We start from the raw sequence: 55,459 nt of genomic DNA on the forward strand, positions 1-55,459 counted from the left end.
GCGGCGCCCCACGGCCGCTTTCTCTTGGGGGGCGCTGGGGGCGGCCGCGGGCGGGCCCCCCCCGCCCGCCCCCCCCCCCGCCCCCCCCCCGCCCCCCCCCCCCCCCGGGGGCCCCCCCCCCGCGGGGGGGGCCCGCCGCAGGTCTGCGACCGTTTCCGTTCCCGTCCCGCCCGGCTCACCGGCGACGCCGCCGGTGAGCCGGGGACTTCGGGGAGGTCGCGCGGGCGCCGGGCGGCCCGGCGCGGATCCGGGACACGGGGCCCGCCCAGGCCCGGGACACAGCCGCGCCCCCGGTTCTCCGCCGGGTGGCGGGTCCGGGGGCGCTGCTCCTGCCGTGGCCGTGTCGTGTCCGGCCATGGCCGGACGGCTCCGCCGCAGGGGGCGTCCGGCCACGTGTGCCGGCTATCCGGCGTCCGTCTCTTCGAGCGCGGCCAGCACGGCCGGCACCGGGATGCGCCCGGAGGCGACCATCTGGGCGCCGCCGCGTCGCAGCGCGGTGGCGAGGGGCGCCGCCCACACGTTCTCGTAGACGAGGATTCCGGCGGAGTTGCCGGGCTCCAGTGCCTTCCCGGCCTCCGCGATGTCGTCCTCGCCCAGCAGACCGGAGGACGCGCCCTCGAACACGGCGAGGTCGAGGACCCCGTCTCCGTCGAAGTCGGCGATCTCCATGCCGGCCACGGATCCGTCCTCGTCCTTTCTCACGAACAAAAGGTCGAGAATCCGAATGAGGCCGCGGTCCACCAGATCGACGAGGATCGGAAACCCCTCCCCTGTCATTCTGTTACCGGGAAACTCCACGACGACATAGTCGATCGGTCCCATCTCGACGATTTCCTCTTCGCTCACGGCTTCACCCCTGCGTGGTCATGGTTTTCCCCTGCCCCAGGTCAATGCCATTGCAGCACCGGACGGTAGCCGCCGCATTTCGGTACGACGCCTCCTCGGACCCCCGCGAACGACGTCGCTCGGGCCGTTCGGGTGGTTCGGGTGGCTCAAGTGGTGCGGGTGGTTCACGCGGTCAGCTGGTAGATGCTCTTGCCCACCAGCCACAGCCCCAGGAACAGGAACAGCGACACCAGCGCCTTGTCCTGGTGCCGTTCCATCCACGCGCGCAGCTTCCCGAGCCGGACATGGGCCGTCTGCGGGGCGAAGGTCGCGTAGAGCTCCATCGTCAGCAGGCTGGACGTGGCCAGCAGCACGTAGCCCATCAGGGCCGCGTACGACGCCGCGTGCCCGAGGTCGGCGCTCACGACGGTGGAGGCGCCGGCCGCGATCATCCCCCACGGCTGGAGCAGCAGCGCGAGCCCGGCGGCCGTCCAGGCGGAGATCCGTTCGATCCGGGACATGAAACCGGAGTGCTTCGGCCGCTTGCCGATGTTGCGCCGGGTGCGTTCCGCGTAGAGGACGAGTCCGACGCCGATGGCGAGTTTGCCGGCCAGCGCGGCCGTGGACGGCGCGGATCTCGGAGGCGGCGGCTCACCGCCGGTCATGAGCAGCACGGCGGCGATGATCGCGACGAAGGAGGCCAGCCAGGTCAGGATGAAGGCGAGGCCCTTCCAGATCCCGTTGCGCGTCGACAGCACGAGCACGAATCCGGTGATCGGCAGCGGGTCGAGGGCGATCGCCAGAGCGATGAGAAGCAGGTCAAGGACCATCGCGTCCCCCGCGTGGTCTCGCGCTGCCCGAAGCCGCGGTGTCGCGCATGCCCTCATCGTCACCTCCGGCGACCGCGTCCACAAATCCGGTGTCCCGCCCCGCGCACCGGGCCCGATCGGTCCGACTCGCCGGACATATGACCCGGAGCTACCTTGGTGATCGGGCCGGGCCCCTCCCGCCACGACCGCTGCACCGCCGACCGCCCGTACGTCGCCGTACGTCACCGACAGGCCCCGCGTACCCGACGAGCCGAACGCCTGTGGCCCCCGGCCGCCGGCACGTCCTCGGCAGGAACCGTCCTCCCGAGCCTCGGCGCGGTGATCCCCTCGCCGACCGCCCTCGCCGGTGCCCAGCGCGCCGGCGACCTCATCGCGGAGCGTCTGCCATGACCCCCAAGCACCCGGCCGGCGGCCGGACCCCGCACCACACCCCGGCGGAGCGCGCCGCGCTCGGCAAGGCCGCCCGCTCCGCCGTGCCGCGCTCCAGCCACGCCGACTTCGCCCCCGCGCCGAAGCGGCCCGACCCGGTGGACATCGTGGAGGCGCAGTCCGCGACCCGGGTGCCCGAGCTCGTACCGATCCGCTACGGGCGGATGACCGAGTCGCCGTTCCGTTTCTACCGCGGGGCCGCCGCCATCATGGCCGCGGACCTCGCCGGCACCCCCCGCTCCGGGATCAGGGCGCAACTGTGCGGTGACGCGCACATGTTGAACTTCCGGCTGCTGGCCTCGCCGGAGCGCCGCATGATGTTCGACATCAACGACTTCGACGAGACGCTGCCCGGCCCCTGGGAGTGGGACGTCAAGCGGCTGTCCGCCAGCCTCGTCATCGCGGCCCGGGCGAACGGCTTCAGCGGCAAGGAGCGCACCGACATCGTCCGCACCACGGTGCGGTCGTACCGCGAGTGGATGAGACGCTTCGCCGGGATGGGCAACCTCCCCGTCTGGTACACGCATTTCGACGAGGACTGGGTACGGACCCATATCGCCGGGGAAGTGGGCTCGCGGGCACGCGACCGCTGGAAGAAGTCGACCGCCAAGGCGCGCAGCCGGGACAGCCTCCAGGCCTTCAACAAGCTCACGCACATGGTCGACGGCCAGGCCCTGATCGCCGCGGATCCCCCGCTCGTCGTTCCGCTGCAGGATCTGCTCCCCGACATGGAACGCGGCGCCCTGGAGAAGCAGCTCCGCAAGCTGATCGGGAGCTACGGCCGGAGCCTGGCCACGGACCGGCGGTTCCTGCTGGAGCAGTACCGGTTCGCCGACGTGGCCCGCAAGGTGGTCGGCGTCGGCAGCGTGGGCACCCGTTGCTGGATCATCCTCATGCTCGGCCGGGACGGCTCGGATCCGCTGCTCCTGCAGGCCAAGGAGGCGGACGAGTCGGTGCTGGCGCCGTACGTCGGCGCGAGCGAGTACCGGACCCAGGGCGAGCGTGTGGTCGCCGGGCAGCGGCTCATGCAGGCCACCAGCGACATCTTCCTGGGCTGGGAACGGGCCGAGGGCATCGACGGCCGCCGACGGGACTTCTACGTACGGCAGTTGCGGGACTGGAAGGGCATCGCGGAGCCCGAGCTCATGGTGCCGGCGGACATGCGGGCCTTCGGCGAGCTGTGCGGTGCCACGCTGGCCCGCGCGCACGCGAGGTCGAGCGACCGGATCGCCATCGCCTCCTATCTGGGCGGGGGCGATGTCTTCGACCGGGCGATCGTCCCGTTCGCCGAGGCGTACGCGGACCAGAACGAGAAGGACCACCGGGCACTCGTCGACGCCGTCCGCTCGGGCCGCGTCAAGGCCGAAGCCGCCTGACGGAAGCCGCTTGACGGAAGCCGCCTGACAAGGAGGCCCGCATGGATCGCTATCCGCCCATCGCCGACCACGGCCTGGTCGGGGACCTGCAGACCGCGGCCCTGGTGTCGTCCCAGGGTGTGGTCGACTGGTTCGCGGCACCCCGCTTCGACTCCCCCAGCGTCTTCGCCTCGCTCCTGGACCACGACGGCGGCGGCTACTTCCGTCTCGCGCCCGATCACCCCGAGGGAACGTGGAGACAGCTCTACTACCCGGACACGGCCGTCGTGGTGACCCGCTTCATGTCCCCGGACGGCGTGGGCGAGACCATCGACTCCATGCCCGTCCTCACGGGCCCGACGCCGAGCGACCGGCACCGTCTGGTGCGCGTCGTGCGCTCGGTGCGCGGCACCGTGCACTTCGGTCTGGAGTGCCGGCCGCGGTTCGACTACGCGAGGGCGGGCCACGAACTCGAACTGGCCCCCGGCACGGCCACGTTCAGGTCTCCGGCAGCGACCGCGCATCTCCAGGGCAACATCCCGATGGAACGGGACGGCCAGGACGTCCGGGGCGGCATCACCCTCCGCAACGGCGAGGCGGCGGCCCTCGTGTTCACGGTGTGCGGGCCGGACGGCGAGGCACCGCCGCCGCCCACGGTCGACGGGCTCACCGAGGAACTGTGGAACAACGTCGACTTCTGGCAGAAATGGGTCCGCACCTCGAACTACCGGGGCCGCTGGACGGAGATGGTCCACCGTTCCGCGATCACCCTCAAGCTCCTGACCTACGCCCCCACCGGAGCGCCGGTCGCCGCCGCCACGATGGGGCTGCCCGAGCAGATCGGCGGCGAGCGCAACTGGGACTACCGGTACACGTGGGTGCGGGACGGCTCGCTGTCGGTGCGGGCGCTGCTCGACCTCGGCTTCGTGGAGGAGGCGACCCACTTCACCCGCTGGCTGGGCGACCGGCTGCGGGAGCGCGAGGGCCCGGACGACGAACCCCTCCAGATCATGTACCGGGTCGACGGCGACCCGCATCTGACGGAGGAGATCCTGGGGCACTTCGAGGGCTACCGGGGCTCGTACCCGGTGCGCGCCGGCAACGGAGCGTGCGGTCAGCTGCAGCTCGACATCTACGGCGAGGCCCTCTACGCGCTGGCCGAGGGCCGCGCGGTGAGAGAACAGGGCAGCTATCACGGCTGGAAGGCGCTGGCCGGCATCCTGGACTGGCTCGCGGACTCCTGGGACCGCCCCGACGAGGGCATCTGGGAGACCCGGGGCGGGCGCAAGGACTTCACCTACAGCCGGGTCATGTGCTGGGCCGCCTTCGACCGGGGCCTGAAGCTGGCCGCGGAGTACAGCAGACCGGCCGACACCGTCCGCTGGACGAAGGCCCGGGACGCGATCCTCGAACAGGTGATGGAGCGGGGCTGGAGCGAGAAGCAGCGGGCGATCGTCCAGCACTACGACAGCGACGTCCTGGACGCCTCCCTGCTGCTGGCCCCGCGCGTCGGCTTCGTCTCCCCGCGCAGCCCCGGCTGGCTGAGCACCCTGGACGCCATGGAGCGCGTCCTGGTCTCCGACAGCCTGGTCTACCGCTACGACCCGGAGGCCTCCCCGGACGGACTGCGCGGCTCCGAGGGGACGTTCAGCCTCTGCACGTTCCTGTACGTCGACGCGCTGGCCCGGGCGGGACGGCTCCCCCAGGCCCGCTACACGTTCGAGAAGATGCAGACGTACGCCAACCATGTCGGCCTGTTCGCCGAGGAGATCGGCCCGAGCGGTGAGCAACTGGGCAACTTCCCGCAGGCGTTCACCCATCTCTCCCTCATCATGGCCGCGACGACGCTGGACGAGGCGCTCGACGGGCTGCGGCCCTGAACGGCGGGATGTCCGGACCCTGCGGAAGCAGTTCCACGGTCACGAAGGAGACCACGGCGGCGAGCACGATCACCGGCACCGTTCCCGAGTTGCCGACCAGGAGCACGACCAGCACGACGCAGCTGACCGGAAGCCTGAGCGCGGCGGCGGACGCGGCGGCCATGCCCGCCGCCATGGCCGGGACGACACCGAACCCCGGGAGCGGTGCCAGCAGGGCGCCCATCGCGCCGCCGAGGAACAGCGAGGGGAACACCGGGCCGCCCCTGAGGCTGCCCAGGCACAGCGCGTACGCGATGGACTTGAGCAGCACCACGGCCACCAGGCTGCCCACCGACCACGCGTGCGGGTGGGCGGCGAGCTGGGCGAGGGTGGTCTGGCCGGACAGGGCCACATCGGACGGCGAACGCCCGGTGAGGGCCGCGTAGAGCGCCGCGCAGCCGCCCGCGCCGAGCGCGCACAGCACGGTGGTCCGCAGGGTGTGCGCGGACACGGAGCGGGCCACGTACCGGCCGCCCACGATCACCCAGTGGATGCCGACTCCGATCACGAGTGCCATGAGCACCGACCAGACCACGTCCCCGGTGTCGAGGGTCGAGGGCGCCGGCAGTCCGATCTTGAGGCTGCCGGTCTGCAGTCCGGTCCAGCTGCCGAACCCGGTGAAGACGATGGCGCCGACCCCGCTGGCGAGCAGCGCGGGCAGCATCACCGCGAACAGCTGCGGCCCGCCCACGCCGGCGACCTCCATCAGCAGCACGGCGGCGATCAGGGGGCTGCCGAAGATCGCCGAGATGCCTGCGGCGGCGCCCGCGGCACCGAGGAGCGCCGTGCCCTGAGGAGTCGCGGGAGCCCGTACCAGATCCCGGAAGAGCAGGGCCAGGCCTCCGCCGAGCGCGATCAGCGGCGACTCGGGTCCGAGCACGGCTCCGAGCGGAAGGCCGGCCAGGGCGGCGAGCGCGACACCGGGCAGGGCGGAGGCCGCCACCCCGCCGGCGTGCAGGCCCGAGGCCGGGATGTGTCCGCCCCGGCCCGGCAGCCACAGCACGATCAGGCCCACCAGCACCCCGGCCAGGAGCATCGGGGGAAGCGGCCACCACCACGGCGGATCGGACCACCCGAGATCGTGCGGCCACTGCTCCCACATCAGATGTTCCAGCTCGTGCAGGAGTACCAGGAACCAGAAGGCGGCGAGCGAGACCGGGACACCGATCACGGCGCAGAACACCAGCGCGCGCCGGTAGGCGGGCTGGACCAGCAGGGCCCTCAGCTGCTCGGCCTCCGTGGGCTGCTTGCCCGGCGGGGACTCCGCCTCGGCGGGCCGGTCTCCCGAGGCGTCCCCGGGCTTACCGGATTCCCTGGACTTCCCGGAGTCTCCGGGCTTCCCGGGCTCCTCGGACTTCGGATCGCTGATGGGTCTTCTCCTACGTCCGCTCGGAGGAACGCCGGCGTGGAACCGCCGTCGGAGCGCGAGCGTACCGACGGGACCCGGCGCGACCGAGCGGCCCGCGCACCGGGCTCCGAAAACCCTCCGGGTGGACGTGCCGTACACACCCGCGTGGCCCGACGCGGTCTGTCCGGCGCGGCCCTGATCGGCGCCGGGACCGGCCCCGTCACCCCGCTCGGCTGCGCGACCCCGGCCGTCGCGCCCGTGACGGAGCTCGTGCGCCGGCCACGGGGGGGGGACGCGGCTCCGACTGACGGCGAGGTCCGGACATCCGGCCGCCATCGATGAAGTGCCGTACGCACAAGGGCTGTTGGCGATCATCGTCCCCTTTCCCGCCGGTTGACCTGTCCCGTACAACCCTTGCCGATCACCGGAGGTCTCCGATCCGTACGTACGTCGTGCCGGGCTCCTCCGAGAGCGGGCGGACGTGCGGACGTGGGGACGGGAAGGAGAGACGTGAGCGATCAGCGGATGGTCATCCCCGTGGGTCCGGACGGGGCGCCGACCCCGGACAAGGTGCTCGTGCGCATGGGTGTCACGGGCCTCGTCATCGCGGCCTCGGGCGCGGTCGCGGGCTGCTTCACGGGATTCCGGGGCACCACGGACGCCGGCGCCATCGCCTGGCTCACGATCTTCATGGGCGGTCTGCTGACGGCGCACCCCGCATACGTCGCGATGGTTCGGACGCTGGTTCCCGAGCAGCGGAGACTGCACCGCCGCAGGGCCGCCGTCCGGCGTGCCGTGCAGGCGCCCCTTGCCGCCGAGGAACTCACCCGTGGAGCCCTCCTGGCAGCGGTCTCGTCCCTCGGGTCCGAACCCGTACGGCCCCGGCCGCGGCCGCCCGTGACGGACGGCCGGGGACGGTTGGTCTGGTGGCGCGACCGCGACCTGCGCCACGCCTTCGGCCTCACCCGCTTCACCGCGGTGACCGTCGTGATGACGCTCGTCGGGCTCTGCGGCGTGCTGCACGTCCTCGGCGGGATCGTCCTCGCGTCGATCTTCCTCCCGGCCGCGGCGCTGAACGTGCTGATCCACGCGTCGGGCATCCGGCTGGCCCACGCTCTCGCCCATCTGGCCGGCAGCGAGCGCGTTCACTCGATGCACTACCTGCTGCTGCGCGAACCGTACGGCGGCGAGGCCTACTTGGTGCTGCATCCCGTCGAGGCCGATCCGGACGCGGCCGGACCGATGCTTCTGCGGCTCGCCAAGAGGAAGCAGGCACGACGTCTCGCGCCGACGGGTGTCGCCGAGGTCCACGGCCGGCTCGAGCCCGTCACCGTGGTGGTGCCGTGGATCGACGGCGCACCGGTGTGGACCCGTTACGTTGTGAACATCCTCGACCTGACGACCGGGCGCGACCGAGCGCGACTGACCTACCTGCTGGGATCCGGCACCGATGCCCCATGAGCACGATCCACACCCGATTCGGTTCCTCGTGAATCCGGAGCCGCTGCGGTCGCTGTACGGCCATGTCCCGGATCTGACGGGGATCAGGATCAGGTCGGTCAATCTCAACTGGCGCGGGCCCACGCTGACCCTCCGCGTCGACCTGCCGTCCTACCCCGACTCGGCGCCGCAGGAATGGACCGACGCGGGCCTCGACACGGTGCAGTGCCAATTCCGGTTCCTGGCGGTGGAGGGGATCTCCCTCACGGATTGGACACCACCGGCCCTCGGCAGCCTCGACATGGCCCCGTACGGAACCGAGCGACGCATGCGGGTGACGTTCAGAGGCGACGGCCTGTCCCTGGGATTCGACTGCAGCGCATCCGTACGCGTCGGTCACGTGAGCGCGTTCAGGTCGACGGAGAACGGACGTGACGACGGGAGCCGTCTGTTCATGAGCAGGATCGACGCCCGACGGCACAGTTCCCTTCCCGGAACCCAGGACAGGACGTTCTATGAGCGCTGACTGGTCGCGACTCCTGGCGTCCCCGCACCATCTGGGGAACCTGTACGGCAGCAGCCCGCCTTCGGCCGCGTCGTGCGATCCGTTCTACGTGCACATCGACGAACGCGAGAACTCGGTGACCCTGGGATTCGACACCCGGATCCTCCCGGCGAACACTCCCCCGGAATGGCAGGAGAAGGGATTCAACGCCTTCGAGTTCCACCTCGTCTTCGAAGGAGTGACCGGACTCCGCGTCACGGGCTGGGACGCTGCTGCCGCAGGAAAGATCGACATGACCGTCGGACCCGAATTCTTCGAGGTGCTCCTCGGTTCACGCGAGTCGGGAATCGCCTTCCACGCTTCCACGGCCCGGCTGGCCGGAACACGCGCGTACCTCGCCTCGGACAGCCTCTGACCACCGAGGCGGCAGCCTTGGCGCCGGATTCCTCCCGAGCGAACCGCTTGCGAGGCTGGAGCGCGGTTCAGAACGGTGGCTCCTCGGTACACCCACCGGTCCACTCTCCGGCGCGGACATCTCTCTTGCGCGCGCGGACGTCGTCGGCCGTTTCCAGAGCAGTGACGTCGTGGCCCCAGTTCTTCAGGGCGTCCAGGCATCGGCTGCGGTTGTAGCGGTCGGTGCTTGCCAGGAGGAGGCACCGGGCGTGGCCCGCCAGTGCGTCCTGGTGGGTGGCGAGACCGGGGTGCTCGATCAGGGGAAGTGCCGCGACGACAGCGGCATGCCGCACATCCACGTCTTCATGGGCCAGGAAGGGCGAGACGGCACGATAGAAGACGGGGCGGTGCTCCCGGAAGGCGCGCATTTCCGGGTACTCGTCGAGAAAGTCACCGTCGAAGTGCCGTCCACCTGCGGCGAGGCTCTCGTCGTCGCCGTCGTGGGCCAGCGATCCCAGCCACTCCAGGAGGGCCACCCGGACGGGGTGGTCCCGTTCCGGATCGATCCGTCGGCAGTGCCCGACAGCCTCGGTGGCAGGGTCGTTCAGGACCGCGGCCACGTACAAGGCCACGGCGAGTGTGGCCTCGTAGAAACTGTTCTGGTGGCACACCGGCTCGAGCTCGCCGACGGCCCTCATCCGAACCGCCGGATCGGCATCGAGGAGGCGACGGAGCACAGTCGGCAGAAAGCTGCCGTTCCCTCTCGCCGTGCCGAGCGCGGACCAATCGGTGCCGTCCAACAGCGCGCGAGGACTGGGCAGTCCGTCAGAGCCGAAACCGCCGGTCCGCACGTCCCCATCGATCACGAAGCAAGGCTACGACACTCACGGACCGCGTCGCGAAGGCACGGCTCGATGAGCTACGGGGCCACTTGCTGCGCCGTCGCAAGCGGGCGAAGTCGTGGAGGCCGCAGGTGGTCAGGAGGGCGGCAGAGGCTGCTCCGTCCACACGGTCTTGCCGTCGTGGGCGTAGCGGGTGCCCCACCGCTCCGTGAGCTGCGCGACCAGGAAGAGCCCGCGTCCGCCCTCGTCCGTGCTGAGGGCCCTTCGGAGGTGAGGGGACGTGTGGCTGGTGTCGGACACCTCACAGATCAGGCACTGCGTACGGATGAGGCGCAGGGTGACGGGGCCGTCCGCGTACCGGTAGGCGTTGGTGACGAGCTCGCTCGCGATCAGCTCGGTGGTGAAGAGCATGTCCGACAGCCCCCATTCGGCCAGTTTCGCCGTGATCAGCTCCCTGGCGCGGGCAGCGGCGGTCGCCTCCAGAGGCAGCTGCCACGAGGCGACGTTCTCCGGCGGCAGCACCCGGGTGCGGGCCATGAGCAGCGCGATGTCGTCGGTGGGGCGGCGGTCCGTGGGCAGCAGCGCTTCGATCACGCCGTGGCAGGTGCGCTCCAGGGGATCGGCGCAATGGGCGAGACTTTCGTGCAGCTTCTCCAGCGCGGCGTCGATGTCGCCGTCGCGCCCCTCCAGGAGGCCGTCGGTGTAGAGCGTGAGCAGGCTGCCCTCAGGGAGTTCGAGGTCGTACATCTCGAACGGCAGTCCGCCCAGGCCGAGCGGTGGACCCGCGGGCAGGTCGAGCACGGTCACCTGGCCGTCCGGCGTGGACACCAGGGGTGCCGGGTGGCCGGCGCGTGCCAGGGAGCATTGCCGGGAGACCGGATCGTAGACCGCGTAGACACAGGTGGCCCCGAGCGTCTGTTCGACCGTCGACTGGTTGCCCTCGGCGTTCGCCTCCATCTCGGCGGCCAGCAGGCTGACCAGATCGTCCAGTCGGGCCACCACCTCGTCCGGTTCCAGGTCGAGACTGGCCAGGGTGCGCACGGCGGCGCGCAGGCGCCCCATCGAGGCCGCGGCGTGGATTCCGTGGCCGACCACGTCTCCCACGACGAGGGCGACCCGGGCCCCTGACAACGGGATCACGTCGAACCAGTCACCACCGATGCCCGGTTCACCGCTCGCCGGGAGGTACCGGCAGGCCACCTCGACGGCCGGCAGGTCGGACACCGTGCCCGGCAGCAGACTGCGCTGCAGGGTCAGAGCGGCGCTCTGCTGCTGGGTGAAGCGGCGCGCGTTGTCGATACAGACGGCCGCACGCGAGGAGAACTCATGGGCCACCGCGGCGTCGTCGTCCTCGAAAGGCTCCGAATGGCGTACGCGCCACAGGCTCACCACGCCCAGTACCAGGCCGCGTGCCATGAGGGGCACCACGATCAGGGAATGGACGCCGAGACCCAGGGCGACCTCGATCCGCCTCCGGTCCATGGTGTACCACTCGGGGCGCAGCGACAGCAGCCGTTCGAGAATCGGGCGGCGCTCGGCCAGGCACCGCGCCTGCGGAGAGTCCGGGAGGAGCGGGACCACGTCGCCCTCCTGGAACGGGACCCGTGGTTCCGGGGGCGAAAGAGCCACTCGCAGGAGCGCACCTGCCATGTCCGAGGGCAGTTCGTCACCCAGTGTCACCGGCTTCAGGAGGTCCACCGAGCAGTAGTCGGCCAAGCCGGGGGCGGCCACCTCGGCCAGTTCCCGGGCCGTCTGCGTCACGTCCAGCGAGGTTCCGATCCGGGCGCTCGCCTCGTTCAGCAGAGTGAGCCTGCGCCGGGCCCGGTAGCGCTGGGTCACGTCCTCGATCGTCTCCGCCACGCCGAGGACCCGGCCCGAGGAGTCTTCCATCCGGAACGCGGAGACGGACACCATCCGTTCCTGGCGCGGAGCATGGCGCGTCCGGGCCGACTGCTCCGTGAAGATCAACGGCTCGCCGGTCTCCAGGACGTGGCGTACCCGCTCGTCGGCCTGACCCGCGTCCTCGTCGACCAGGAATTCACCGGCACGACGGCCCACCGTCACCCCGGCGGTGATGCCGCTCGCCTTTTCGATCGCGCGGTTGACCCGGATCACCTTCCTGTCCGGGCCGTGGATGGCCAGACCGATCGGGGACCGGCGGTACAAACCGTCCAGCAGCGCACGGTCCCGCTGCCAGGCGACGACTTCCGCGGCAGGGGCACCGACCAGGAACCACTCTTGACGATCTCCGTCGCGGGTGATCGCACGGGCCCGGAAACCCATCTCCACACGCCGTCCGTCATGGTGCCGGACGGGCAGGACTCCGAACCAGCCCCCCGCCCTCATGGCGTCCACGACGACGGACCGCGCGACGGGCAGGTCACGGGCGTCGACCAGGAGGTCCCGCCACGCCCGTCCGATCACTTCCTTGGCCGGGTAGCCCAGCAGCTCCTGCGCACGCGTGCTCCAGCCGACCACTGTGCCGTGATCGTCGAGCACGGCCGAAGCGCCGTGCTCGAGGGCGAACGGATCCTCCGGACTCTCGCTGAAATGCATCGAAGGTGTCCCCATAACCACCTCTTCGTCTCCGTGACTCCGATGTTCCTCCTCCCGGTCTCCGTCCGCGACTCTCCGTTCCTCTCGGCCCGGCGGGTGGCGAGCGGGTCACGTCACGGATGGCGAGCGTCCGCTCGTCCGCGCGGCGTCGTACGGCTTCACCGGAGAGGCCGGGGCGCAGGGGCCGCAAGCGCCGGTCCCGTTCGGGGTCTCACCGCACGGGGGTGGGCGCACGCTTCAACTGACGCCGCCGGACGGCCCGATCGGGGTGCGGCTCGTGAACGCGGTTCGACGGACACGCGTGACGCAGCGCCCGTTCGAGGCCGTCGCGGGTGATCTCGACGGCCAGGACGGTCTCCCGCCCTCCTTCCCCCCAGCCACAGCGATACACCCTCCACAGGAACGACGGCTCGATCCATGTCCTCGATCCATGTCCTCGATCCATGTCAAGGCGCGTTCACAGACCTTGGGGACGTCACGCTCGGCGGGTCCGGTCTACATGCCGCGGTCCGGACCGTAACGGACACGTATGTGCTCGTCGGGCGTCATGGGCATGGACTCCAGCTTCACGGGGCCGGGGTAGTACGCCGCGCTCTTGTACCCCGCCATGTCCTCTCCGATCAGGAACCGGTAGAACCACTCGGCGAACGGCATCGGATAGCCGGCCCAGTCCCCGTCCCCGCACGCGACGCACATGCCGCCGGGGAAGCCGTGGACCTGGGGCGCCAGGAAGATGACGTCTCCCCGGTCCAGGGAAGCCAGCGGAATCAGGCCTCGCGGGGTGCCGAAGGCGAGGTCCTGCAGCCCGCAGATCCGACGGGGATCGGATCCGGGATCGTTCGTCCAGTCCCGTTCCCACCGGGTCCGGGACCACGCCCGGGAGGTGTCGCGCATGTCCTCCAGGAGGTTCCACCGAGCGGTGGCCGGATGCGACAGATACAGGTGCCCGTTGATCTGGATCGGCGCGTACGCGTCGACGATGGTCTTGTAGTCCGCGGGAAGTTCCGTGCCGAGTTCGGCCTCCAGACGGGCCCAGGCAGCCGGATCGGCGTAGCGGTTCCCGGGCGGGCCGATCATGTCGAGCACGGCTCGCAGGTAGTCGGTCATGGCGTGTGGACCCTCACTGTCGGAGGCAGGACAGGGTGCGTCCGTCTCGGCGAGCCGGCAGCGCGATCATGCCTGACGGGCAGGAGGAGCCCAGGCGGGACCACTGACATCGATACGCGTAACGGGTTCCGGACGGCCCGCCGCCGCGCCCGACCCGTTTCCGGCATACATACGGAAAGCCCAAGTCGCAGCCTGAGCACCACACCGATGGTGTCCGCCAAGCGGAACAAGATCACCTCGGAGCCCTGTCGGCGCACGCATTCGGCCCCGGCCCCGGGCTCTAGGCCCGGGGCCGGGGCCGTCTATCGGCCGGTGACTCCGCGTCGGCCGGGACTTCAGAGGGCGCTGTTGTCGCAGCCCATGGTGGAGCCGATGGTGGTGATCTGGGCGCCAGGGTTGCCCTCGCCGCCCAGCAGGTTGCCGCCCAGGCCGTTGAGCGCGCCGACCTGGCCGAGGACGTCCAGGTTCAGGTCGTGCGACTTGCAGCTGGAGTGCTGCTTGATGTCGAACTTGTCGCCGTGGCCGCCGGCGTGGGCCGTGCCGCCCACGAGTCCGATGCTGCCGATCGCGGCGATCAGGACGGCAACGTTGCGAAGCTTGCGCATGTCATCTCCGATGGAGTGAGTGAGTGCGATCCGAGAAAGATCGACTTTTACAATCCCGGGAGATTAGTTCGGAATATGCCGAAACGAGCATTGACGCGCCGGGTTTCATGATCGCGCACCAGAAGCACCCGAAAGCCTTAGCGCATGCGAACGGGCCCGTCCGTGGCCACCGGGCCGGCAGGCGGTGGCGGCCGGTGCTCATGATCCGCCCGGCAGCAGAGAACAGGCGCAGGCCGCAGGGGCCGACGACGCGGGGCCCGCGCCTGCGCGAACCAGACCCATCCGCCCCTGATGGCTCTGGGGCTGACCCCGCGTCCTCGGACGGGGGTGCGCCGCCGACGTGCTTCAGAGGCTGCGTCCTGCGTGTCCACGGGGTCAGAGCGCGCCTCCGCTGCTGATCTGCAATCCTGGAATCCGTCCGGCCGGGCGTCGTCGGAGGGCGTCTGCGGCATGTCCCGGGCCGGGCGCAGCAGGGGCGGCCCCGGTCAGTCGGCCGCCGGGATCAGCCCGACCCGGTAGGCGAGGACGACCGCCTGGACCCGGTCGCGCAGGCCGAGTTTGGCCAGGATCCGCGAAACGTAGGTCTTGACCGTCTCGGGGGTGATGAACAGCGCCGCGGCGATCTCCGCGTTCGACAGCCCCTCGGCGATCTGCCGGAGCACGTCCAGCTCACGGGGGGTCAGCGCGCGTACGAGGTCTTCCCTGGCCGGCCGGGAGGTGTCGGCCGGCCGCAGGTGTTCGGCGAAGTGGCCTATGAGGTGGCGGGTGACGGCGGGCGCCAGCAGGGCCTCGCCCCGGGCGACCGTACGGATCCCGTTCACCAGCTCCGCAGGAGGCGCGTCCTTGAGGAGGAAGCCGCTGGCTCCGGCCCGCAGCGCGTCGTAGACGTAGGCATCGACGTTGAACGTGGTGACGACCAGCACCTTCGGCGGGACATCGGCATCGGGACCGGCCAGTTGCCGGGTCGCCTGGATGCCGTCGAGCAGGGGCATCCGGATGTCCATCACCACCACGTCGGGCCTCAGCCGCCGTGCGGCCTCCACCGCCGCGTGCCCGTTCTCGGCCTCCCCGACGACCTCGATGTCGGGCTGCGCGGAGAAGATGGTGACGTAGCCGGTCCGCACCAACGCCTGGTCGTCGCAGACGAGTACACGGATGGGGTGCGGCGCATCGCTCACGGGGTCACTCCTGAACGGGCTTGGACGGAATCGTCGCGCGGACCTCGAACCCGCCCTCGGGCCGGGGTCCTGCCTCCAGTTCACCATCGAGCATCCGCACCCGTGCACGCAGTCCGGCCAGACCTCGTCCGCCCGCCGGGCCGGGCTGCCGCGCGACCGGTACGGTCGCCGGGGAGGCGGCGGGCGCGTCGGTCGCCACCTCGATCTCGACGTGCTCCTCGCGGTGCCGGACCAGGACGTGTGTCAGCTGCCCGGACGCGTGCTTCATCGCGTTGGTGAGCGCCTCCTGCACCACGCGGTACGCGGCCAGTTCCACGTCCACGGACCGCTCCCGCCGCTCGCCCTGCTCGCTGAACTCGACCGACTGACCCGACCTGCGGGCCTGTTCGACCAGGTCCACCACCCGTCCCAGGGTCGGGGTCCGGTCCGCACGCGCCGGGTCGGCGACCGTGGACTCACCGGTCGCCTCCAACACACCGAGCAGGTACCGCAGTTCCGTCAGAGCCCGACGGCCGGTGTCGCTGACGGCCGCCAGTCCCTCGCCGGCCCGTTCCGGCGCGGACGTGAGCAGGAACTGCGCCGCGTCGGACTGGACCACCATGGCCGTCACGTGGTGGGTGACCACGTCGTGCAGTTCGCGGGCGATCCGTGCCCGCTCGGCGGCCGTGGCCACCTCTGCGGCCAGCCGCCGCCGTTCCACCTCTTCCCCTCGCCGCATGCGCACGGCACTCCCCACCAGCCAGATCGCGGCCAGAGTCAGATAGAACGCGAGATAGTCCGGGATCTCCTGCGGTGAGCCGAGGTGGTGCAGGACGACGGCCAGTACGGCGTAGGCCGCGCTCGCCGCGACGGTCACGGCGCGGCGGAGGCCGGCCTGATGGGCCCCGGCGGAGTACAGGGCGAGATACAGCCCCATGCTCCCGAACGTCGTCGCGAAACCCAGCGCCTGGTGCACGGCGAACGCGCCCGCGACGACGGCCAGACAGGCCGCGGGCCACCGGCGGCGGACCGCGGCCGGCAGGGTCTGGGCCAGGATCAGCCCGATGCCCAGCGCGTTCGCCGGCCGCTCGGGCAGATCGCCGATCTGCCCTCCGATGTTCGACAGGGTCGGCACGAAGGCCAGCAGGGTGAGCAGCAGAGCGAGGACGCCGTCCTTGACCGAGGCGTCCCGCTCCCTCCACCAGTCACGTGGCGCCCGGAGCAGCGGGGAACTCCGGAGCGCCTGACGGGACATCACTTCCGTTTCCTCCAGTCGGCCTGTCTCAGTGCCGGGCCCGCCGCCGGGGCAGCAGTCGGCCGTTCCGGTGGGCGAGGACGGCCATCGGGACGGTGATCAGTACGCCGAGGACGATGGGCACGATCGACGTCTCCAGGCCGAAGCCGTCGCCGGTCAACAGGGTGGAACCATGGACGTCGACGGTGTACAGCCCCTCGGGGGTGTGTCCGGAGACCGGGACGCCGAGCAGCTGCTCGACAGTGTTCCAGACGAAGTGCAGACCCACGACGAACCAGATGCTACGCCGCCACAGGAACGCGGCACCGAGCATGACGCCCGCCTCGAGGGCGATCGCCACCACGCTCCGCCCACTGGCTCCCGGAGCCCCCAGGTGGGCGACGCCGAAGAACAGTCCGGTGATCGCGATGGCGGCCCGGCTGCCCCACAACTGTTCCAGAGCCTGCAGGGCGAATCCGCGGAACATCAGCTCCTCGGTGACCGCGGCGCCGATCTGCACCATGGCCGCGGACCACACGACCGACACGAAGCCGTTGCCCGCCCAGGAGAACGAGTAGCCCCCGAAAGCCGTGATCAGGAGTGCGGACACGAGGATGAAGCCCAGACCGATCCCGCCGCCGAGCAACATCTCCCGGCCGGCCCCACGCCGGGCGATCTCCGGCGTGGGACGTCGTGCGACGAAGCGCATGACCGCCCAGTACACGGCCACCGCGGCAGCCGCTCCCAGCGCCGGCACCGGACCGGGGCCCGTCGCGGTCAGGCTCGAGACGAGACCGACACCGACCATGCCCGTCAGCATCCAGCCGAGTGGAGACCGAACGATCCGGCCGAAACGGCCGCCCCGGCCGTCGCCCTCTTCGTCCGGACCGGAGCCTGTGCCGTGCGGTGCGGTGGACGTCGTGCCCATCGTGGCCTCCCCTGTGGTGGTGGTCGCACCGGTGGCGACCTGACGACCACGCTAGGGACGCGCCGACGTCCGCGAGTCACCCCCACATGGACAACTCCTGTAGCTCGCAAGGGGGATGCGCCACCCCCGTTCGCCCGTCCAGGGCGGGTATCGGGTCGTGGTCGATCCGGCGGACCGTTCCACGCCATGGAGCGGATCCGGCAGCGCATCCCGCATGACGCGGGTGCAACCGGCGGACGATGAACGGGATGTCATCGGGCTGCACCTGCCGATCGACAAGTACCGGTGGATCATTGTCCGCGGTCTCCGCGACAGGGCTTCGCAGTCTCGCGCCGGACGACGGTGCTGCATGGGCCATGCCAACCCCCGCTCACAGGACTCTCTTTGGGGGTCTCGCGCCGGGACCGGCGGTGATGCCCCGGAACAGCCTTCGGCGAGTTGCCCGTCAGCCCCGGCGCGCTTTCTACGGGTGCGCGGCGAAGCGTGATCACCGATGTTGACCTTGTATACGTGACATGTGCACACTCTGCGGGCCCGCGACGGTCGCCGGCGCGCAAGGAGGCCCCGCCATGCATGGAGATCACGGTCACCGTGAGACCCTCGCCGCGATCGCGCGAAATCCCGCAGCGCCGGCCGACGTCCTGACCAGGCTGCTGTGCGAGGAAGCCGCCGCGGCCTGGAACGCGGTCGCCTGGCGCGCTCTGCCGGACGAGGTGGTCGACGCCATCGTTGCGCATCCCGACCACAGGCTGCGGAGTGCGCTGACGGAGAACGTCTCGGTGCCGGCGGAACAACGTGCCAGGCTCGTGGACGATCCCGATCCACGCGTCCGCCTCGGGCTGGCCCTCGGACCCGGCTGGTTCCGCGTCCCCACGCCACCCCTGCCCCTGTCCACCCAGCGGCGGCTGCTCGCCGACCCGGAACCAAAAGTCCGCCGGGGCGCGGCCTTCTGCCACGACACGGCCCCGAGCCTGGTCGCCGGGCTTGCCGACCACCAGGACGCGGACCTCCGGCAGGCAGCCTGCCGCCAGTGGACCTCGCTGTCCGAGGACACCCGAAGCCGTCTGCTCCACGACGCCGCCGACGAAGTCCGCCGAGCGGCCATGCTGGAGGCTTGCCACGATGACGCGGCCTGCACGGACCTTCTTCTCGACGCAGGAATCAGCGGCCTCGAGCGGTGGCAGGTGATCCGGTGCGGAGCCATGAGCACGTCGACCGCCGAACAGCTCGCAGCAAGCGCCGAAGAGCAGGACCGCCGGGAGTTGGCGGCCAACCTCGACGTTCCCATCGGCATCGTCCGGCCGTTGGCGAACGACGACGCGCACGGAGTCCGGCTGGCGGTATCGGTACGCCCCGAGCTGACGGAGGCCGAACGCACCGCCATCGACATCACCATCAGCCCGTCCGACCGGCTCCGTCCCGTCGAATGGGTTCTCCTCTGCGCCGATCCCGACGTCCTGCGCCGATGCGCCAGGTCGGCCAACACCCTGCTACGGCGCAGCGCCGCCTGCAGCCGGCACCTGCCTGCCGACGCCGTCGACCTGCTCGCGAAGGACGACGACTACGCCGTACGACTCCTCCTGTGCGAGAACCAACCGACCGTCGACGGCAAGGTCGTGCTGCAGACGTACCTGGACTGCAAGGTCATCACCAAGAGCGCTCTGCAGGGGCACCCGAACTTCCCGGGCGCCGGCAGCGCGCAACGCTTCGCCGACGACCCGGATCCAGAGCTACGACGGCTGGTGGGGCTGGACCCCGAAGCGCCCGTCGACGCTGTGGTCCGGCTGCTTTCCGACCCCGACGGCCGTGTGCGTGCCATGGCAGCCGCGCACCCCGCACTGCCCGTTGGTCTCATTCTCGAAAGCTGCGGGAATCCGGAGACCTCCTCCAGCGCCCTCGGCAACCCGAGCCTTCCCGCGGAAGTCATGCACGAATACCTGGATGCCGCAGGCATCCCTCGCTAGTCGCACCGGCTCGTCCGCTGCAGCCCTCGTCATCCGGCTCCGGACGTGACCGGCCGGACGACTCCCGGGTGTTCAGAACGGCGGGGTGTCCTGGGCGCATTTCGTTCCGGGGCGCGGGAGGGTGCCGTCGATGAAGTAGCGGCTCTCGTGCGCGTTGACACAGCGGCTGGGGTTCAGCAGGGCGGTGTGCCCGTACCCGGTGTTGGTGAGCAGACGGGCGTTGGCCAGTTCCTCGCTCATGGCCCGCGCGTCGGAGTACGGGGTCGAGGGGTCGTAGACCGTGCCGACCACCAGGATCGGAGCGGTCGGCCTGTTCCAGGGGCCGGTGTAGCGCGTCGCGGCCACGGCCGGCCAGGTGGCGCAGGGTTCGGCGGCCCAGGTCCAGTGGCGTCCGGCGTCACCGGTACGGGCCGCGCTCGCCTGTTCGTAGCGGTGGTAGAGCCAGGGATTGCGCGGGTTGGGGCTGTCCCCGCAGAAAACGGCCGCCCCCTGCTCCTCGCCCAGGTACGGGATCGGGTACGGGGTCGGCGGGGCAGGCGGCGCGGGGACCGCCGAGGGGACCTGGCCGTTCCACAGCTGCTGGAGCCGGACGGCGAGTCCCGTCCAGCCGGGGTGCACGATGTAGAGGGAGCTGATGGTGTCGGACACCGTCCTGGCGTAGGTCCAGGTGCCCACCGGGCGTGCCCTCAGACGGTCCGTCAGTCGGTCGAACTTCTTCCGGGTGGCCGCCGGGCTTCCGGCGGAGAAGGCGCACCGGGCGGTGGGGGCCGATCCGCACAGCGAGAGGAACCGGTCCAGGGTCGCCGCCGCGCTGCGGTCCGAGCCCATGCGCAGGAAGGTCGGGAGACGGGCGTCGTCGGAGCCGTTGTTCGTCCAGGCGTCGGGCGCGATGTTGCTGTCCAGGGTCATGGCGCGGACCTTGGAGGGGTAGAGGTTGGCGTAGGTGGCACCGAGGATCGTGCCGTAGGAGATGCCCATGTAGGTGAGCTTGCGGTCGCCGACCGCGCGGCGGAGCTGGTCGAGGTCGCGGACGGTGTCCACCGTCCCGACATGGCGCAGGAGCTGGGGGTCCCGCTTCTCGCACAGGCGCCCCAGCTCCCGGTAGGAGGCGATCCACTCCTGCCGCTCGGCCCTGCCCACCGGGAAGCCGGCCGGATGGCTCGCGTTCCATCGAGCCGCCTGCTCCGGGGTCTTGAAGCAGTTCACGGCAGTGCTGTTGCCGATCCCCCGGGGGTCCCAGCTGACGATGTCGAACCGCTGCCGCACCTGCTTCGGGAAGAACTCGTAGTTCTGCGGGAACTGGATCGTTCCCGGCCCGCCGGGGCCGCCGGGGTTGAAGAACAGGGTGCCGAGACGCCGACCGGGGCCGGTGGCCTTCCGCTTCACGACCGCCAGCTCGATGGTGCGCCCGCGGGGCTTCGCGTAGTCCAGCGGCACCTTGGCGGTCGCGCAGTCGTAGTCCGTGTTCGGGGCGCAGGGCTTCCAGTTCAGCTTCGGAGCGGGTACCGAGGAGGTCGGTGCTCCCCCGGCCACGGCGAGCTGCTGGCCGGCCAGTGCCGTCGAGAGGGTCACCAGCGCGGCGACGGCCGCGGCGCCTCTCCGGCGGTTCCTCGTTCCCGATCTGGGCATGCCTGGTCCTTTCACAGCCGAGCGCCCGACGCCTCGGTGCGGGCGGTCGGTGCGCTTCCGTGATCACGACACCAAGGCCCCGCCGACCGCGCGAGGCGACCGCAGCCGAATGGCCGAAGCCGACGGTTCGTCAGGGGTGGTGGAAACGTCGGGCGTTGTCAGCGGCACCCTGAAGTGGTGGTACTTCTGGTGGGATCGACCGGCCGTGGACCCGGCCTCGGTCTGTTCAGGACGGCACCACCGAACGCACTCGTCGTCCTTGGGCCGTGTCCGTTCGCCGGGAGGACTGGTGAAGGGGCTGGGCACTGCGGTGGAGCCGGGGCGAACCTCGATGCCGGTCCACCCTGTTCGTAGTCCCCCGATCCCTTTCCGACCTCAGGCCCGGCAGGGGAGAGGGCGGCCGGGGCTGCGCGGAGCCGCACTCCTCCGTCCGGGACGTACGTGCTCACGCGGTGGATTCCCGGACTGCGACGCCGCCGGTCGTGTGCGCTCGGCGGGCGGGCCGGACTCGTCCCGCGCGAGGAACGGTCCGCGCCGCCGGCCGGTGTGGAGGCCCCGCTTCCCCTCGGTCGGGAGAGGCGGGGCCGGCGTCACAGCCGTGTGCCGTTGACCACCAGCGTCACGTCGATGTTGTCGCGCGTGGCGTTGGAGTACGGGCAGACCTGGTGGGCCGTCCTCGCCAGTTCGACCGCCTGCTCCTCGGCGACCGAGGGAAGCGAGATCTGCAGCTCGACGCCGAGCTTGAAGCGGCCGCCGTCGATCGGGATCAGCGAGACCCGCGAGTCGATCTCCGCGTCGTCCGCCTTGAGCTCGCCCCGCTGCCCGACCAGGGCGAGCGTCGTACCGAAACAGGCGGCGTACCCGATCGCGAAGAGCTGCTCGGGGTTGGCGCCCTCGCCGTCCCCACCCAGTTCCTTGGGCATCCGCAGGTCCAGATCCAGCTTTCCGTCGGACGTGCTCCCGCGGCCGTCCCTGCCCCCGGTGACGCGAGCCTGCGCCGTGTAAAGCGCCTTGGACATCCTGAACTCCTTCAGTCGCTACCGTAGTTCGAACCTGTCACTTCAAAAACAAGAAGTCAACGGTTAAGGTCGGGAGCCCTGCGACGACCGGGAGGGAAGATGGCGAAGCCGGAGGTCGGCTACCTGCTGCCGACACGCGACCAGTCCGTTCTGGGTGAGCACGACTCGAGACGGCTCGTCGTCCAGGCACGGCGGGCGGAGGAGCTGGGGCTGGACTCGGTCTGGGCGGGCGACAGTCCCGTGACCAGGCCGCGCGCGGATCCGCTGCTGCTGTTGGCCGCCGTGGCCCAGGCCACCGAACGGGTCACGCTCGGCACGGCGGTGCTCCTGCCGGCGCTGCGTCATCCGATCCTGCTGGCACACCAACTCGCCACCCTCGACCGGCTGTCGGACGGACGGCTGATCGCGGGCATGGGAGGCGGGTTCCCGAACCCGGCGACCCGTGCCCAGTTCACGTCGATCGGCATCGGATTCGCGCGCCGCGCCGGCCGCATGACGGAGTCGATCGACGTCATGCGGAAGCTCTGGTCAGGGGAGGCGGTGTCCTGGCGGGGCGAGCACTTCGCCTTCGAGGACGTGCGGATCGCGCCCCCGCCGTCCCGGCCCTCAGGCCCGCCGATCTGGCTGGCCGGAAGCGGCGTACCGGCACTGCGGCGCGTGGCCCGCCTCGCCGACGGCTGGCTCCCCTATCCGCCCGAGTGGACGACGTACGCGGAGGAATACCAGGTCATCGAGCAGGCGGCCGTGCCCCGCCCGGTCACCCCCGCCCTGTACGCGACGCTCTGTCTGGACGAGGACCCGGAGAAGGCGCGCCGGCGCCTGCGGACGAGCGTCGAGCGCTACTACAACGCGCCGTTCGACGTCATCGCGCGGATCCAGGCCGTGTTCGCCGGTACCGCCCGCCAGGCCGCCGACTGGCTGACCGGCTACGTCACGGCCGGCGCCCGCCACCTCGTGATCCGCCTGGCGACCGATGACCACGACGCGGGCCTGGAGGAGTTCGCCGACCGGGTCCTGCCCCTGCTGCGCGAGGAGCGTCACCGATGACCACGTTCGTTCTCGTCCACGGCGCCTGGCACGGCCCATGGGCCTGGGACCGGATCGTTCCGCTGCTGCGCGCCGCCGGGGCGCGCACGCTCACCCCGGACCTGGGCACCGTCGGAGATCGCGGGCTCCACGACGACGCCAGGACGGTCGTCGCCGCCATCGACACCGTTCAGCGGGAGGGCGAGCTCGTCCTGGTCGGACACAGTTACGCGGGCCTGGTCGTACGGGAGGCGGCCGACGCGCGGCCCGACGCCGTCGGCCACGTCGTCCTCGTGGACGGATGGGCCGGCCCCGACGGCTCCGGCATGTTCACCCTGGCCCCCGACGCCTTCGTCGACGCGATCCGCACGACGGCCGAGACGCTCGGGCACGGACGGCGGATCCCGGCACCGCCTCCGGAGGCGTTCGGCATCGTCGACACCGACGACACGGCCTGGCTCGCCGCGCGCCTGGTCCCCCAGCCGCTGCGCACGTTCACCGAAACCACTCGCCTGACCGGGGCCGTCGACCGGATCCCCGGAACGGCCGTCCACTGCAGACCGGGGACCTACCCGTTCGACCGGTTCGGTGAGGCCGTCGGGTATCGGACACGGGCGCTGGACGGCCCGCACGACGTGATGCTCACCCGGCCCGAGCCGCTCGCCCGGATGCTCACGGAAACCGCTTCGTTCAAGAACGGGAAGCGCCGAGTCTAGAGTGATGAAGTGGAACAGCGAACGTACAACCAGTACTGCGCGACCGCGCGCACCCTCGACCTCGTCGGCGAGCGCTGGACCCTGCTGCTGATCCGCGAGCTGCTGACCGGGCCCAAGCGGTTCGGCGACCTGCAGGCCAGCCTGCGCGGCCTCGGCACCGGACTGCTGGCCGCGCGCCTGAAACATCTGGAACGCGAGGGTCTGGCCCGGAAGATCACGCTTCCCCCGCCCGCCCGGACCGCCGCTTACGCCCTCACCGAAGCCGGTGAGGAACTCGGGCCGGCGATCCTGGAGTTGGCCCGGTGGGGACTGAAGTGGGCGATGGGCGAACCGCGCGCGACCGAGACGTTCCACCCGGGCTGGGCCGTGCTCGGCCTGCGGGCCTGCTTCGACCCCGAGGCCGCCGAGGGACTGCGCGCGGTGTACGAGTTCCGCATCGACGACGAGGTCTTCCACGCCCGGATCGACGACGGGACGATCGAGGCGCTGCACGGACCGGCCCAGCACCCGGACGCGACCGTCACGACCGGCACGGACGCGTTCCTCCGCCTGACCGGCCAGGGCCTCACCTGGGCCGAGGCGATCGAGAGCGGTACCGCGTCGGCGTCGGGCGACAGCGAGGCACTGCGCAGGCTGGGAGGCCTGTTCCGCATGCCTCCCCCGCACACCCGCAGGGCGGACCGGACCTCGCCCTGATCCCCCTCCTGACCCCACCGGATCGACCGGAACGACCGGTGGCCGAAGCCCCTCGACGGAAGCGGGTTGCGAGCACTGCTTGACGATCCAAGTCAAGGCGCGTTCGCAGACCTTCTGTGGCAAGTGTCCGAGAAGGTGGCTCCGGCTCCCGGGCCATGAGTCCTCGCAGTCTTCCACCGGCAGCACGGGAAGCATGGAAATCATTCCGGGACTCGGCGTCAGCACGGACAGGACCGCTGACCCGCGCCCGTGCAAGGGGGCCGGTTCCGCTGCCGATCGCGCAGCGACCCGGCTTCCGAAGTCGGCCGCCGAGCCGATTCGGTACCCGCCGCCGGGCCGGCGCGCAGCCTTCGGCTCGACCGGTCCGACCCGTCGACAACCCGCCCCCGCACGCTCATCGAGCCGACCCGCTGTCGTGGCCGGATACCTGCACCGGCTCGCGACTCCGTCCGGAACGGGGCCCCGGTCGGACGTCGGACACCTGGCGGGCCCGATGGGCGGGAGAGCCCCGGCTCTGCTGTCGCCGGAATGGAACCCGATGTGGCCCACCGGCGAAGGACACGTGAAACTCGCACAAGCCCAAGCCTTCAAGGCGTTCGAACGAACGAAAGGAGCCCCGATGGCCGTTGAGACCCCGGGCGTCCGCACCTGCGAGGAGGAGCGCGAGGACAGCGACGCCCGTGTGATCGCGCGGTCGCGGGACGAGCCCGAACAGTTCGCCGCGCTCTTCGACCGGTACGCCGACGCCGTGCACCGTTACGTGGCCAGGCGGATCGGTCCCGAGACGGCGGAGGATCTGATGGCGGAGACGTTCACGACCGCCTTCCAGCGGCGCCATACCTACGACCTCAGCCGTGCTGACGCCCGCCCATGGCTGTTCGGCATCGCGACCAACCTCATGAGCCGGCACCGCAGGGCCGAAGCACGCCGTTTCAAGGCGCTCGCGAAGGTTCCGGCGCCTGTGCAGCACGAGGAGCCGGTCGCGGACCGCGCGGTCGCCGCGGTCGGCGCCGCAGCAGTGCACCAGGAACTGGCAGCAGCGCTGGCCAAGTTGTCCGCCCGGCACCGGGACGTCGTGCTGCTGGTGGCCTGGGGCGACCTCAACTACCAGGAAGCGGGCCAAGCCCTCGGGGTGCCGATCGGCACCGTCAGATCCCGGCTGAACCGGGCTCGCAGCAGGTTGCGCCAAGCACTGGGCGGTTCCGATCCGACAGCTTTCCGAGAGGCAGACGCCCATGCGTGACATCGAAGAACTGCGAGAACTGAGGGAGTACGACGCGGGGACTCCCCCGCTCGACGACGCCACCCGGGGACGAGTGCGCGCACGACTGCTCTCCACGATGAACGCGGAAAACGGACCCGCCCCGGCGGTACGCCACCGCCGCCCCGTCCTGCGCATCGCCCTGACCGGCGTGGTCGCGGCTGCGGTCGTCGGCGGTGTTCTGGTCACCAGGCAGGGCGACGACAGCGGCGACGGGAAGACAGCGGCACCGCCGGCGGCCAGCTCCCCGGTCATGCAGAACCTGAGCGTGCAGACCGTGCTCAACGGTGCGGCCACCTACGCTCGCCGGCACGAGCAGGCGGCCAGCCCGAGAGATGACCAGTTCATCTACACCAAGGAGATCATCAGGGAGACCAACGAGAAGACCGGCGCCACCAAGACCTACACCGACGAGGACTGGAGGTCGGTGGACAACTCGAAGCCTTCCTGGGTCATGGAGATCGGGAAGGGCTGGTGGTCTGAGCCGTCGAAAAAGAACGAGACCGTGTGGCCGCCACAGGACTGGGGGACGCTGAAGAAGCTTCCGACCGACCCCAAGAAGCTGATCCTTAAGCTCGCGCACGGGAAGCCCAGCGACAAGGACGACTCGCTCAGCGGGATCACCGACCAGACGTGGTCGATGGTCCACTTCCAGCTCGCCGGACTGCTCAAGCTGGTCCCGGTGATGCCCGAGGGGCTGCGCCCGGCGGCATACGAGGCGCTCGGCATGATCCCCGGGGTGAAGGCGGTACCGAACCAGAAGGACGCGAAGGGCCGTACCGGCGTGGCCATCACCTATGACGACCCGACGCTTCCGGACGGGGCGGCGTCCTTCGGCGGCTACTTCATCTTCGACCCGAAGACCTACGCGTTCCTCGGCTTCCGTGACGCGCGCGCCTTGGTCAGGAACAAGCACAGGATCGAACTCACCCAGCTCTCCTACCTCGACAGCTGGGCCATCGTCGACAAGGCCAAGCAGCGCCCGTAGCCGGAAGGCGGTCACGGGGCAGTTGCGGTGGCCGGGAAGTCGCGGCGGTACCTCTGAGGGCGGCCAGGACCGGAAGGTCCGCGGCCGCCCTCAGAAGTCCGCCGCGACGACGAAGTCGACACCTTCATGCACCAAGCGGGCAAACCTTCTCGGCCGGTGGCTCCGTCCATGAAACCCGGTTCTCGTGAGCAGGACCAGCCCCTGGCAGGATGGCCGACATGGAGATCATTCCGGGGATCGGCGTCGACACGGTCAGGATCGGTGACCGGCGTTCGCAAGTCGAAGAATCCATTGGGCCACCGCATCACGGACCCGGCGGCGAACGGGCCGTCTACACCACCACACCCATGCTGGTGATCACCTACGCCGCCGACGAGACGGTCGAACTCGTGGAGGCCCACTACAGCGGTGAGGACGGCCCGGCCGAAGTGCACTACCAGGGAGTCCAATTGACTCATCGTTTTCTCGATGACGTCGTCGCGGACCTCCACGGCCTGGGGTACACGAGCACGCCTTCGGACATCGGGCACGACTTCCACGCCGGATTCTCCGTATGGTCCATGCGCTCGCTGTGGGCCCGTGACATCGACCCCGAGGCCGGCGAGGACGACGAACGCGCAGTCTCGGAGGGAGTCTCGGTGGCGCCGTACACCTACTTCGTCGAGGGGTGAGACGACCGGGAGTCCCCGCAGGGTCCTTCGCGCGTCCTGGCCGTCCCCACGTAAGGAGACCGACCGCATGGAGTTCGACTTTTCCGGCCGAGTGATCGAATGGCGCGGACCGTCGCCGTACTACTTCGTCCGTGTGCCGGACGAGGAGTCCGCCGACATCCGCGAGGTGGCCGCAATGGCCACCTACGGCTGGGGCGTGATCCCGGTCGAGGCCCGGATCGGTGAGGTCGTCTTCCAGACGTCTCTCTTCCCCAGGGACGGCGGCTATCTGCTGCCGCTCAAGGTGGCGGTGCGCAAGCCGAGCGGCCTCTCGGCGGGAGACGACGTGACGGTGGGAATGACAGTCCGCCTCCACGAACCCCAGCCCCGCTAGGTCCACGGCACCGGTGACCGAACGGGGTCGTGCTGCTTGCTGATCCACGTCAAGCCGTGTTGACAGCCCCTTGCCCGAAGCCTTGCGCTGCTCGGTTCCGGGGTTCCCATCGGCGCGAGGCGAACGATGAACGACGGCTACCGGTGCCCCGTCGAGCCGTCTTCGTCCTCTCGGCCGGTCTCTGAGCGATCGGCCTGATCGATAGGATCGCGGCCGGGCGCGCGTTGCCGGCGATGTCAGGCAGAACGAGGTGGGTGGCGTTGACCGAGGCTGTTGTCGTGACAGGCGGGCTCGTCTATGAGGCCGGTGGACAGCGGTTGGACGTATACCGACCCAGGACTGCCCCGACGGCTTCGCCCGTCGTGCTGCTCTGGCACGGAAGAGGTCCCGATGAGCGCGATGTTCTTGCGGCACTCGCCAGGGCCGCTGCCGCATCGGGCGTGGTGTGCTTCGTCCCGGACTGGCGGCCGGATGCCCATGACGGTGGGCGAAGCCACCTCAGCGAGTCCGTCTTGTTCGTCCAGCGGTACGGAGCCGACTTCGGCGGGGACTCGGCACGGATCGTGCTCGCCGGCTGGTCTCTGGGCGGCAAGGCCGCGATGGCTGCCGCCCTGAAACCCTCGGCTCTCGAGGGATGGCGGCCTCGGGCCGTCGTCGGCATCGCCGGGGGATATACCGGCCCGGCACCGCTGACGGGCCGCGCCCCGATCGACGAGCTGACCGGGACCGAAGAATCGGTGCCCGCCATCCCTGTCTGGCTGATCCACGGCACTGCTGATCCTGTCGTGGACGTCGAGCAATCACGACGACTCCACGCGGCTCTTCGGCATCGGGGATGGCCGACGTCGCTCCACGAAACCGATACTGACCATGCCGGCGTGATCATGACCGAATACGACCCCGTGCACCACCGCTGCCGACCCAGCGATGCCGACCACGCGGTGCGGGGCGGAAACCGGACAGCGCAACTCCTCGTCCGCGCCGCGAACACCGGAGCATCTGCCCGTCAGCCACGGCGAGCGTCGCCGAAGGGCCGTGCGGCGGGGCTGGGGTCCGTCAGCACTGCTTGACGATCCATGCCAAGTCGCGTTCGCAGACCCTTCCGCGACTCTTCGAACGCGCCCATCAGGTCGAGGATCTCCAAGTAGTCGTCGTATGCCTCGCCTTACTGTCGGGTGATGTCGACACCAGGCAGGTGGGCGACCCGCGAGGGAGCGAACCACCTCGTCCGAGAAGCCCGTTGGACACCAGCACGCACCCCGGCCGTGTACCCGCGGGTAGGCTCGGTGGCCATGACACGTGTTGCGGTGGTGGGCATGGGCGCGGTGGGCGCCGTGGTGGCCGCGGGCCTGGCCTCGACGGAGCGTGTGGAGGTGACCGCCTGTGTGCGCTCGCCGCTGGGTGGACTGCGGATCACGCGGTCCGACGGTGCGGTCGAGAGCACGGTGATTCCAGAGATCCTCGACCCTGCCCAGGTGTCCGCGGTCGAGTGGGTGGTGCTGGCGACCAAGGCCCATCAGACGGCTGGGGCCGCTCCCTGGCTGGAGCGACTGTGCGGTACGGGCACCCGTGTCGTGGTGCTGCAGAACGGTGTCGAGCACGTTGAGCGGGTCGCACCGCTGACGGGCGCGGCTCGGGTCCTTCCGACGGTGGTGGAGATCTCTGCCGAATCACCGGAGCGCGGCCGCATCCGGCTGTTCGACCGCCCGAGGATCGTGGTACCCGAGAGCGACGACGGTGCGAAGTTTGCGGCCCTGTGCGAGGACAGCGGCATCACCGTGACTTCGACCGAGGACTTCGTGACCGCAGCGTGGGCGAAGCTGTGCCTGAACGCGGCCAACGGTGCCGTCACCGCCTTGACGATGCGCCGCATGCCGGTCTTCGCCGATCCCCGCATCGCCCGCCTGGGCCACGCGCTGGTGGAAGAGGCGCGACAGGTCGCCGCCGCGTCGGGTGCGAACCTCCCCGAGGACATGGCCGACCGGCTCATCGCCCGGCTGCGGACCATGCCGGCCGAGTCCGGCAGCAGCATGCTGTGGGACCGTCTGGCAGGCCGGCCCATGGAATGGGACGCGCGCAACGGCGCAGTGGTGCGCATAGGTGCCCGCCTGGGCATCCCCACTCCGTACAACGAGACCGCGGCCGCGTTGCTCGAAGCCATCAGCGAATCCGGGGATGTGACGTAACGTCCGCTCGAAGGTGAGGTTCCAGGGCGCGGTACCCATCGTCGCGAGGCGTCGAAAGGTCTGCGAACGCGGCATGACGATCCATGTCGTCCCGTCCCGCGCCCGGATATCCGGTCGCTCCGAGCAGGCGAGCGCCGTACCTTCATGTCCATGAACAGGCCACTCGTCGCCATCCTCAGTGGGGCAGGCATCTCCACCGATTCCGGAATCCCCGACTACCGCGGCCCCCAAGGCCTGTGGCGCAAGGATCCCGAGGCCGAGAAGCTCGTGACGTACGAGTACTACATGGCGGATCCCGAGATCAGGCGCCGGGCCTGGCAGATGCGGCGGGAGAGCGGTGCGCTCGGGGCCGAGCCCAACGCCGCGCACCGGGCCGTCGCCGAGCTGGAGCGGGCCGGGGTGCCCGTGCGGGTCCTCACCCAGAACGTCGACGGGCTGCACCAGCTCGCCGGCATGCCCGCCCGCAAGGTGCTCGAACTCCACGGCACCGCAAGGAGTTTCGTGTGCACCGGATGTCACGCGCGCGGGCCCATGGAGGACGCCCTCGCCCGGGTCGACGCCGGTGAGGACGACCCGGCCTGTCTCACGTGCGGCGGGATCCTCAAGCCCGCGACCGTCATGTTCGGCGAACACCTCGACCCCGTCGTCCTCGGCCAGGCCGCCGCCGTCGCCAAGGCCTGCCAGGTGTTCATCGCCGTCGGCAGCAGCCTGCAGGTCCACCCGGCGGCCGGCCTCGCGGGTGTGGCCGCCGACCACGGCGCCCGGCTCGTCGTCGTCAACGCCGAACCGACCCCGTACGACGAACGCGCCGACGAGGTCGTACGCGAACCCATCGGCACCGCTCTGCCCGCGCTGCTGCGCCGGATCGGCGAGGACGACGGCCAAGTGCACTGACGTAGAAGGCGGCCAGGACCTCGGACACGTCCTAGGGGCGGATCCCGTCGCAGGCGAGGTGGAGTTGCCGCGGGCCACGCAGCACGGCGTTCTGGCGGTACGGGGGCGGGTCCTCCAGCAGGCGTGGATTCTCCAGCCTCCGGGCCAGCTCCGCCAGGGCGAACTGGGTCTCCAGCCGGGCGAGCGGCGCGCCGAAGCAGCTGTGGATGCCGCTGCCCAGGCCGAGGTGCTGGATGTCCGGGCGGTCCGGGTCGAAGCGGTCCGGGTCGTCGAAGCGCTGGGGGTCGCGGTTGCCCGACGCCAGGACCAGCCACAGGGTGGCGCCCTTGGGGATGGTGACGCCGCGGACCTCGATGTCGGCGAGGGTGGTGCGCTGCGGCACCAGTTGCACCGGCGGCTCGAAGCGCAGCAGCTCCTCGACGACGGGCACGGCCAGCCGCGGATCGGCGCGCAGCCGCCGCAGGACGTCGGGATTGCGCAGCAGGGTCAGCATGCCGTTGGTGATCAGGTTGACCGTGGTCTCGTGGCCGGCGATCAGCAGCAGCGCCGCGGTGCTGAGCAGTTCCATGGTGGTCATCGGACCGTCGTCGCCCTTGGCCGTCGCCAGCTGGGAGAGCATGTCGTCCCCGGGGTTCTTGCGGCGCTCCTCGATCAGGCCGGCCAGGTACATGCCCAGCTGCATGCGTGCGTCCTGGGAGCCCTTGCCCCGCTCGGAGGGGTCGGCGTCCGGGTCGGGATCCAGGCTCGCGGCGAGGGTGTCCGCCCAGACGTGGAAGCGCGTCTCGTCCTCGCGGGGCACGCCGAGCAGCCGGCAGATCACCGTCACCGGGAAGGGGTACGAGAACTGCTCCACCAGGTCGATCCGGTCCGGATCGCCGATGCCGTCGATGAGGCCGGTGACGATGTCGTGGAGCTCTCCGCGCATCCCGTCGACGCGGTGGGGGGAGTGCGGCGGGCCGAAGGGGCGGTTCGTCATACGCCGCAGCCGGTCGTGCTCCGGCGGGTCGAGCTTCAGGAAGCCCGGCGGGAGGGTGCTCTCCTCCGCGGGCGCCTCCGAGGCCAGCGGATCGGCCGCGTTCGAGGCCAGGTTGCGGGCGTCGGAGCTGACCCGGGGATCGTGCAGCAGGCTCCGGATCTCGTAGTACGTGCTGACCACGTACGGCCCGTCGGCCTCGTGGTGGACCGGTGTCTTCCGCAGCTCCTTGTAGATCGGGTACGGGTCGGCCCGGTTGGCGTAGTCCAGGATCTGGTGCAGCAGGGTGTGCGTCATGGCGAGTCCTAGGGTCCTCGTGGCCGTGCGGTCAGTGCGCCGGGGTGAACGTCATCCGGCGGTCGGCCGGCGAGTATCCGCTGAGGGTCACGGTGGGGCCGTGGGTGGGGACCGAGGGGTCGGGGAAGTCCGCGTCGAGCGGGCGCTGTCCGTCCGGGCGCCGGTCGACCGTGGCGAACGGCGGCGGGAACGGCGCGGTCGTCTCGATCAGCTCCTGGTAGAACGGCAGCCACCGGCCGTGGTCGAAGGCGACGGCGCCGATGACGCGCCCCTGGTACCCGTACACGCCGAGAAACCGGTGGTCCGCCAGGGAGCCCTGGGAGATGAGGATCTCCGTCCCCATCGAGGGGATCCCCACGGACTTGATGTTGACGCCGAACTGCGAGGACCAGAAGGCCGGCACCTCCATGTGGGGCAGCCGGTCGGTGCTCTCGCTGAGCATGTTGTGCGCCGCGATCCGGGCCTGGGAGACGGCGTTGCCCCAGTGCTCCAGGGACAGGAACTGGTAGCCGAACAGGGGGTGCGGGCAGCGGGCGACGTCACCGGCCGCGTAGACGTCGTCCGTGACGATCCCGCGGATGTCGAAGGCGCGGCAGCCGGCGTCGCAGGCGATGCCCCGGGGACCGGCGCCGAGTCCGGACCCGGCGAGCCATTCGGTGTTGCGCAGGGCGCCGAGCGAGACGACCACCACGTCGGCCTCGACGGAGGAGCCGTCGGAGAACTGCACGGCGCGCACGCTTCCCGAGGCGTCGCCCTCCAGGGCGGTCACCATGACCCCGGTCCGCAGGTCCACACCGTGCTCGCGCTGCATCTCGGCGGCGACCGCTCCGACCACCCCGCCGAGCGCGCCGACCAGGGGCGCGGCGCCGCGTTCGGCGACGGTGACGGGGAGGCCGCGTTCACGGCAGGCGGAGGCGATCTCCGAGCCGGTGAATCCGGCCCCGATGACCAGGACCCGCCGGGGGCCCGCGTCGAGCCGGCGCGCCAGCTCGGCGCTGTCGTCCCGGGTGCGCAGCACGAAGACGCCGTCGAGTTCCGCCTCGGCCTCGTGCGGCCAGGGTCGCGCCCGGACCCCGGTGGCGATGAGCAGCCGGTCGTACGGCACCTCGTCGCCGTCGGCCAGCCGTACCCGCCGGGCGGCCATGTCCAGGCCGGTGGCCGCGGAGCCGAGCCGCCAGGTCGCGTCGACGGACCGCAGCCTGGGCAGTGCCGTACGGTCGGCGGCCGCCCGGCCCAGCAGCACCTGCTTGGACAGCGGGGGCCGGTCGTACGGTTCGCAGGGCTCGTCGCCGATCATGGTCAGTGACCCCGCGAAGCCCTTCTCCCGCAGGGTCTCGGCGGCCCGCAAACCGGCCAGCGAGGCGCCGACGACGACGATGCGGCCGTCGCGCTTGAGCTGCTCCAGGGATCCGTCACCGGGCATGGGAGACCCCCTCGGCCGGTGCGTCCACGGCGCCGGGGTCCGCGCCACCAGGGTCTGCGCCGTCGGGTTCCACCGCGTCGACGAGGATGGCCTGGACCGGGCAGGCCGCGGCGGCCCGGTCCAGCTTCTCGCGCGGTGCCTCGTCGGCCTCCGGGTCGTACAGCAGCGCCTCGTCGCCGTGCATGGCGAAGATCTCGGGAGCCAGGAACGCGCACTGAGCGTACCCCTGACAGCGGTTCAGATCGACGGCAATCCTTACCACGGGATCGGTCCTCTCCAAGGGCCCGGTCAACCCTCCTGCGACCACTCTCGGCGGCCGGACGGGAAGCGGCGACGAGGGCCGGACCGTTCGAGTGAGCGGTGCGGCCGGATCAGGCCGGAGCGGAGGGCGGTGCCGTGGCGGGGCGACGGCCCCACAGGATGTTCAGGCTGAGGAGCAGGGCCCAGGCCGGGAAGACCAGTTCGGACCAGGGCACGCCCGTTCCCGCCACGAGCAGCGTCAGGCCCGCGAGATAGCCGACGACGACGAGCGGGCGCGGGAGCACACCGAGCCGGCGGCCGATGGTCGACGTCGTGATGATGAACACCGCCGCCATCCGCATGGCGTACGTGGTCAGCAGGGCGTACGCGAAGCGGCTGCCGAAGGAAGGGCCCTGCTGGCTCTCCGCGAGCACGGTCCCGGCCGCCGCGGCGGCGCCGAACAGCGTGGCGACGAAGACCACGCCGCTGCTCAGGAACACGGTGGCGACGAACCGGTCCTCGGCCCGGCCGGCCTGCTCGCGGAGGGCGCCCATGAACCACAGGAACGCGATCCCGGCGAACGGCACCAGTTCCAGCGCCGTCCGGACACCGCTCCGCTGTTTGGCGTCGAGGGCAACGCCGTCCCCGCCGCCGGGCAGGGCGATGCGCACCAGCACGATCGCCGCGGCCGTCAGAATCGCGAACACCACCCCGGCCGCCCCCGCGGCCCGGGGTGTCGCGAGTCGCTTGAACTTCCGCTCCATGGTCTCCCGCTCTCTGCCTGGGCTCCCTTCGTCCAGACACCAGCGATCACGGGGATCACGCCACCGGGGTCACCCGGGAGGAAGGCCGCGGTGCGCCATACAGGTCATGGCCGCTGCCTCCTCACTTCCACGGAGAGGTCGTTGTCGACGGTGTAATAGGGGCGCAGGGCGGCACCGTCGAGGTCGGCCGTCGGGTAGACGACGATGTCCTTGCGGTCCGCCAGGTCGTCGAGAAGACGGCCGACGCGTATCCGGGGTGCCCGGGCCCCGGGACGGACGAAGACGTCCCAGACTCCTGTGCCCGGTGGTGTCGCGGCGGCCAGCTCCGCGTGGTCGACGGTGAAGGAGAGGCTCCGGCCGCCCTCTTCGGCGGACGGCTCCACGGTGTGGACGGTGGCGCCGGCGCCCCGCAGACGCAGGCTCACGACAGCCCCCTCCTGGAGCGACGCGCCGTGCAGACGTGCGTTGACCGTCATGGAACGACGGGTGACATCGATGCCGTGGGCCTCCGCGTGGGCGGTGCGCAGCCAGGCACGCACCGCGAGGTGATCGTCCTTGGTGACGTAGGGGACCCGGACGGCCAGCGGTGACGGCCACGGGCGGAGGTGTCCGCCGACGAGTGCCCGCAGATCGCGCGGACCGGGCCGCAGACGCTGCCGCCGGGATCCCGGTTCCTGGATCAGATACGTGTCCCAGCGGCCCTCCTCGAGAACGGTACGCGGGTCCAGGACCGCACGCCGGCGTTCGCCGTCGGACTCGACGTCGAGGACGTGGACGGTCTTTTCGGGCTGCCCCTTCTTCGGGCGCAGCCGCAGCAACAACTGCTGTCCCGCGGGCGATCCGGGCGGCAGGTCGAAGGTGATCCGGCCGTCCGTGTCGATCGTGCAGCCGACGCGTGGTCGCGTCTCCTCGTCCATGCTCACCCCTGCCTCCGAAGGACGCGCAGCACGCGGTCGGTCACGCCGTGCGCGACATCGCGCATCGCGAAGCCCTGGCCGACCAGGGCGCGGCGCACACCGGAACGTTCTCGCAGGACCGGTCGGCCCTCCCGTCTCGCCGACACGGCCTCGGCGAACAGGCGTTCCGCCTGGATGACGACGGGGTCCGGAGCGTACCGCCGCGCGTTCTTGCGGGCCGCGCGGCCCGCGCGCAGGCGCCACTCGTCGTCGTGGACCAGTCCCCGCAGGGCCGCGCCCAGCGCGTCGCGGTCCCCGACCGGCACGAGCCGGCCGTCGACGCCGTCCTCGATGATCTCGCCCGGTCCGTGCGGGCAGTCGGTGCTCACCACCGGCAGGCCGCAGCTCATCGCCTCGATGATGGTCATGCCGAACGCCTCGTGATCGGAGGCCGCCACCGCGATCGAGCCCTTGACCCACTCCGCTTCCATGGGGGTGGCCGCACCCATGAGGAGGACGCTGTCGTACAGGCCGAGGTCCGCGATGAGCCGTCGCAGCCGGTCGTGCTCGGCGCCCTTGCCGTAGATGCGCAGTTGCCAGTCGGGGTGTTCGGCGGCGACCAGGGCGAAGGCCTCGATGAGCAGGTCGTACCGTTTGACGGGGACCAGACGGCCGGCGGCGATGATCACCTTCGCGGTGCCGTCGGCGGGTGGCAGCTCCGGTTCGGGCACGCTGTTCGGGAGGGCCTCCACCCGCACTCCGGGCATCTGCATCGTGCGCCGGTACGCGGTGGCGTCCGCCTCGGTCACCGTGGTGACCGTGTCGAGCCGGCGGTAGGCCCGGCGCAGGGCGGAACGCAGCCGGGGCGGATGGCTGTCCAGGGTGAGGTGTTCCTGGCCGATGCGGGCGACGTGCCGCGGGGCCTGGAGCGCGAGATGCACGTTGAGCCCCGGCCTGGTCCCGATCACCACGTCGGCGTCGGTCGCCGCGAGATACGCGCCGATCCGTTCGTCGGTCAACTCGCTGTACTGCCGGTACCGGTACTCGGCGCGGGGGAAGACCCGCGCCGGTATCAGATGCGACGGATGCTCCTTCTCCTGTCTCAGATCCACCAGCGCCCGTAGCGGGACTCCTGGGTCCAGGGACAGGGTCGGATGCTCACGGTGCCGCAAGACGGAAACGATCTCCACCTCGTTGCGCGCGGCGAGCGCTCGGGCCAGGTTGAAGGTGGTGCTGATCGTGCCTCCGATCCCATAGGCGTTGTGGAGCAGAAAGGAGATCTTCATAGCGGTTGAGACTGCGCGGGCCGCGCAAGGGTTGCCGTTCGTTACCAACCCGTTTCGGCGCGGCCGGCCCAGGGGGGTGCGAGAGCGGTCAGAAGAGCGCCGATCCGCTCTCGAAGTCCAGGAGTTGCCGCTTGCGGTCCAGGCCGCCGCCGTAGCCGGTGAGGCTCCCGCTCGCACCGATCACGCGGTGGCAGGGCACGATGATCCCGATCGGGTTCTTGCCGTTGGCGAGGCCGACCGCGCGGGATGCTCCCATGTTGCCGAGGGCTTCGGCGAGTTCACCGTACGAGCGGGTCTCGCCGTAGGGGATCTGTCGCAGCTGGTCCCACACGCTGCACTGGAACGGCGTCCCGAACAGGCGCAGTTCGATGGTGAACTCCTTCAACTCGCCCTCGAAGTAGGCGTTCAGCTGCTCCGTCACCTCGTCGAAGAGGGTGTCGTCGCGTTCGCCGAAGCTCTCCTCGGGCGGGCGGTGGCGCTGACCGACCATGTGGAGGCCGCACAGGACACCGTCGTCGTCGGCGACGAGCGTGAGGGGGTCGTAGGGGCTGTCGATGACCGTGTGCCGTTTCACTGAGCGTCCTTGGTGCGTGGGGTGCTTGGGGTGGCCGGAGTGCGCGGAGCGCGGGGAGCACGGGTCCGTGGCGTCGCCGCCGGGGAGGCGGGCTTCGTCGCCTTCGGCGGATGCGGGGAGCCGGCCTGTGCCGGCAGGAAGTTGATGGGGTGGCTGTCCGTCGCCCACAGGTACTGGACCGCGTAGGCCCTCCAGGGGCGCCAGGCCGCGGCACGGGCCGTCAGCGCCGCGGGCGTGGACGGGAGCCCCAACTCCTGCGCGGCGCGCCGGATTCCGAGGTCGGTGGGGAGGAAGGCGTCCGGGTCGCCGAGGGCGCGCATCGCGATCACGTCGGCGGTCCAGGGACCGAACCCGGGGAGCGCGAGAAGCCTCTCCCTGACCTGCCCCCAGTCGCTCTCCACCCCCAGGTGAAGTCCTCCTCGGGCGAGTTGGCCCACCAGTGTGGTGAAGGTGGCGCGCCGCGCGCGGGGCATCGCGAGCGACTCGGGGTCGAGCGCCGCGAGCGCCTCCGGCGAGGGGAAGAGGTGGGTGAGGCCGCCCTCGGGGTCGTCGACCGGATCGCCGCAGGCGGTGACCAGACGGGCGGCATGGGTCCGCGCGGCGGCCGTGGAGACCTGCTGTCCCAGCACCGCCCGTACGGCGAACTCGGCCTCGTCGACCGTGCGCGGCACGCGGCGTCCGGGTGCCTTGTCGACGAGCGGGGCCAGCAGCGGGTCCCTGCGCAGCTGGTCGTCGACCGCCACCGGGTCGGCGTCCAGGTCCAGCAGGCGGCGGCAGCGGCTGATCGCGACGGACAGGTCACGCAGGTCGCTGAGGGCCAGCCTGCACGCGATGTGGTCCGGCATCGGGGTCAGACCGGCCACGCCGTGCCCGTACGGCAGCCGCAGGGTCCGCCGGTACGCGCCGTCGCGCCACTCCTCCACCCCGGGTACGGCGGTCGCCGCGAGGTGTCCGAAGAGGTTGTCGGGGTTGAGCGGGGCGCGGAAGGGGAGCCGGAGGTTCAGCACGCCCGGCATGCCCGGGGTCCCGGCCGCGGCTCCGGCCCGGTTCCGGGGCAGGCGGGCGCGCAGCTCGCTCGGGGTGAGCGCGAAGACCTCGCGGACCGTGTCGTTGAAGGTGCGGATGGAGGAGAAGCCGGCGGCGAAGGCGATCTCGGCCATGGGGAGCGGTGTCGTCTCGATGAGCAGCCGGGCCGTCTGCGCCCGCTGGGCACGGGCGAGGGCCAGGGGTCCCGCGCCCAGCTCGGCGAGGAGCTGCCGCTCGATCTGGCGGGTGCTGTAGCCGAGCCGGGCGGCCAGGCCCGGTACACCGTCGCGGTCGACGACTCCGTCGCCGATCAGCCGCATGGCGCGGGCCACCAGGTCGGCGCGGTGGTTCCATTCGGGCGAGCCGGGGCTGGTGTCCGGGCGGCATCGCTTGCAGGCCCGGAATCCGGCCTGCTGGCAGGCGGCGGCGCTCGGGTAGAAGGTCATGTTCTGGGGCTTCGGCGGCACGACCGGGCAGCTGGGCCGGCAGTAGATCCTCGTCGTCGTCACCGCGGTGAAGAACCATCCGTCGAAACGCGCGTCCTTCGACTGGACGGCACGCACGCAGCGCTCCGTGTCCGTGTGCATCCCGTTCTGCATGCCTCAAGCATCGGGCACCCCGGAGGGCGGGGCTGGCGAGAATCCGACATCAGCCTTGCCCGGCCGGTGACCTGCGGGCGGCCCCTCCCCCGCTCCGACGGGAAGTGCGTCGGCGAGCTCCCGACGGGAGTGCGTCAGCGGGCCTCCTCGCCCTGTGCGACCTCCACCTCGTGGTGGAAGGCGACGACACCGGCCCCCGACGCACCGGCCGAGACGACGGCGCAGGCGGCCAGGAGGAGAGCGAACAGGGCGGCGGCGCGGGGGCGGCGGCGGGGGGCGGCGAGAAGGGCGGCGACCCGCTGGGGGACGGGCCCCGTGGTGGCCGCGGCAGCGAAGTCGGGGCGCTCGGAGCGGGCCTCGCCGGTGGCCAGGGCGGCGCGGGCGATGGCCCGGGCGATCAGCCTGCGGTCCCCCACGGTGACGGCCGCGGCCTCGTCCGCGGCGCGCTCCGCCGCGAGCGCGACGGTCGCGCGGACGCCGCGCAGGCCCGGGTGGCAGTGGGCCGCGAGCTCGGCCACGACGAGGAAGCGGTGATGGCCGCCCGCGTTGTGGGCCCGCTCGTGGGCGAAGAGTGCCTCGCGCTCGTCGGGGCCGAGGCTGCGCAGCATCGCGGTGGTGACGACGATGCGGTGCGGCCGGCCCGGGAGCGCGTAGGCGTCGGGGTGCGGCGACTCGATGACGCACAGGTCGCCCGCGGCGGGACGGCGGTCGGCCTGGCTGCGCGCGGAGCGGAAGGCGCGCAGCTGGCGCGCGGCCGAGCGGACGACGGTCCAGGCGCCGACGGTCAGCAGCCCCGTCGCGGCGGCGGCCGCGGGCAGGACGACGAGGTCCGAGGCCGTGCGCAGCGGGTGGACGAGGTCGCCGAGGCCGGCGAACAGGGGCACCTTGAGCAGTCCCGTCAGGACGAGCGCGCCCAGCGAGGCCACGGAGGCCCCGGCCAGCACGACGAGCGCGAGGGTCACCGACCACAGCGCGGCCACCGGGGTGAGCCGGTCCAGGCATCGGCGGGCCAGCGGTCCCAGCGCGAAGGGGACCAGCAGGGGGACCAGCAGGAGAAGGATCATCCCTCACCCGGTTCCGGGCGCACGCCGAGGTCCGGCTCCAGCAGGTCCCGCAGGAGCCGCTCGTCGTCGGGGCTGAGCTGGGCGACGAAGCGGGCCAGCGCGGTCTCGCGGTCGTCGTCGCGGTCGAGCTCGGTGTGCATGCGGCGCGCGGTGAGGCCGTGCGGGTCCTGGACGGGGAAGTACGCGTAGCCGCGGCCCAGCCGCTCGCGGCCGACGATGCCCTTCTCGTGCAGCCGGAACAGGATCGTCGTCACGGTCGTACGGGCCAGACCGGAGTCCAGCTCGCTCTGCACGCGCCCCGGCGTGAGCGGCACGCCCGCGGCCCAGAGAGCCGCCATCACGCTGGCCTCCAGCTCTCCCGCCGGCCGGCGTTCGTCCTTGTCACTGCTCATGGGAACGATCCTCACCCCCGCCATCGTCTACAGTTCAGTAGACCGTCTACAGAATTGTAGTCAGTCGGGCACGGGTTTCGACCGCGCCCGCCCCTTCCAGTATGAGAGGGTCCGCGACGATGGCCGCACCATTGTTCACAGCGTCCGACCTCGCCGTGAATATTCTCAGCGCGCAGTCCCTGCTCGCCGCGTTCGGTGTGCTGGGGGTGGGCGTGGTGATGTTCGCGGAGACCGGCCTGCTGATCGGCTTCTTCCTGCCCGGTGACTCGCTGCTGTTCACGGCGGGCCTCCTGTGCACGGGGTCGGGACAGAACGGCCTGAAGCTGTCACTCCCCCCGCTGCTGATCGCCGCGGCCGCGGGCGCGCTGCTCGGCGCCCAGACGGGTTATCTGATCGGACGGAAGGCGGGCGGCGCGCTGCTCGGCCGCGGTTCCTCCCCCCGGCTGACAGCGGGCGCGCACCGGGCCGAGGAACTCCTGGAGCGGTACGGCCACGCGAAGGCGATCGTGCTGGCCCGCTTCGTCCCCGTCGTGCGTACGGTACTGAACCCGATGGCCGGCGCCCTGGGTGTGCCGGTGCGGACCTTCACCGTGTGGCAGGTGGCCGGCGGCCTCGTCTGGAGCCTCGGCCTCACCCTCGCCGGGTACGCGCTGGGCTCCTCGATCCCGAACGTCGACCGCTATCTGCTCCCGATCATCGCGGTCATCGTGCTGGTGTCCCTGGCCCCCCTCGCCGCCGAGCTGTACCGCTCTCGCCGGCGGGGCGCCGCGAACGAGGAGGAGGTCCAGGGATGATCCTGGCATTCGACGGATCCTCGATCGACGGCTCCGCCTACCGGTACGTGACCGATCTCGCGACGGACTCTCCCTCGTGGTTCGACAGCCTGGTGTCCTCCTGGTCGACGTACGGGCTCGGCCTGTTCGCCGTGCTGATGGTGCTGGGCTGGTGGCGGGCGCGGCGCGAGAGCCCGCGGGCCGCGCTCGCGGCGCTCGCCGTGCCGGTCGTCGTGCTCGTGGCGTACGGGATCGACCTCGGCGTGAAGCTGCTGGTGCGCGAGGACCGGCCCTGTCAGAGCCTGCGGGTGGCGACGCTGGAGGCCTGCCCGGCCCCCGGCGACTGGTCGTTCCCGAGCAACCACGCGGCGATCGCGGCCGCGGCGGCCGTCGCGCTGCTCTTCGTCTCCCGCCGTCTCGGCACCGTGGCCGTCGTGGCCGCCGGCGCGATGGCCGCCTCCCGGGTCTGGGTGGGGGTGCACTATCCGCACGACGTCGCGGCCGGTGTGCTCGTCGGCACCCTGGTCGCCATGGCGGCGGCGACGCTCGTGCGCAGGCTGCCCGACGTGTCCGGGCACCCGCTGGCCGCCTCGCGGCTCGGAGTCCTGCTCCTCGCTCCCCGTCTCGCGAAGAGCGGGTGAGCGGGCCGTATGCGCCGGCGGATCCTGGTCGTCGAGGACGACCACGCGCTGCGTGACGTCCTGCGGCGCGGGCTGCGGGACGAGGGCTTCGACACCGTTCCGGCACAGGACGGCGCGACCGCGCTGCAGCTGGCCGGGGACGGCATCGACGCGGCCGTTCTCGACGTCGGCCTGCCCGACGCCGACGGGCGGGACGTGTGCCAGGCGATCCGGGCCAATGGCTTCCTCTCCCCCGTGATCTTCCTGACGGCCCACCACCACCTCACCGACCGGCTGGCCGGCTTCGCGGCCGGAGGCGACGACTATCTGCCCAAGCCGTTCCATCTGACGGAGCTGGCGGCCCGGCTGCGGGCGGCCCTCAAGCGCGCCGGACCGGGTCCGTCCGGCACCGCGGGCGACCTGGTGCTGGACCCGGTCGCGCACAGCCTGACCGTGCGGGGCCGTCGCGTCGCGCTGACCCCGACGGAGTTCCGCCTGCTGGCGGCCCTCATCGCGGCGTCCGGGGCGATCGTCGGCCGGCGGGAGCTGACCCGGGCCGGCTGGCCGGAGGGGGCGCAGGTCAGCGACAACACGCTCGACCAGTATCTGACCCGGCTGCGCCGCAAGCTCCGGGACGGCGGCAGCGAGCTGACGGTCACCACCGCCCGGGGCATCGGACACCGCCTGTCATGAACCAGGGTGCCTCGAACGCGTGGCCGAGGTCCGCAGCGGGTTCCGGGGCGCGAGCCGTTCCCTGGCGGGCGCGCGCCTCCCGGTGGGCTCCGGGAACCCTCCGGGGCCGGCTCTCGCTGGTCGCGCTGACCACCGCCACCCTGCTGATGGTGATCCTCACGGTGGCGTTCAACACCGTCGTACGACAGCGCCTCCAGCACCAGGCGGACGACGAGCTGCACACCCGGGGCACCGCCGTCGCGGCGACAGTCGACACCAGCGGCGCCCGGGTGCGCCTCCTGGAGACACCGGGCGAGGAGCTGCTCGACGCGAACGTGTGGATCTACGCGGGCGGTCGGCTCCTGGAGAAACCGCCGACGGCCACCGCCGCGGGCCCGCTCACCCGTGCGGCCGACGCGCTCGCCGCCCGGGGCGGGACGCGCTGCGTCACCACCCGCGCGCACGGCCCGGTCCGGCTGTGCGCCCGGCCGGTGCCGGGAGGCAGCAGCGGCGCGACCGTCGTCACCGCCCTGGACCTGTCCCCCTACCGCAGTTCGGCCGACACCCTGCTGTTCGCGTCGCTCGCCCTGGACGCCGTCATGCTCGCCTGCACGTACGCGCTGACGCGCCTCGCGGTGGGGCGGGCCCTGCGTCCCGTGCGCACGATGACCGACCAGGCCACCCGGTGGAGCGCCGTGGCCTCCGAAGAACGCTTCGGGAGCGTCGCCCGGCCCGACGAACTCGCCCGGCTGGGCGGGTCGCTGGACGCGCTCCTGGACCGCATCCGGGCCCTGCTGCGCCATGAACGGCAGCTCACCCGGGAGCTGTCGCACGAGCTGCGCAACCCGCTCGCCCGGATCATCGCCGAGCTCGACTGGTGGCAGTCCCGGCCACGGTCCGCGGAGGAGACCCGGATCACGCAGGAGGCGATTTCCGACGCCGCCCGGTCCATGCGCACGATCTGCGACACGCTGCTCGACGACGCCCGGGACAGCGCGTCCGCCTCGCCGGGCACCACGGAGGTCGTGTCCGTGCTGCGTCGGCTCGCGGACCGTGCCGTCCCGGCGCGGCCGGAGGTGGAGATCGGCGTCACCGGCCCTGAGGCGGGTCTGATCGTCGGGGTGCCGGACGCCCTGCTGGAGCGCATCGTCAGTCCGCTGCTCGACAACGCCGTGCGGCACGCCGTCGCCCGGGTCGAGATCCGGGCCGCCGCGCGGCCCGGCGGAGTCCGCGTGGAGGTCGGGGACGACGGAGCGGGCGTACCCGCGTCGTTCGTGCCGCAGCTCTTCCAGCCGGGCCGCCGCGCCGATCCCGGGGACGGACACGGCGGAGCGGGCCTCGGTCTGCCGCTCGCGCGACGCCTGGCCCGCTCCGCCGGCGGCGAGGTCCATCACGAGGAGGCGCGCGCCCCGGGTGCGACCTTCGTGGTCGGGCTGCCGTCGGGGTGAGGAACCCGATGCGGGCCGCCGCCGGAAGGAATCCTCCGGCGGCGGCCCGACCCGTTCGGCCCGCCCGACCCGTTCGGCCCGCCTGAGGAGTCGGCCGGTCCGAGGAGTCAGCCGGCCTGGAGGGTGGTCCGGTCGGTGTCCGTGACATCGCGCCGGGTGATCGAGAGATGGACGACCAGCCCGAGGATGACGGCCAGGAACAGCACGCTGGTGACGACGGTGCCGAAGCCCAGGCCTCCGTCGCCGGTCGGCTGCGAGAGGTGGTCGCCGACCGACGCACCCAGCGGACGGGTCAGGACGTACGCGATCCAGAAGCTGAGCACGGCGTTCAGGCCGAGGGCGAAGTGCGCGACGGCGACCGCGGCGATCTCGAGGGCGAACAGCACGGCGGAGACCCAGTAGCCGAGGACCATGCGCTCGGCGACCAGGTCACCGGCCGCGGTGCCGAGCGCGAAGGTGAACAGCACCGCCAGCCAGTAGTAGGCCTCGCGGGAGAGCGTGTCGACGCTGTGGATGGACAGCGTCCCCTCGCGGCGGTACCAGACGAAGAACGTCACGGCGAGGGCGACGGCGAAAACGGCGGTGCTGGTCTCCAGCGGCACGCCCAGGTTGTCGGTCAGGATGTCGCTGATCAGCGTCCCCACGACGCTGATCAGCGCCACGGCGAGCCAGTACGCACCGGCCCGGTAGGACCTCGTACGGAACTGGATCACCAGGACGACCGCCAGCAGCCCGCTCATCAGCAGCGAGACAGCGGTCAGCCCCATGCCCATGTTCTCGTTCAGGAGGTCCGCGGCGGTCTCGCCGACCGTCGTGCACAGCACCTTGATGATCCAGAAGTACGCGGTGACTTCGGGCACCTTGTCCAGCGCACGCGGTGTCCGGCGGCGGCCGGGGCGCCGGCACGGCCGTACGCCTCGGGAGTCCCGGACGTCCCTGTTGTCTCTTAGGTCATGGGCCCGAGGCTGTCAGCGCGAGCCTGAACGCATCCTGACCGCCGCACGCCCCCGGGCCGGGCCCCCGGGGGCGCCGTTCACAGCACCCGGCGGCGGATCAGCACACCCAGCGCGACCAGCCCGGGGATCAGCGGAAGCCATACGGTGAGCAGCCGGTAGCCGAGCACCGTGGACGCCGCCACGTCGCCCGGCGCCCCTGCGAACGCGAGGGCCAGCGCGAGAGCGGCGTCCAGGGAGCCGAGACCGCCCGGAGTCGGCAGCAGCACGGCGGCGCTGCTCGCGGCGAGGTAGACGAGGGCCACCCGAGCCGGGGACAGCGGCAGTCCGACGGCCTGCCCGACGGCGATCACCACGGTGGTGTGCAGCGCGGCGAAGGCGAGCGAGCCGCCCCACAGCGCGGCGGCCCGCGCGGGCACTTCGTGCACGGCACGGACGTCCCGGAGCACACAGCGCAGCGCCCGCCGCAGCGGTCCGGCGAACAGAGCCGCAGCACCGGCGACGGCCACCGCGCCGGCCGTCCAGAGGGCCACGGTCCAGGCGCTTGCCGTCAGCCCGGGCAGACGCAGCGCCCCGGGGCAGGCCAGGGCGAGCCCGCCGATCAGACAGCCGCGTACGACGGTTCCGGCGCAGGCCTTGACGGCGAGCGCCGTCGCGGAACGGGCGAGGGGCAGTCCGCAGCGGGTCAGGAAGCGCAGATTGACGGCACCCGCGCCGAGCCCCGCGGGCAGCACGTGGTTGGCGGAGGCGGCCGCGAACTGGACCGCCACCAGTCGTCCGGCGGGCAGGGCCTCCGTCACGGCGCCCTGCTGGGCGAGGGCGGAGCACGCCCAGGTCGCCAGGGTGGCGACGGTCGCCACCAGCAGCCAGCCCCGGTCGGCATGGGCGAGCCGGCCGGCTCCCGCCTCGATCACCGGCCAGTGCCGGTGGGCGAGCAGCGCGGCGCACACCAGCACGAGCAGCGAGAGCCCGGCGCGCCGGCCCGTCCGCCGGTCCCGCGCGGACAGCCGCCGGCCGACGGTGCTCCCCGCTTCCCCGGCCGCCGCGGGCGACGACGGCCCGCTCGGGCCGAAGGCCGGTTCGGGCGGTGACGACCCCGGGCCGACGGCCGACGGCCCGGGGACCGCGTCGGACACGTGTACGCCGCCCGGCGGTCGGATCCCGGCCGTGCCCTCCGTCGGAGCGCCCGCGGGTTCGCCGCCCGGGGACCGGCCGGTGTCCGCGGCGGGGCCACGGCGGGCCGCCCGCGCCCGGTCCGCCGGTGAAGACGTCTTCGGCGGAAGTCTCACGGCGTGCGGCTCCCCGCTCCCGGGGAGACGTAGATGTCGACGTCACCGGCGCGATGGGGTGCCCAGGCGCGGGCGTATCCGGGCGGCGCCGCTCCCGGTGCCGTGACGACGGCGACCGGCATGTGCCGGGCGGAACGCGTGATGCTGGCCGCGGTGGCGTTGGCGTTGTGCCCGCCGGTCGCCACGGAGGAACAGCCCGCGTAGAAGGCGATGGGGACGGACTCGTGACCGGTCAGCGCGCAGGGCGGCCGCACACCGAGCCGGTGCAGGGCCGCCGCCGTGACCGCCCAGCCGTGATGGCTGTCGGCGGTGCGCCGCACCGTGGCCTGCAGCACCGCGAACTGCACGGCCAGATGCCCGGCGAGACCGGCGGCCACCAGCGTCACGAGCACCGGCCGCCACCGCCCGCCGCGGGCGGTGACCAGATGGACGAGGGCGTCGGCGACGGGGATCGCGGCGAGGGCGTAGAGCGGCAGCAGGAAGCGCGGGGCCGCGTATCCGATCATGAAGAGGTACGGGATCCCGGCCGTCGTGGCGCAGGCCAGGAGCAGCAGGGTGGGTACCGGGCGACGGGCCCTGACGGCGATCACCAGGCCGAGGGCGGCGACCAGCGGCAGGACGAACCACCACGCCATCACCACGGGGTTCGGCATCCCGCCGGTGCAGGGCCGGCACAGCACGCGTCCGCCGAGGCTGCGCATCTGGTCGCCGACCGCGATGTTCCAGCCGAGGCCGCCCTGGATGCGCGAACCGTCGGAGAGCCGTTGCCCCAGGCCGCCGTAGCTGACGTACGCCTCGACGATCCACTCGGCCGCCCCGGCCAGCAGGCCCCCGACGAGCGCGAGCAACGGCCGGGCCCGCCGCCACCGCGGAGCCGCCACGGCGAGGACGAGCAGCGGCAGCGTCACCCAGACCGCGTCGGGCGGCCGCATCCACGCCATCAGCGCGGCGCCCAGTCCGGTCCCCCACAGCGCCGCCCGGGCGCGACCTCCCGCCTGCGCCCGCAGGAAGCATCCGACGCAGACCAGGGCGCCGATCGCGACCCAGTAGTTGGGCATGGCCTGCGGACCGTAGAAGAGGGTCACCCACAGCGTCGCGAACAGGGCGCCCGCCAGGGCGAGGACCCGCACCGGGAACAGTCCGCGCCAGACCCTCAGGGCCACGAACAGGCCGAGTCCCGAGAGCACGGCGAGGTAGACCCGCAGCAGGGCGGTGGAGGACGACCAGGAGGCCACCGGCGCGACGAGCAGGGGGACCCCGCGGGCCCGTGGCGCGCTGAAGAACGCCGCCGGGGCGTGCGGGGAGACCTGGCTGACGTACACGGTCTCGTCCCAGCCGAGACCCGTCCCGGGGTGCACGAGGATCAGCTGGGCCAGGACGAAGGCGGCCGCGACCAGGGCGAGCAGGCCCAGGTCGCCGGGGCGCCGGAGCCCGCGGGCCGTCCTGTCCGCCGATCGGGGCCGCCGGGTGCCGATGAACGGGACGTTCAGGGTCTTGGCCATCGTCCACCCTCCAGCCCTACACGCTGTAGGGTTTCTTCACCCTACAAGACGTAGGGTGAAGCGATGAGCCGGGAAATCATGGACAAACTACCGCCCACCGGAAGAAGGTGCCGAACGGGACGCGCGTTCGGGGGACGGACACCGGCGGTACGCGAGCCCGCGCAACCCCCGGCCCACGCCCCGGACCGGCACCGTTCCGGCCTTGACTACGCACGGTAAGGTGACGGGCATGGCTGGCACAGGTCCCCAGGGAAGGGCGGAACGGCGCAGCGCGGGCGAGCTGGAGAGCGAGGTCCTCGCCGCCCTGTGGGCCACCGCCGACGCACTGACGCCTGCCGAGATCCAGGCCGAGATCGGCGGCGGACTCGCCTACAACACGGTGCACACCATCCTCAAACGTCTGTACGACAAAGGTCTTGTGCTGCGGGACGTTGACGGCCGCCGTGGCGCGTACCGCCCCGCGAAGAACGCGGCGCAGCTGACCGCCGAGGCCATGCACGAGGCGCTCGACCGCGGGCCCGACCCGATCGCGGCCCTCCAGCAGTTCGTCAGCGGGCTCAGCCGCCAGGAGGAGGATGCCCTGCGCGACCTCCTGGGAGGGAACGGGCCGTGAGGATCGACGTCTACGTTCCGCTCGTGCTGGCGCTGCTCCTCACCGCGATCGCCCCACCGGTCGGCAGAAGGGTGTCGCCCGGCCTGGCGGCCCGCGTCCTCGTCACGGCCGCCGCGCTGACCGCGGCGGCTTCCACCTGGGCGCTGCTGCTGCTCGCGGCCACTCTGGTCGACCAGGCACCCGCGGTGATCGCCGAGGCGGGCGAGGAGGGCCGGGTGCTGCCCGAGCCCGTTCCGGAGACCGTCGCCGTGCTGGCGGTGGCCGCCCTCGCCGTGATCGCCCACCGGCTTCTTCGTGTGGCACGAGCACACATGGCGACCCGCCGCATCCTGCACAAGTTGTGCGAGGGGCACCCACCGGACAGCGAGCTCGTCGTCGCCGCCTCGCCGACCCCGCACGCCTTCGCGATCCCCGGCAGACCGGGCCGGATCCTGGTCACGGCCGCGATGCTCGGTGCGCTGGAGCCCGCCGAACGACGGGTTCTGCTCGCCCACGAGCGCGCCCACCTGAGGCACCGGCACGCGGCGCTGACGACCGCCGCGACCCTGGCCGCGGCGGCGAACCCGCTGCTCGTCCCGGTCCGCGACACCGTCTCCTTCCTGCTGGAGCGGTGGGCCGACGAGGAGGCGGCGAGCACGGTCGGCGACCGGAACACGACGGCCCGCGCCCTGGCGCGTGCCGCCCTCGTCTCCCAGCGCGCCCGCGCGGGATGCGCCCTGCACTTCTCCGAGCACGCCGTCACCCGCCGGATCGCGGCCCTGCAGACAGCTCCGCCGCCCGTCATGAGGTCCGTCGGCGCGGCCGTCCTCGCCCTCGGTGCCCTGCCCGCGCTGGGCGCCGCCGACGCCACGGGCGACCTGCTGCACCTGCTGGCCGGAACACTGCCGGGCTGGTGACACCGCCGGCCTGAGGGACGGGGCCCGCGGGACGCCCGGCCTCCGGGAAGGACGAGGCATCGGAAGCCGGGCCACCGTTTGCGGGGCCCGGCGAGTACGGTCGCGCTCATGACACCTTCCGAGACGGCTCACCCCGGTCCCCCGCACTCCGGGCGGGTGCGGTTCGCGACGTTCAACGTGCTGCACGGCCGGACGCTGGTGGACGGCAGACCTGTCTCCGTCCGGGCCGCGGACGGCCCCGAGGTGCCGCTCGTCCGGGCCGTCGCCTCGCTGGACGCCGACGTGGTGGCGCTGCAGGAGGTGGACCGGCTGCAGGAACGCTCGGGCAAGGTGGACCAGGCGTCCGCCGCGGCCGCGGGGTCCGGCGCGCCGCACTGGCGCTACGCGTCGGCGTTCCACGGCACCGCGAAGGCGGACGCCGGCTGGGTCCCGGAACCGTCCGAGCCGGGCCTGCGGGTGTACGGCCCGCGCGAGGCCGAGGCGGGCGACGGTGTCCCCTCGCACGGCATCGCCCTGCTGTCCCGGCTGCCCGTACGGCACTGGAGGGCGCGGCGGCTGGCCCCGGCGCCGGTCCCCATGCCGCTGCGGACGCCCGGACACCGCGGGCTCACCGTGTCCCGGGACCAGCCTCGGGCGGTGCTCGCCGCCGTCCTGGAAGGAAGCCGGGGGCCGTTCACCGTGGTGGCACTGCATCTGTCGTTCGTGCCCGGCTGGAACATCCGCCAGTTGCTCGCCGTCCGCTCCTGGATCGCCGATCTGCCCGGCCCCCGGGTGCTCCTCGGCGACTTCAACCTGCCCGGCGCCCTGCCGCGGACGGTCCTCGGCCCGGCGGGCGGCAGCCGGATCCGGACGGGCGGGAGGCGGTCCGGTCCCGGTGGCACCCCGCCGCTGCCGCGCGGCTGGCGGGACCTGGCCCGTACGCCCACCTATCCCGCCCACCGTCCCCTCGTCCAGCTCGACCATGTGCTGGCCTCCGGGATCGAGGCGGGCGCGGCCACCGGCGCGCACGCGCCGAGCACCCCCGTCTCGGATCACCGGCCGCTGGTGGTCGAACTGCCCCTGTGACCGGGACGGCCCCCGCGCCCAGGGGCCGGCAGGGCGAGCGCCGGCCCCTGGTCCGTTCAGACGCCCCCGGCCGGTGTCACAGCTGCCCGGCGAACGCGTCGTAGGCCCGTTCGTCGAAGAGCACGAAGCGGACCTCCTCGACGTCGGTCCGGGCGGCCCGGACGGTCTCCACCGCGATGCGTGCCGCGTCGTCCATCGGCCAGCCGTAGATGCCCGCGGAGACGGCGGGGAAGGCGACCGTACGGGCGCCGAGCTCGTCCGCGACCCGCAGCGACTCCCGGTAGCAGGAGGCCAGCAGCTCGGACCGGTCGTCCTCGCGGGCATAGCGGGGACCCACGGTGTGGATCACCCAGCGGGCGTCGAGGTCCCCCGCGGTCGTGGCGATCGCCCGGCCGGTCGGCAGGCCCTTGCCGTAGTGGCCGGCGCGCAGCTTGCGGCACTCGGCGAGGATCGCGGGACCGCCACGGCGGTGAATGGCTCCGTCGACTCCTCCGCCGCCGAGCAGCGAGGAGTTCGCCGCGTTGACGACGGCGTCGACGCTCTGCCGGGTGATGTCGCCCTGCACCAGCGTGATCGTGGTCATGACTCTCTCAGCCTCCTCCAGACCGCCTTCGCCGCGTTGTGCCCCGACATCCCGTGTACCCCGGGACCGGGAGGGGTGGCCGAGGAGCACAGGAAGACGGCGGGGTGCGGCGTGCCGTACGGGGACAGGGACAGCTTGGGGCGGAGCATGAGCTGGAGTCCGGACGCGGCTCCGCAGGCGATGTCGCCGCCCACGTAGTTGGCGTTGCGGGCCGCGAGGACGGGCGGCCCGGCGGTCGCGCGGGCCAGCACCCGGTCGCGGAAGCCCGGCGCGAACCGCTCCAGCTGGCGCTCGATCGCGTCGGTGAGGTCTCCGGTCCAGCCGTTCGGGACATGGCCGTAGGCCCAGAAGACCTGCTTGCCCTCGGGTGCCCGGGACGGGTCCACGACACTCGGCTGCACCGTGATCAGGAACGGCGTGTCGGGCGCCCGGCCCTCGCGCGAGGCCGCGCGCAGCGCGGTGCCGATCTCCGCCCGGCTCGCCCCGACCTGGACCGTCCCGGCGACGCGGGCCTCCTCGGCGGTCCAGGGCACGGGCCCGTCCAGCGCGTAGTCGATCTTGAAGGCGCCCGCCCCGTACCGATAGCCCTCGTAGTACCGCCCGAAGCCCGCGATGCGGGCCAGGGCCTTGGGCGAGGTGTCGAAGACGTACGCCCGCGCGGGGGGCAGGTCGTCCAGGCGCTTCACCTCGTAGTCGGTGTGGACGGTGCCGCCGAGGTCCTCGAGATACGCGGTGAGCGCGTCCGGGACGGCCTGGGAGCCGCCGCGCGCCACGGGCCAGCCCCGGGCGTGCGCGGCCAGTGCGAAGACCAGACCGACGGCGCCCGTGGCGACACCCTCCAGCGGCGCGATGACGTGGGCCACGAGGCCGGCGAACAGGGCTCTGGCCCGCTCGTCGCGGAAGCGGCGCATCAGCCAGGTCGACGGCGGCAGCCCGGTCAGACCGAACCGGGCGAGGGTGACGGGGTCCCGGGGCAGCGCGGTCAGCGGCAGCGACATGAAGTCGTGCGCCAGGGTGTCCCACTTGCTCAGGAACGGCGTGACGAGTCTGCGGTACGCGCCCGCGTCACGCGGTCCGAAGGAGGCCGCCGTCTCGGCCACGGACCGGGCGAGCACCGCCGCCGAGCCGTCCAGGAACGGGTGCGCCATCGGCAGCTCCGCGTGCAGCCATTCCAGGCCGTACCGCTCCAGGGGCATCGCCCGGAAGGCGGGCGAGTTGGCGCCGAGCGGATGCGCCGCCGCGCACGGGTCGTGCCGGAAGCCGGGCAGCGTCAGCTCTTCGGTGCGCGAGCCCCCGCCCACCGTGTCGCGGGCCTCGAACACGGCCACCGAGAAGCCCCGGCGGGCCAGCTCCACGGCAGCCGTCAGCCCGTTCGGCCCCGCACCCACCACGACCGCATCGAGCATCGACGGCACCTTCGGACTCCTTCGTCAGCCGACGGCCACTGAGGATCAGGATATGCCGGAGGACCGACAGCCTTGACGGCACGGGGCGTTGGAAGGAGACGGCCCGCACCGGGGCCCCGGCCGCCGGGCCGGGTCCCGGCCCGTGGAGCCTTCGCTCAGGCGCCGGCCGCCACCGGCTCGGACGGTGCCGCCAGCAGGGCGATCACCCGGCGGGCCGTGGCCTCGTCCCGGGCCGCCGTGAACGGCAGGGCGTTGCCCCCGGTGACACGGAACGGCTCGCCGCCGAGCGTCAGATGGGCGCCGCCCGCCTCCTCGACCAGCAGCAGCCCCGCCGCGTGATCCCAACTCGCCTCCCACGAGAAGGCGGTGGCGTCCAACTCGCCGCGGGCTATGGCCAGGTACTCCAGGCCGGCCGAACCGCACGGGCGTGGCAGGACGCCCTCGACGCGCAGTCCGAGGAGCGCGCGCTTCTGGTCGTCCGTGGTGTAGTCCGGGTGGGAGGTCGCGATGTCGAGGTCGCGGCCGGACTCGGGCGAACCCGAGCGCAGCGGCACACCGTCGAGCACGGCCCCGCGCCCGCGGATCGCGGTGGCGAACTCGTCGCGGGCGGGCGCGTACGTCCACGAGGCCCGCACCACGCCGTCCAGCACGAGCGCGACCAGCGTGCAGAACCCGGAGTCGCCGTGCACGAACTGCCGGGTGCCGTCGACGGGGTCGACGATCCAGACGGGCGCAGTGCCCTGGATCCTCTCGTAGACGGCCGGGTCGGCGTGCACCGCCTCCTCGCCGACCACGACCGAACCGGGCAGCAGCGCCGTGAGCGCCTCGGTGAGGTACTTCTCGGCCAGGCGGTCCGCGTCCGTCACGAGGTCGTGCGGGCCGGACTTCTGGTCGATCTCGGCGGCGGAGAGCTGCCGGAACCGGGGCATGATCTCGGCGGCGGCGGCCCTGCGGATAGCGTGTTCCACGTCGGACGCGCGGTGTGCGAGAAACTCGTCGATGGTTTCGATGTCTTCGATCATGGCTCCATCACAGCACGCGCCACTGACAATCCTCACCCCTCCGGGGTATTCGGGGTGGAATCCCCATGAATTCCCGGGGCGGGACGATCACGGGTACGAGTCCGGGACAGGCGGCGCCTGCGCGGACGGGCGCCGGTGCCCGTACGGGCCTCGGCGTCCGCACGGGCCTCAGCGTCCGACCGCGTACCCCTGCATCCCCCGCGGATTGGCACCCGCCGACAGAATGCCGGTCCTCGGATCGCGGGCCACCGCGCACAGCCGCCCCTCGGACCAGGCCTCGGCGACCGTGACGTCGTGACCGCGTCGGCGCAGGTCCTCCACGACCTCCGCGTCCATGCGGGACTCGACGGTGAGGCTGCCCGGACGCATGCCGCGCGGGTAGAAGGAGCCGGGAAAGCTGTCGTTGTGCCAGTTCGGGGCGTCGATCGCGCCCTGGAGATCGAGTCCGCCGCGCACCCGCGGGCGCAGCGCCACGGACAGGAAGAAGTGTGTCTGCCACTGGTCCTGCTGGTCGCCGCCGGGGGTGCCGAACGCCATGACCGGCACCCCGTCGCGCAGCGCCACGGAGGGCGTCAGCGTGGTGCGCGGCCGGCGGCCCGGGGCCAGGGAATTGGGCAGTCCCTCCTCCAGCCAGGCCATCTGGAGCCGGGTGCCGAGCGGGAATCCCAGTTCGGGGACGACCGGGTTGGACTGGAGCCAGCCGCCGCTGGGAGTGGCGGCGACCATGTTGCCCCAGCGGTCGACGACGTCCAGGTGGCAGGTGTCGCCCCGGGTGCCTCCGTCGGGCGCCGGCTCGGGTTCCGCGGTGGCGCGGGCCGTGGTGGGCTCACCGGCGCCCGGCACCGCGAGCGCGTCGAAGCCGGGTTCCCCGGCGGCCACCACGCGCGCGTGCCCGCTCAGCCGCGGCTTCCGGCCGCCCGGACTGCCCGGACGCAGTTCGTACGACGCCTGGTCCCCGACGAGCTCCCGCCGGGCTGCGTTGTAGGGCTCCGACAGCAGGTCGCCGAGCGGTACCTCGGCCGCGTCGCCGTACCAGGCCTCCCGGTCGGCCATGGCGAGCTTGCTGCCCTCGACGAGCAGATGGACGTACTCGGCGGAACCGTACCGGGGCAGTTCGGACGGGAGCAGCGCCAGTTGCTGGAGGAGGACCGGACCCTGGCTCCAGGGGCCCGCCTTGCACAGCGTCCAGCCCCGCCAGTCGTACGTCGCCGGCGCCTCGTAGGACGCGGACCAGCCGGCCAGGTCCGCTGCCGTCAGAGTGCCGGTGCGGCGCTCGCCGCTGGTGTCCATGGTGGGCCGCCCGGCCTGTCGGACCAGGGCCTCGGCGATGAATCCGGAGCGCCACACCTCCCGTGCCGCGTCGATCTCGGCCACCCGGTCCCCCGCGCCGCGGACCTCGTCGAGCAGCCGTCGCCAGGTCGCGGCGAGGGCCGGATTGCGGAACAGCTCGCCGGGGCGGGGTGCCCTGCCGCCCGGCAGGTACACCTGGGCCGACGAGGTCCACTCCGTCTCGAAGAGCGCTCGTACGGAGTCCACCGTCTCGCCGACGCGTTCCACGGGCGCGTGCCCGTCCTCGGCGTATCCGACGGCGTACTTCAGGACGTCGGCGAGCGGCTTCGTGCCGTGGTCGCGCAGCAGCAGCATCCACGCGTCGAACGCGCCGGGCACGGCGGCGGCGAGGGGGCCCGTCCCGGGCACGAGTTCCAGACCGAGTCCCCTGTAGTGGGCGATCGTCGCTCCGGCGGGCGCGACGCCCTGTCCGCACAGCACCCGCACGGGCCCGTCCGCGGGGGCCAGGACGATCGGGACCTCGCCCGCGGGTCCGTTGAGGTGGGGTTCCACGACGTGCAGGACGAAACCGGCCGCGACGGCGGCGTCGTAGGCGTTGCCGCCGTCCTCCAGGACGGCCATCGCGGACTGCGAGGCGAGCCAGTGGGTGGAGGACACCATGCCGAAGGTGCCCTGGAGGGTGGGTCGGGTCGTGAACATGCCTGCCACCTCACGGTACGGAGCGATCGGCCTCGGTCCCGACTATGGCACCCGCCCGGACACGGGCGCCCAGGCCGTCGTCCCCAGCGTGTTCTCGGGACCGATGTCGAGGGGGTCCGGCAGCCGCAGGGTGACGGCCTTCTGCCCCTTCTGCGGCGCCATGCGCAGATATACGCCGTCCTGGGCCGCCATCCGCCA

Annotated in this window: 53 protein-coding genes and 2 pseudogenes (1 of these 55 cut by a window edge); 24 read left to right on the plus strand and 31 right to left on the minus strand. The window is 72.1% G+C overall.

The window, feature by feature from the left end; genetic code table 11:
• Window positions 1–402 precede the first annotated feature (402 nt).
• Both ACH4S8_RS27050 and ACH4S8_RS27055 read right to left on the minus strand, forming a co-directional pair.
• Window positions 403–822, minus strand: a complete 420-nt coding sequence (locus tag ACH4S8_RS27050; RefSeq protein WP_398398642.1) for a DUF6325 family protein — start codon at window positions 820–822, stop codon at window positions 403–405.
• A gap of 188 nt (window positions 823–1,010) precedes the next feature.
• Window positions 1,011–1,655 carry a GAP family protein gene (locus tag ACH4S8_RS27055; RefSeq protein ID WP_398398396.1) on the minus strand — a complete coding sequence of 215 codons (645 nt, stop codon included), beginning with the start codon at window positions 1,653–1,655 and terminating at the stop codon, window positions 1,011–1,013.
• Window positions 1,656–1,808: 153 nt separating this feature from the next.
• Here ACH4S8_RS27055 and ACH4S8_RS27060 point away from each other — a divergent pair, with 153 nt between their 5' ends.
• The 3 genes from ACH4S8_RS27060 to ACH4S8_RS27070 are packed head-to-tail and all read left to right on the plus strand — an operon-like array spanning window position 1,809 to window position 5,319.
• Window positions 1,809–2,045 (plus strand): hypothetical protein, encoded by a 237-nt coding sequence (locus ACH4S8_RS27060; RefSeq protein ID WP_398398398.1) that lies wholly within the window; start codon window positions 1,809–1,811, stop codon window positions 2,043–2,045.
• On the plus strand, window positions 2,042–3,460 hold the full coding sequence (locus ACH4S8_RS27065) for a DUF2252 domain-containing protein (RefSeq protein ID WP_398398400.1): 1,419 nt from the start codon (window positions 2,042–2,044) through the stop codon (window positions 3,458–3,460). The genes ACH4S8_RS27060 and ACH4S8_RS27065 overlap by 4 nt, the downstream gene beginning before the upstream one ends.
• Window positions 3,461–3,501: 41 nt before the next feature.
• Entirely contained in the window at window positions 3,502–5,319 is a 1,818-nt protein-coding gene (locus tag ACH4S8_RS27070; protein WP_398398402.1) for a glycoside hydrolase family 15 protein, read from the plus strand.
• Here ACH4S8_RS27070 and ACH4S8_RS27075 read toward each other — a convergent pair.
• Window positions 5,270–6,865, minus strand: coding sequence for a chloride channel protein (locus ACH4S8_RS27075; protein WP_398398404.1), 1,596 nt, complete (start codon window positions 6,863–6,865; stop codon window positions 5,270–5,272). The two genes, ACH4S8_RS27070 and ACH4S8_RS27075, sit on opposite strands and share 50 nt — an antisense overlap.
• A 351-nt stretch (window positions 6,866–7,216) precedes the next feature.
• Between ACH4S8_RS27075 and ACH4S8_RS27080 the strand changes: the two genes are divergently transcribed.
• The 3 genes from ACH4S8_RS27080 to ACH4S8_RS27090 are packed head-to-tail and all read left to right on the plus strand — an operon-like array spanning window position 7,217 to window position 9,066.
• On the plus strand, window positions 7,217–8,167 hold the full coding sequence (locus ACH4S8_RS27080; RefSeq protein ID WP_398398406.1) for a hypothetical protein: 951 nt from the start codon (window positions 7,217–7,219) through the stop codon (window positions 8,165–8,167).
• A 28-nt stretch (window positions 8,168–8,195) separates the two neighbouring features.
• A complete protein-coding gene (locus tag ACH4S8_RS27085; protein ID WP_398398408.1) occupies window positions 8,196–8,672 on the plus strand; it encodes an Imm50 family immunity protein in 477 nt (158 codons plus the stop codon).
• Window positions 8,662–9,066 carry an Imm50 family immunity protein gene (locus ACH4S8_RS27090; protein WP_398398410.1) on the plus strand — a complete coding sequence of 135 codons (405 nt, stop codon included), beginning with the start codon at window positions 8,662–8,664 and terminating at the stop codon, window positions 9,064–9,066. The genes ACH4S8_RS27085 and ACH4S8_RS27090 overlap by 11 nt, the downstream gene beginning before the upstream one ends.
• Window positions 9,067–9,133: 67 nt before the next feature.
• On the opposite strand, the gene ACH4S8_RS27095 is transcribed toward ACH4S8_RS27090, so the two are convergent.
• The 8 genes and pseudogenes from ACH4S8_RS27095 to ACH4S8_RS27130 all read right to left on the minus strand — a co-directional run bounded on the left by ACH4S8_RS27095 (window position 9,134) and on the right by ACH4S8_RS27130 (window position 17,473).
• A complete protein-coding gene (locus tag ACH4S8_RS27095; protein WP_398398412.1) occupies window positions 9,134–9,910 on the minus strand; it encodes a hypothetical protein in 777 nt (258 codons plus the stop codon).
• Window positions 9,911–10,021: 111 nt separating this feature from the next.
• Window positions 10,022–12,442 carry a SpoIIE family protein phosphatase gene (locus tag ACH4S8_RS27100; RefSeq protein ID WP_398398414.1) on the minus strand — a complete coding sequence of 807 codons (2,421 nt, stop codon included), beginning with the start codon at window positions 12,440–12,442 and terminating at the stop codon, window positions 10,022–10,024.
• A gap of 106 nt (window positions 12,443–12,548) precedes the next feature.
• A pseudogene (locus ACH4S8_RS27105) lies at window positions 12,549–12,863 on the minus strand (DUF4291 family protein); the annotation flags it as partial.
• Window positions 12,864–12,937: 74 nt separating this feature from the next.
• Window positions 12,938–13,549, minus strand: coding sequence for an SMI1/KNR4 family protein (locus ACH4S8_RS27110; protein ID WP_398398416.1), 612 nt, complete (start codon window positions 13,547–13,549; stop codon window positions 12,938–12,940).
• A 335-nt stretch (window positions 13,550–13,884) separates the two neighbouring features.
• Window positions 13,885–14,154: a hypothetical protein gene (locus tag ACH4S8_RS27115; protein WP_398398419.1), complete on the minus strand. Its 270-nt coding sequence runs from the start codon at window positions 14,152–14,154 to the stop codon at window positions 13,885–13,887.
• Between the two features lie 485 nt (window positions 14,155–14,639).
• Window positions 14,640–15,332, minus strand: coding sequence for a response regulator (locus ACH4S8_RS27120; protein WP_398398422.1), 693 nt, complete (start codon window positions 15,330–15,332; stop codon window positions 14,640–14,642).
• A gap of 4 nt (window positions 15,333–15,336) precedes the next feature.
• Window positions 15,337–16,566, minus strand: a complete 1,230-nt coding sequence (locus ACH4S8_RS27125) for a histidine kinase (RefSeq protein WP_398398424.1) — start codon at window positions 16,564–16,566, stop codon at window positions 15,337–15,339.
• 28 nt (window positions 16,567–16,594) lie between these two features.
• Window positions 16,595–17,473: a lysostaphin resistance A-like protein gene (locus ACH4S8_RS27130; RefSeq protein ID WP_398398426.1), complete on the minus strand. Its 879-nt coding sequence runs from the start codon at window positions 17,471–17,473 to the stop codon at window positions 16,595–16,597.
• A 569-nt stretch (window positions 17,474–18,042) separates the two neighbouring features.
• On the opposite strand from ACH4S8_RS27130, the gene ACH4S8_RS27135 reads away from it, so the two are divergent.
• Window positions 18,043–19,437 (plus strand): hypothetical protein, encoded by a 1,395-nt coding sequence (locus ACH4S8_RS27135; protein ID WP_398398428.1) that lies wholly within the window; start codon window positions 18,043–18,045, stop codon window positions 19,435–19,437.
• A gap of 72 nt (window positions 19,438–19,509) precedes the next feature.
• Here ACH4S8_RS27135 and ACH4S8_RS27140 read toward each other — a convergent pair whose 3' ends face one another.
• A complete protein-coding gene (locus ACH4S8_RS27140; protein ID WP_398398430.1) occupies window positions 19,510–21,066 on the minus strand; it encodes an alpha/beta hydrolase in 1,557 nt (518 codons plus the stop codon).
• 590 nt (window positions 21,067–21,656) lie between these two features.
• Window positions 21,657–22,085: an organic hydroperoxide resistance protein gene (locus tag ACH4S8_RS27145; protein ID WP_398398432.1), complete on the minus strand. Its 429-nt coding sequence runs from the start codon at window positions 22,083–22,085 to the stop codon at window positions 21,657–21,659.
• A 99-nt stretch (window positions 22,086–22,184) separates the two neighbouring features.
• On the opposite strand from ACH4S8_RS27145, the gene ACH4S8_RS27150 reads away from it, so the two are divergent.
• The 10 genes from ACH4S8_RS27150 to ACH4S8_RS27195 all read left to right on the plus strand — a co-directional run bounded on the left by ACH4S8_RS27150 (window position 22,185) and on the right by ACH4S8_RS27195 (window position 30,896).
• A complete protein-coding gene (locus ACH4S8_RS27150) occupies window positions 22,185–23,132 on the plus strand; it encodes an LLM class flavin-dependent oxidoreductase (RefSeq protein ID WP_398398434.1) in 948 nt (315 codons plus the stop codon).
• Window positions 23,129–23,827 carry a lipase family alpha/beta hydrolase gene (locus tag ACH4S8_RS27155; protein ID WP_398398436.1) on the plus strand — a complete coding sequence of 233 codons (699 nt, stop codon included), beginning with the start codon at window positions 23,129–23,131 and terminating at the stop codon, window positions 23,825–23,827. The genes ACH4S8_RS27150 and ACH4S8_RS27155 overlap by 4 nt, the downstream gene beginning before the upstream one ends.
• 9 nt (window positions 23,828–23,836) lie before the next feature.
• A complete protein-coding gene (locus ACH4S8_RS27160) occupies window positions 23,837–24,523 on the plus strand; it encodes a winged helix-turn-helix transcriptional regulator (protein ID WP_398398438.1) in 687 nt (228 codons plus the stop codon).
• Window positions 24,524–25,142: 619 nt separating this feature from the next.
• Window positions 25,143–25,766 carry an RNA polymerase sigma factor gene (locus tag ACH4S8_RS27165; protein ID WP_398398440.1) on the plus strand — a complete coding sequence of 208 codons (624 nt, stop codon included), beginning with the start codon at window positions 25,143–25,145 and terminating at the stop codon, window positions 25,764–25,766.
• Complete coding sequence (locus tag ACH4S8_RS27170) at window positions 25,759–26,772, plus strand: CU044_5270 family protein (protein WP_398398442.1); 1,014 nt, start codon at window positions 25,759–25,761, stop codon at window positions 26,770–26,772. The genes ACH4S8_RS27165 and ACH4S8_RS27170 overlap by 8 nt, the downstream gene beginning before the upstream one ends.
• A 218-nt stretch (window positions 26,773–26,990) precedes the next feature.
• Window positions 26,991–27,443 carry a hypothetical protein gene (locus ACH4S8_RS27175; RefSeq protein WP_398398444.1) on the plus strand — a complete coding sequence of 151 codons (453 nt, stop codon included), beginning with the start codon at window positions 26,991–26,993 and terminating at the stop codon, window positions 27,441–27,443.
• A gap of 67 nt (window positions 27,444–27,510) precedes the next feature.
• Complete coding sequence (locus tag ACH4S8_RS27180) at window positions 27,511–27,816, plus strand: DUF1905 domain-containing protein (RefSeq protein ID WP_398398446.1); 306 nt, start codon at window positions 27,511–27,513, stop codon at window positions 27,814–27,816.
• A gap of 260 nt (window positions 27,817–28,076) precedes the next feature.
• Window positions 28,077–28,886 (plus strand): alpha/beta hydrolase, encoded by an 810-nt coding sequence (locus ACH4S8_RS27185; protein WP_398398448.1) that lies wholly within the window; start codon window positions 28,077–28,079, stop codon window positions 28,884–28,886.
• Window positions 28,887–29,108: 222 nt separating this feature from the next.
• Entirely contained in the window at window positions 29,109–30,002 is an 894-nt protein-coding gene (locus ACH4S8_RS27190) for a 2-dehydropantoate 2-reductase (RefSeq protein WP_398398450.1), read from the plus strand.
• 150 nt (window positions 30,003–30,152) lie between these two features.
• Window positions 30,153–30,896, plus strand: a complete 744-nt coding sequence (locus ACH4S8_RS27195; protein ID WP_398398452.1) for an SIR2 family NAD-dependent protein deacylase — start codon at window positions 30,153–30,155, stop codon at window positions 30,894–30,896.
• Window positions 30,897–30,927: 31 nt separating this feature from the next.
• On the opposite strand, the gene ACH4S8_RS27200 is transcribed toward ACH4S8_RS27195, so the two are convergent.
• The 10 genes from ACH4S8_RS27200 to ACH4S8_RS27245 all read right to left on the minus strand — a co-directional run bounded on the left by ACH4S8_RS27200 (window position 30,928) and on the right by ACH4S8_RS27245 (window position 40,430).
• Window positions 30,928–32,166 (minus strand): cytochrome P450, encoded by a 1,239-nt coding sequence (locus tag ACH4S8_RS27200; protein ID WP_398398454.1) that lies wholly within the window; start codon window positions 32,164–32,166, stop codon window positions 30,928–30,930.
• A gap of 31 nt (window positions 32,167–32,197) precedes the next feature.
• Window positions 32,198–33,589, minus strand: coding sequence for an NAD(P)/FAD-dependent oxidoreductase (locus tag ACH4S8_RS27205; protein ID WP_398398456.1), 1,392 nt, complete (start codon window positions 33,587–33,589; stop codon window positions 32,198–32,200).
• Window positions 33,579–33,851, minus strand: a complete 273-nt coding sequence (locus ACH4S8_RS27210) for a ferredoxin (RefSeq protein WP_398398458.1) — start codon at window positions 33,849–33,851, stop codon at window positions 33,579–33,581. The genes ACH4S8_RS27205 and ACH4S8_RS27210 overlap by 11 nt, the downstream gene beginning before the upstream one ends.
• A gap of 109 nt (window positions 33,852–33,960) precedes the next feature.
• Window positions 33,961–34,593 (minus strand): hypothetical protein, encoded by a 633-nt coding sequence (locus ACH4S8_RS27215; RefSeq protein ID WP_398398460.1) that lies wholly within the window; start codon window positions 34,591–34,593, stop codon window positions 33,961–33,963.
• Between the two features lie 104 nt (window positions 34,594–34,697).
• Complete coding sequence (locus ACH4S8_RS27220; RefSeq protein ID WP_398398462.1) at window positions 34,698–35,510, minus strand: hypothetical protein; 813 nt, start codon at window positions 35,508–35,510, stop codon at window positions 34,698–34,700.
• Between the two features lie 2 nt (window positions 35,511–35,512).
• Window positions 35,513–36,775: a glycosyltransferase family 4 protein gene (locus ACH4S8_RS27225; protein ID WP_398398465.1), complete on the minus strand. Its 1,263-nt coding sequence runs from the start codon at window positions 36,773–36,775 to the stop codon at window positions 35,513–35,515.
• An 88-nt stretch (window positions 36,776–36,863) separates the two neighbouring features.
• Window positions 36,864–37,349 (minus strand): methylated-DNA--[protein]-cysteine S-methyltransferase, encoded by a 486-nt coding sequence (locus ACH4S8_RS27230; protein WP_398398468.1) that lies wholly within the window; start codon window positions 37,347–37,349, stop codon window positions 36,864–36,866.
• Window positions 37,346–38,974, minus strand: coding sequence for an AlkA N-terminal domain-containing protein (locus ACH4S8_RS27235; protein ID WP_398398470.1), 1,629 nt, complete (start codon window positions 38,972–38,974; stop codon window positions 37,346–37,348). Before ACH4S8_RS27235 ends, ACH4S8_RS27230 begins: the two co-directional genes overlap by 4 nt.
• Before the next feature lie 134 nt (window positions 38,975–39,108).
• Window positions 39,109–40,038 carry a M48 family metalloprotease gene (locus ACH4S8_RS27240; RefSeq protein WP_398398473.1) on the minus strand — a complete coding sequence of 310 codons (930 nt, stop codon included), beginning with the start codon at window positions 40,036–40,038 and terminating at the stop codon, window positions 39,109–39,111.
• Window positions 40,035–40,430 (minus strand): BlaI/MecI/CopY family transcriptional regulator, encoded by a 396-nt coding sequence (locus tag ACH4S8_RS27245; RefSeq protein ID WP_398398475.1) that lies wholly within the window; start codon window positions 40,428–40,430, stop codon window positions 40,035–40,037. Before ACH4S8_RS27245 ends, ACH4S8_RS27240 begins: the two co-directional genes overlap by 4 nt.
• Before the next feature lie 101 nt (window positions 40,431–40,531).
• On the opposite strand from ACH4S8_RS27245, the gene ACH4S8_RS27250 reads away from it, so the two are divergent.
• The 4 genes from ACH4S8_RS27250 to ACH4S8_RS27265 are packed head-to-tail and all read left to right on the plus strand — an operon-like array spanning window position 40,532 to window position 43,943.
• The gene (locus tag ACH4S8_RS27250) at window positions 40,532–41,224 is read left to right on the plus strand and encodes a DedA family protein (protein WP_398398477.1); all 693 of its coding nucleotides are present in this window, start codon (window positions 40,532–40,534) and stop codon (window positions 41,222–41,224) included.
• On the plus strand, window positions 41,221–41,844 hold the full coding sequence (locus ACH4S8_RS27255) for a phosphatase PAP2 family protein (RefSeq protein WP_398398479.1): 624 nt from the start codon (window positions 41,221–41,223) through the stop codon (window positions 41,842–41,844). The genes ACH4S8_RS27250 and ACH4S8_RS27255 overlap by 4 nt, the downstream gene beginning before the upstream one ends.
• Before the next feature lie 9 nt (window positions 41,845–41,853).
• Window positions 41,854–42,516, plus strand: coding sequence for a response regulator transcription factor (locus tag ACH4S8_RS27260; protein WP_398398481.1), 663 nt, complete (start codon window positions 41,854–41,856; stop codon window positions 42,514–42,516).
• Window positions 42,513–43,943, plus strand: a complete 1,431-nt coding sequence (locus ACH4S8_RS27265; protein WP_398398483.1) for a sensor histidine kinase — start codon at window positions 42,513–42,515, stop codon at window positions 43,941–43,943. The genes ACH4S8_RS27260 and ACH4S8_RS27265 overlap by 4 nt, the downstream gene beginning before the upstream one ends.
• A gap of 107 nt (window positions 43,944–44,050) precedes the next feature.
• On the opposite strand, the pseudogene ACH4S8_RS27270 reads toward ACH4S8_RS27265, so the two are convergent.
• The 3 genes and pseudogenes from ACH4S8_RS27270 to ACH4S8_RS27280 form a co-directional block, all read right to left on the minus strand.
• Window positions 44,051–44,817, minus strand: a pseudogene (locus tag ACH4S8_RS27270) (hypothetical protein).
• Window positions 44,818–44,976: 159 nt separating this feature from the next.
• On the minus strand, window positions 44,977–45,903 hold the full coding sequence (locus ACH4S8_RS27275; protein WP_398398644.1) for a YbhN family protein: 927 nt from the start codon (window positions 45,901–45,903) through the stop codon (window positions 44,977–44,979).
• A 278-nt stretch (window positions 45,904–46,181) separates the two neighbouring features.
• Entirely contained in the window at window positions 46,182–47,687 is a 1,506-nt protein-coding gene (locus ACH4S8_RS27280; RefSeq protein ID WP_398398485.1) for a hypothetical protein, read from the minus strand.
• 229 nt (window positions 47,688–47,916) lie between these two features.
• On the opposite strand from ACH4S8_RS27280, the gene ACH4S8_RS27285 reads away from it, so the two are divergent.
• From ACH4S8_RS27285 to ACH4S8_RS27295, 3 genes are all read left to right on the plus strand, one after another.
• On the plus strand, window positions 47,917–48,300 hold the full coding sequence (locus ACH4S8_RS27285; protein ID WP_398398487.1) for a BlaI/MecI/CopY family transcriptional regulator: 384 nt from the start codon (window positions 47,917–47,919) through the stop codon (window positions 48,298–48,300).
• A complete protein-coding gene (locus tag ACH4S8_RS27290) occupies window positions 48,297–49,196 on the plus strand; it encodes a M48 family metalloprotease (RefSeq protein WP_398398489.1) in 900 nt (299 codons plus the stop codon). The genes ACH4S8_RS27285 and ACH4S8_RS27290 overlap by 4 nt, the downstream gene beginning before the upstream one ends.
• A gap of 108 nt (window positions 49,197–49,304) precedes the next feature.
• Window positions 49,305–50,261: an endonuclease/exonuclease/phosphatase family protein gene (locus ACH4S8_RS27295; RefSeq protein ID WP_398398492.1), complete on the plus strand. Its 957-nt coding sequence runs from the start codon at window positions 49,305–49,307 to the stop codon at window positions 50,259–50,261.
• 76 nt (window positions 50,262–50,337) lie between these two features.
• Here ACH4S8_RS27295 and ACH4S8_RS27300 read toward each other — a convergent pair whose 3' ends face one another.
• From ACH4S8_RS27300 to ACH4S8_RS27320, 5 genes are all read right to left on the minus strand, one after another.
• Entirely contained in the window at window positions 50,338–50,844 is a 507-nt protein-coding gene (locus ACH4S8_RS27300; RefSeq protein ID WP_398398494.1) for an O-acetyl-ADP-ribose deacetylase, read from the minus strand.
• Window positions 50,841–52,250 carry a phytoene desaturase family protein gene (locus ACH4S8_RS27305; RefSeq protein ID WP_398398496.1) on the minus strand — a complete coding sequence of 470 codons (1,410 nt, stop codon included), beginning with the start codon at window positions 52,248–52,250 and terminating at the stop codon, window positions 50,841–50,843. The genes ACH4S8_RS27300 and ACH4S8_RS27305 overlap by 4 nt, the downstream gene beginning before the upstream one ends.
• Before the next feature lie 155 nt (window positions 52,251–52,405).
• Window positions 52,406–53,272 (minus strand): inositol monophosphatase family protein, encoded by an 867-nt coding sequence (locus ACH4S8_RS27310; RefSeq protein ID WP_398398498.1) that lies wholly within the window; start codon window positions 53,270–53,272, stop codon window positions 52,406–52,408.
• A gap of 168 nt (window positions 53,273–53,440) precedes the next feature.
• Window positions 53,441–55,261 carry a gamma-glutamyltransferase family protein gene (locus tag ACH4S8_RS27315; protein ID WP_398398500.1) on the minus strand — a complete coding sequence of 607 codons (1,821 nt, stop codon included), beginning with the start codon at window positions 55,259–55,261 and terminating at the stop codon, window positions 53,441–53,443.
• Between the two features lie 42 nt (window positions 55,262–55,303).
• A protein-coding gene (locus tag ACH4S8_RS27320; RefSeq protein WP_398398502.1) for a DUF4232 domain-containing protein crosses the window boundary here: on the minus strand, window positions 55,304–55,459 show its end. Its footprint extends 507 nt past the window's final position; the window shows 156 of its 663 coding nt (coding positions 508–663); the start codon falls outside the window, past its right edge — the gene reads right to left on this strand; its stop codon occupies window positions 55,304–55,306.

It is taken from the genome of Streptomyces sp. NPDC021080 (assembly GCF_044333225.1).
Taxonomy (GTDB): Bacteria; Actinomycetota; Actinomycetes; order Streptomycetales; family Streptomycetaceae; genus Streptomyces.

What these genes read in the sequence shown, in the direction of transcription:
- ACH4S8_RS27050 (WP_398398642.1), bottom strand. Translation starts at nt 822, where the DNA reads ATGGGACCGATCGACTATGTCGTCGTGGAGTTTCCCGGTAACAGAATG.
- ACH4S8_RS27055 (WP_398398396.1), bottom strand. Translation starts at nt 1,655, where the DNA reads ATGGTCCTTGACCTGCTTCTCATCGCTCTGGCGATCGCCCTCGACCCG.
- ACH4S8_RS27065 (WP_398398400.1), top strand. Translation starts at nt 2,042, where the DNA reads ATGACCCCCAAGCACCCGGCCGGCGGCCGGACCCCGCACCACACCCCG.
- ACH4S8_RS27070 (WP_398398402.1), top strand. Translation starts at nt 3,502, where the DNA reads ATGGATCGCTATCCGCCCATCGCCGACCACGGCCTGGTCGGGGACCTG.
- ACH4S8_RS27090 (WP_398398410.1), top strand. Translation starts at nt 8,662, where the DNA reads ATGAGCGCTGACTGGTCGCGACTCCTGGCGTCCCCGCACCATCTGGGG.
- ACH4S8_RS27100 (WP_398398414.1), bottom strand. Translation starts at nt 12,442, where the DNA reads ATGCATTTCAGCGAGAGTCCGGAGGATCCGTTCGCCCTCGAGCACGGC.
- ACH4S8_RS27110 (WP_398398416.1), bottom strand. Translation starts at nt 13,549, where the DNA reads ATGACCGACTACCTGCGAGCCGTGCTCGACATGATCGGCCCGCCCGGG.
- ACH4S8_RS27115 (WP_398398419.1), bottom strand. Translation starts at nt 14,154, where the DNA reads ATGCGCAAGCTTCGCAACGTTGCCGTCCTGATCGCCGCGATCGGCAGC.
- ACH4S8_RS27125 (WP_398398424.1), bottom strand. Translation starts at nt 16,566, where the DNA reads ATGTCCCGTCAGGCGCTCCGGAGTTCCCCGCTGCTCCGGGCGCCACGT.
- ACH4S8_RS27130 (WP_398398426.1), bottom strand. Translation starts at nt 17,473, where the DNA reads ATGGGCACGACGTCCACCGCACCGCACGGCACAGGCTCCGGTCCGGAC.
- ACH4S8_RS27135 (WP_398398428.1), top strand. Translation starts at nt 18,043, where the DNA reads ATGCATGGAGATCACGGTCACCGTGAGACCCTCGCCGCGATCGCGCGA.
- ACH4S8_RS27140 (WP_398398430.1), bottom strand. Translation starts at nt 21,066, where the DNA reads ATGCCCAGATCGGGAACGAGGAACCGCCGGAGAGGCGCCGCGGCCGTC.
- ACH4S8_RS27145 (WP_398398432.1), bottom strand. Translation starts at nt 22,085, where the DNA reads ATGTCCAAGGCGCTTTACACGGCGCAGGCTCGCGTCACCGGGGGCAGG.
- ACH4S8_RS27150 (WP_398398434.1), top strand. Translation starts at nt 22,185, where the DNA reads ATGGCGAAGCCGGAGGTCGGCTACCTGCTGCCGACACGCGACCAGTCC.
- ACH4S8_RS27155 (WP_398398436.1), top strand. Translation starts at nt 23,129, where the DNA reads ATGACCACGTTCGTTCTCGTCCACGGCGCCTGGCACGGCCCATGGGCC.
- ACH4S8_RS27165 (WP_398398440.1), top strand. Translation starts at nt 25,143, where the DNA reads ATGGCCGTTGAGACCCCGGGCGTCCGCACCTGCGAGGAGGAGCGCGAG.
- ACH4S8_RS27170 (WP_398398442.1), top strand. Translation starts at nt 25,759, where the DNA reads ATGCGTGACATCGAAGAACTGCGAGAACTGAGGGAGTACGACGCGGGG.
- ACH4S8_RS27175 (WP_398398444.1), top strand. Translation starts at nt 26,991, where the DNA reads ATGGAGATCATTCCGGGGATCGGCGTCGACACGGTCAGGATCGGTGAC.
- ACH4S8_RS27180 (WP_398398446.1), top strand. Translation starts at nt 27,511, where the DNA reads ATGGAGTTCGACTTTTCCGGCCGAGTGATCGAATGGCGCGGACCGTCG.
- ACH4S8_RS27190 (WP_398398450.1), top strand. Translation starts at nt 29,109, where the DNA reads ATGACACGTGTTGCGGTGGTGGGCATGGGCGCGGTGGGCGCCGTGGTG.
- ACH4S8_RS27195 (WP_398398452.1), top strand. Translation starts at nt 30,153, where the DNA reads ATGAACAGGCCACTCGTCGCCATCCTCAGTGGGGCAGGCATCTCCACC.
- ACH4S8_RS27200 (WP_398398454.1), bottom strand. Translation starts at nt 32,166, where the DNA reads ATGACGCACACCCTGCTGCACCAGATCCTGGACTACGCCAACCGGGCC.
- ACH4S8_RS27205 (WP_398398456.1), bottom strand. Translation starts at nt 33,589, where the DNA reads ATGCCCGGTGACGGATCCCTGGAGCAGCTCAAGCGCGACGGCCGCATC.
- ACH4S8_RS27215 (WP_398398460.1), bottom strand. Translation starts at nt 34,593, where the DNA reads ATGGAGCGGAAGTTCAAGCGACTCGCGACACCCCGGGCCGCGGGGGCG.
- ACH4S8_RS27220 (WP_398398462.1), bottom strand. Translation starts at nt 35,510, where the DNA reads ATGGACGAGGAGACGCGACCACGCGTCGGCTGCACGATCGACACGGAC.
- ACH4S8_RS27225 (WP_398398465.1), bottom strand. Translation starts at nt 36,775, where the DNA reads ATGAAGATCTCCTTTCTGCTCCACAACGCCTATGGGATCGGAGGCACG.
- ACH4S8_RS27235 (WP_398398470.1), bottom strand. Translation starts at nt 38,974, where the DNA reads ATGCAGAACGGGATGCACACGGACACGGAGCGCTGCGTGCGTGCCGTC.
- ACH4S8_RS27240 (WP_398398473.1), bottom strand. Translation starts at nt 40,038, where the DNA reads ATGATCCTTCTCCTGCTGGTCCCCCTGCTGGTCCCCTTCGCGCTGGGA.
- ACH4S8_RS27245 (WP_398398475.1), bottom strand. Translation starts at nt 40,430, where the DNA reads ATGAGCAGTGACAAGGACGAACGCCGGCCGGCGGGAGAGCTGGAGGCC.
- ACH4S8_RS27250 (WP_398398477.1), top strand. Translation starts at nt 40,532, where the DNA reads ATGAGAGGGTCCGCGACGATGGCCGCACCATTGTTCACAGCGTCCGAC.
- ACH4S8_RS27255 (WP_398398479.1), top strand. Translation starts at nt 41,221, where the DNA reads ATGATCCTGGCATTCGACGGATCCTCGATCGACGGCTCCGCCTACCGG.
- ACH4S8_RS27260 (WP_398398481.1), top strand. Translation starts at nt 41,854, where the DNA reads ATGCGCCGGCGGATCCTGGTCGTCGAGGACGACCACGCGCTGCGTGAC.
- ACH4S8_RS27265 (WP_398398483.1), top strand. Translation starts at nt 42,513, where the DNA reads ATGAACCAGGGTGCCTCGAACGCGTGGCCGAGGTCCGCAGCGGGTTCC.
- ACH4S8_RS27280 (WP_398398485.1), bottom strand. Translation starts at nt 47,687, where the DNA reads ATGGCCAAGACCCTGAACGTCCCGTTCATCGGCACCCGGCGGCCCCGA.
- ACH4S8_RS27285 (WP_398398487.1), top strand. Translation starts at nt 47,917, where the DNA reads ATGGCTGGCACAGGTCCCCAGGGAAGGGCGGAACGGCGCAGCGCGGGC.
- ACH4S8_RS27295 (WP_398398492.1), top strand. Translation starts at nt 49,305, where the DNA reads ATGACACCTTCCGAGACGGCTCACCCCGGTCCCCCGCACTCCGGGCGG.
- ACH4S8_RS27300 (WP_398398494.1), bottom strand. Translation starts at nt 50,844, where the DNA reads ATGACCACGATCACGCTGGTGCAGGGCGACATCACCCGGCAGAGCGTC.
- ACH4S8_RS27305 (WP_398398496.1), bottom strand. Translation starts at nt 52,250, where the DNA reads ATGCTCGATGCGGTCGTGGTGGGTGCGGGGCCGAACGGGCTGACGGCT.
- ACH4S8_RS27310 (WP_398398498.1), bottom strand. Translation starts at nt 53,272, where the DNA reads ATGATCGAAGACATCGAAACCATCGACGAGTTTCTCGCACACCGCGCG.
- ACH4S8_RS27315 (WP_398398500.1), bottom strand. Translation starts at nt 55,261, where the DNA reads ATGTTCACGACCCGACCCACCCTCCAGGGCACCTTCGGCATGGTGTCC.